Origin of the sequence: Thermoflexus hugenholtzii JAD2 (assembly GCF_900187885.1) — a bacterium.
Lineage (GTDB): Bacteria > Chloroflexota > Anaerolineae > Thermoflexales > Thermoflexaceae > Thermoflexus > Thermoflexus hugenholtzii.
In genome coordinates this window covers 1-55,000 of the sequence record NZ_FYEK01000022.1, presented here as the reverse complement: position 1 = coordinate 55,000, position 55,000 = coordinate 1, and the positions used below count along the sequence as shown (strand labels likewise).

Genomic DNA, 55,000 nt, shown 5'->3' with positions numbered 1-55,000 from the left:
CCGCCGCCTTTGCTTGGCTGCGCGCCGCCGGCGGTGTTTAGGTGTCACCCCCAAAAGCCGGTAGCGCACCCGCACTCCCTTTCGCTCACCCCCCTCCTGCTAGGCTTTGGGCGCCGAAAGGAAGACCTCTCCCAGGCCGGTTTCGATCGCCCGCCGGCCGTCCTCCACAAGGGAAAGCGCCTTCGCGCCGGCAAGCCTCACCCGCACCCGGGAAAGATCCGCCCCGGGGGCGGCAGATCTTCTAGCTGGCCTTGAGGCGCACCTCCACCCCTGGTCACACCTCTCCCAGGGAAAGCTCCCGATACACCGCAAGCCCGCTCTTGTGCCTGTGCAGATCGTCGCCCAGGAAGTAGCTCACCTATCGGAGCACCAGCGGCAAATACAGCCGCCAGGCCATGGCGTCGCTGCAGAGGATGGCGCTCTGGGTAGCCAGCGTCCCCACGGAAGGGGACAACGCATCCACCACCAGAGCTACATCCGTCGCCTGGACGGTGGGCGTGCCGATGAACAAAGTGTTGAGATCGATGGGAGTGACCCTCGTGGGAAGGTCCTGCTCCAGACACCCGCTGCTCCCAGTCGCATCGGCCCGAACGAGGTATTGGTCTTCCCCACTGACGTTGGACGACAAGCCCACCAGCAAGAAGCCGCCGTCGGGGGCGGCTGCGGCTGCGGCAGCGCTATCATCGTATGTCCTTCCGTAGCGGCGTCCCCACTGGACTACCCCGTCGGGGGTCATCTTCGCAGCTGCCATGTCCCGGAAGTCTTCTTCCCAGGCGACGCCCACGAGCAGCACGTCACCGTCGCTCAGCGGAACCGTGTCCCGTATCCCCTGGAAAAAATGGGACACGAACTCGGCCCACCGCAGGTTGCCGCTGCTGTCGGCGCGCAGCACCCACGGGCCGCTCCCTCCCAGTCCTCGGAGGTCGTCACCGAACCCGGCGAGCACGAAGTCGCCGCCGGGCAGCCGTACGACTGTGTGGGGTTCCCATGTAATGAAGCCGTTAAACTGTTGACCATACATCCGCGCCCAATCCACGTTCCCATCGGCGTCGATCTTGAAGGCCAGGGCTACGCCGGCTTGAAACATTTCTCCCACCAGCAGCGCTCCGCCATCTGGCGTGGGAGTCACATCCCTGAGAAGGTCGAGGGCGTTGCCAAGGGCGTCGTATGTGCGGCTCCACCGGAGCGTGCCGTCCGGGCCGATCTTGGCGGCGAACATTCTGTAGGAAGTTGCGTCCAGGCCGCTGTGCCCGATCAGAAGAAAGTCGCCATCAGATGTGGTCACGGCGCGACGGATGCTGATGTGGATGCTTCCCGAGGACGAGCGATAGGTCTTGTTCCACAGGACCTCGCCAGACGCACCGATCTTGAGCACCTCAGCAACTGCTTTGCCCCCGTAGCAACACGCGCTGCCGGCCAGCAGAAAGCCGCCGTCCGGGGTCGGAACCAGATCAAGGGCGCGGCCTCCTTCGGGGGGAAGACCACCGCCGTCTTTTTGCAGGACGTTGTAGGTGCGGTTCCACAGCACATTCCCGGCGGCGTCTGTTTTCATCAGATAGAAGTCCGAGGTGTTGTAAGGGTTCCCGGCGATCCCCGCGAGGAGGAAGCCGCCGTCGGCGGTGGTTGCCGCCGCCAACGGCCCGGGGCTCCAGGGTGGGAGGGTATAGACCCGCTGGAAGCGGGTTCCGGCCGCGGCGGCGCTGGCCGCGGCCCGGCAGACGGCCGCCGGCCCGCTAGAGGCTCCCGTGAGAGGAAGCCCCCACCACCCGCCCATCATCAGCGCGAGCAGGGCCACGATGGCCCGCACGGCCCCTGATCGCCTCCCCCGCACGCCATTACCCGTATGGTTCGGTCGCCTTCGATGCCAGAACATCGCCCACCTCATATCGGCAGCGAGATCCAGGGATCGGAGGGGGGAAACCATACCCCGCATGGAGCTCGGGCACAGACGGAAGGGCCCCCTCTCGCCATCCCGGGCCCCAATCTACGGGAGGTGTGGGAACAAATTGGGAACAGACCGGGCTCGTGGAGGAGGCGCAAGGACATCGGAGGGTAAGGAAGAAAAGAGAACAGAGGAGGGCAGCTCAGGCCTCCCGGCCCAGCCGGAGGACGGCCAGGAAGGCCTCCTGGGGGACTTCCACGCGGCCGATCATCTTGAGGCGCTTCTTCCCTTCCTTCTGCTTCTCCAGCAGCTTCCGCTTGCGGGTGACGTCGCCCCCGTAGCACTTGGCCAGCACGTCTTTGCGCATGGCCTTAATGGTGGCCCGGGCGATAACCCGCCCGCCCACCGCCGCCTGGATGGCCACGTCGAACAGCTGGCGGGGGATCACCTCCCGCAGCTTCTCCACCAGGGCGCGTCCCTTGGCATACGCCTGATCCCGGTGCACGATCAGCGCCAGGGCGTCCACCGGCTGGCCGTGCACCAGGAGGTCCAGCCTCACCAGATCCCCCGCCCGATACCCGATGAAGGTGTAATCCATGGAGGCGTAGCCCCGGGTGCGGCTCTTGAGGGCATCGTAGAAATCGATGAGCAGCTCGGCCAGGGGGACCTCGGCCTCGATCATCACCCGCCGCGGATCCAGATAGGTCATGTTCTGATAGACGCCCCGACGCGAGGTGATGAGATCCATCACCGGCCCGATGTAATCGGCCGGGGTGATGAGGGTGACCTTCATCCACGGCTCCCGGATCTCCTCGATCCACGAGGCGTCCGGGAGATCCGAAGGGCGGGTGATGGTCCTCACCGAGCCGTCCCGCAACACCACCTCATACTCCACGCTGGGGGCGGTGGCCACGATGTCCAGCCCATACTCCCGCTCTAAGCGCTCCTGGACGATCTCCATATGGAACATCCCCAGGAAGCCGCAGCGAAAGCCGAAGCCCAGGGCCTGGGAGGTTTCCGGCTGGAAGACCAGGGCGGCGTCGTTGAGCTGCAGCTTCTCCAGGGCCTCCCGCAACAGCTCGTAATCCTCCCCCTCCGAGGGATAGAAGCTGGCGAAGACCATGGGCTTGGGGGGGCGGAACCCGGGAAGGGGCTCGGGGGCCGGGCGATCGGTCGTGGTCAGGGTATCCCCCACCCGACACTCCCGCACAGATTTCAGGCCCGTGGCCACGTAACCCACCTCGCCGGCCTCCAGGCGGCCCGTTGGAGTGAAGTCCGGGGTGAAGACCCCGATCTCCACCGGCTCGCTGGTCACCCCGGTGGACATCACCATGATCTTCCGCCCCATGGAGACGGTCCCGTTGACCACCCGCACGTAGGCGATGACGCCCTTGTAGGGATCGTAGTGGCTGTCGAAGATCAGGGCCTGAAGGGGGGCCTCCGGATCCCCCCGGGGGGGAGGGACGCGCTGCACCACCGCCTCCAGGACCTCCTCCACGCCGATCCCCAATTTGGCGGAGATCCGGAGGACCTCCGATTCGGGGACACCGATGAGCTCGGCGATCTCCCGGGCCACCTCGTCGGGCCGCGCCGCCGGCAGGTCGATCTTGTTCACGACCGGGATGATCACCAGGTCATGCTCCAGGGCCAGATAGAGGTTGGCCAGGGTCTGGGCCTCGATGCCCTGGGTGGCGTCCACCAGCAGCACCGCCCCCTCGCAGGCGGCCATGGCCCGGCCCACCTCATACGAAAAGTCCACGTGGCCCGGCGTGTCGATCAGGTTCAGGATGTAGGTCTGCCCGTCCCGCGCCGTGTAGCGCATCCGGACGGCCGAGGCCTTGATGGTGACCCCCCGCTCCCGCTCCAGATCCATGGAGTCCAGCACCAGCTCCACCCCATCCCGCGTCTGGATGGTGCCGGTGCGCTCCAGGAGCCGGTCCGCCAGGGTGGTCTTGCCGTGATCCACGTGGGCGATGATGCAAAAGTTGCGGATGCGCTCCAATCCCATCGCTCCCCCGTCCGGGTTCGGGAAGAGGTACACCCGAAGCCGGTCTCGCTGTGCATCATACCCATGGCGCGAAACGGGTGTCAAATGCCTCCGCCGATTGAAATCGGCCGCTCAAGGCGCTGGCGCGCCAGGCGTCGGCCTCCACCGACGCAAAAGATGCTTTCTCGGTCGGCGCAGGCCGACCGCTGGCCAAAGGCCTCTCAAGGCCGAATTCATTCGACGCCCAAGGCCACCCGGGTGTAGGATAGAAAAGTGCCGCCCCGGGGATGGACAGGCTACCGGGGCGGGCTCCGAACCTGAGGGAACCTCTCACAGGAGGCCGCCATGCGCCGCCGTATGCGGCTCTGGATCGGGATCGCCCTGGGGATCCTGATCCTGCTCTTCCTCGCCGGAGGCGCCCTCGCTTTCTACCGGGCCTCCCGCCAGCCCTTCCCCCAGACCCGCGGGACCCTCCGCCTCCCCGGCCTGCGGGCCCCGGTCACCGTCATCCGCGATCGCTGGGGAGTGCCCCACATCTACGCCTCCAACCTCCACGACCTGTTCATGGCCCAGGGCTTCGTCCACGCCCAGGACCGCTTCTGGCAGATGGAGTTCTGGCGCCACATCGGGACCGGGCGCCTCTCGGAGATGCTGGGGAAGACCACCCTGAACCAGGATCGCTTCATCCGCACCCTGGGCTGGAACCGGGCCGCCCAGCAGGACCTGGAGCGCCTCGGCCCGGAGGAACGGGCCATCCTCGAGGCCTACGCGGCCGGGGTGAACGCTTACCTGGAACACCACCGAGACCGTCTGCCCCTGGAGTTCACCCTCTTCCGCCTGTTCGGGCGCCGCTGGGAGATCGAGCCCTGGCAGCCCCTGCACACCGTGGCCTGGGCCAAGGTGATGGCCTGGGACCTGGGGGGCAACTGGGACGACGAGCTGCTCAACGCCCGTATCGTCGACCGGATCGGGGCGGAACGCCTGAAGGAGCTCGTCCTCCCCTACCCCGCCGACCGCCCGATCATTGTCCCGACGCCAGTGGCCGAAGTTCCAGAGGAAACCCTGCGGGCACTGCTGGACATCGGCCGCTCCCTCCAGCGGATGACCCTGGGGGATGCCCCGGACATTGGGTCCAACAACTGGGTGGTGGCCGGATCCCGCACCGTCACCGGAAAGCCTCTCCTGGCCAACGATCCGCACCTGAGCATCCAGATGCCCAGCATCTGGTATGAGGTGGCCCTGCACTGCGAGCCCGTCACCCCCGAATGCCCCCTCCGGGTCGCCGGCGCCTCCTTCCCCGGCGTCCCCGGCGTCGTGATCGGCCACAACGACCGCATCGCCTGGGGCGTGACCAACATAGGGCCCGATGTCCAGGACCTCTATCTGGAGCGGGCGAACCCCCAGAACCCCTTCGAGGTCGAATTTCAAGGGAAGTGGGAGCCCGTCCGGGTGATCACCGAGGAGATCCGCATCGCCGGACAGGCGGAGCCTCTTCTCCTCCCGGTGCGGATCACCCGGCACGGCCCGGTGATCAACGACGTGGTGGAAGCCCTGACCCGCACCCAGACCCTCTACGCCTTCCGCTGGACCGCCCTGGAGCCCTCTGGAATCGTGCGGGCACTCCTGCGGCTGAACCGCGCCCGGAACTGGGAGGAGTTCCACGCCGCCCTGGCCGACTGGGACGTCCCCGGCCAGAACTTCGTTTATGCGGATGTAGACGGCCACATCGGCTACCAGGCCACCGGCCGCATCCCCATCCGGGCGAAGGGGGACGGCCTGTTGCCCGTCCCGGGCTGGACCGGCGAATACGAGTGGACGGGATATGTCCCCTACGAGGAGATGCCCCGGCGGCTGGACCCGCCGGAGGGCTTCATCGTCACCGCCAACAACGCGGTGGTGGATCCGGCCTATCCCTACTTCCTGGCCGCCGTGTGGGATTACGGGGACCGGGCCCAGCGCATCACGGATCTGCTCCGGGCGAAGGACCGGCTCTCCATCGAAGACATGGCCGCCATCCAGAACGACACCTTCTCTCTGGCCGCCCAGGCCATCACGCCCTACGTTCTCCAGGTCTCGTTTACCGATCCTCTCGCCCGCCAGGCCCAGGATCTCCTGCGGGCCTGGGATTTCCGAGCCACCCCGGAGAGCCCGGCCCCCACGATCTTCGAGGCCTTCCTCCGGCATCTCCTTCACGAAGCGTGGGTGGACGAGCTGGGTGAGGAGATTGTGCGGGAGCTGCTGACCGGGGGCAGCCACAACCGATACTGGGCCCGCTGGGCGCTGGCCCAGCCGGACCTGGCGTGGTGGGACGATCTCCGCACGCCGCAGCGGGAGACCCGGGATGACATCGTGCGGCGGGCCTTCGAGCAGGCCGTGGCTGAGCTGCGCGGGCGCCTCGGCCCGGATCCCCGCGCCTGGGCCTGGGGGAAGGTCCACACGGCCACCTTCGTCCACGGGACCCTGGGACAATCCGGTATTGGGCTGGTCGAGGCCATCTTCAACCGCGGCCCCTACCCGGCCCCCGGGACCAGCGCGGCGGTAAACAACATCGGGTTCAATGTCCAGAAAGGGTTCGCCGTCCGCAGCCTGCCCTCCCTCCGCTTCATCGCCTCCATCGCCAACTGGTCCGACAGCCGCTTCATCCACACCACCGGCCAGTCCGGGCTGCCCTATCATCCCCACTACGACGACTTCATCCCGCTCTGGCTGAAGGGGGAGTATCACCCGATGCTCTGGTCCAGGGAGGAAGTAGAACGGAATGCGGAGGGCGTCCTTATCCTGCAGCCGTAGCTTCCGCCTGAGGAGGATCGCATGCGCGTGCTGATCACCGGAGGGACCGGATTGCTGGGCCGGGCCCTGGCGGAGGCGCTCCGCCAGGCGGGCGATGAGGTGATCGTCCTCTCCCGGCGACCAGAGCCGGCGCGCCTGCCTCCCGGCGTGCAGGGGGCGCGCTGGGACGGGCGCACCCCGGAGGGATGGGGGCATCTGGTGGAGGGGGCCTTCGCGATCATCAACCTGGCCGGGGAGAGCATCGGCCAGCGGTGGACCGAGGCCACCAAGCGTCGCATCCGCGAGAGCCGGCTGAACGCCGGCCGCGCCATCGTGGAGGCCATCGCCGCCGCCCGGGAGAAACCCCAGGTCGTCCTTCAGGCCTCCGCCGTGGGTTACTACGGGCCCCGGGGCGAGGAGCGGTTAACGGAAGAGGATCCCCCAGGGAGCGATTTCCTGGCCCGCCTGGCCGTGGACTGGGAGGCCAGCACGCAGCCCGTGGAGGCCATGGGAGTCCGCCGGGTGATCCTGCGCACCGGGATCGTTCTGGCGAAGGATGGGGGCGCCCTGCCCCGCCTGCTCCTTCCCTTCCGCCTCTTCCTGGGCGGCCCCCTGGGGAACGGCCGCCAAGGGTGGTCCTGGATCCACCGGGATGACTGGGTGGAGGCGGCGCGCTTCCTGATGGAGAACCCGGAGGCCCGGGGGCCCTACAACCTCACCGCCCCCCAGCCGGTCAGCAACGCCGAGCTCTGCCGGATCCTGGGGAAGGTGATAGGGCGCCCCTCCTGGCTGCCGGTGCCCGCCTTCGCCCTGCGCCTGCTGTTCGGGGAGGGGGCCGACTTCCTGCTTACCGGCCAGTTCGTGCTCCCCAAGCGTTTGCTCGAGGCCGGCTTCACCTTCCGTTACCCGGATCCCGAATCCGCTCTGCGGGCCATCCTGCGCCCCACCGCCTCATAAGTTCGAGTGCGTCCCATCCCGGCGAGGTCGGGGAGGTCCTGCGAGGGGCCTCCCCGATCCTTTATGTTTCCGCAGCCCCTCCCCGACGGCGCGGGCTCCCCTCGGTTAAAATGAAGCAAAGCGCTCCGGAATCGGGATCCTGCCCGCCGCCCAGCCGGGGCGCGCTTTGGAGTGGGGGAAGAGGACCGCCATGCTCAAGCCGGGGACGTTGCTCCACGGCCGCTACCGCATCCTGCGCCCCATCGGACGAGGTGGGATGGGCGCCGTCTACGAAGCCGAGGACACGCTGCTGGAGGGACGCCGTTGCGCCATCAAGGAGATCCTGCTCGGCTTCGAGGCGGATCCCGCTTATCGGGAGCAGGCCCGCGCCCAGTTCTATCGCGAGGCCAGTGTCCTGGCCCGGCTGGATCATCCCAACCTCCCCAAGGTCTCCGATTATTTCTCCGAAGGGGATCGCGACTATCTGGTGATGGATTTCGTCCCCGGCCGGGACCTGCGGGAGCTCATCGACGAGGCCCGGGAGAGCGGCCGCTTCCTCGACGAGCGGACGGTGCTGAGCTGGGCGGAGCAGCTGTGCGAGGCCCTGGATTACCTGCACCGGCAGAACCCGCCCATCGTCCACCGGGACATCAAACCCTCGAACATCAAGCTGACCCCCGACGGCCGGATCAAGCTGGTGGACTTCGGCCTGGTCAAACTCCTGGCGCCGGATGAGGACCGCACCATCACGGTCCTGCAGGGGCGCGGCACCGCGGCCTACACGCCGCTGGAGCAGTATGGGGGGGACGTCGGACACACGGATATCCGCTCGGACATCTATGCCCTGGGAGCTACGCTCTATCATCTGTTGACCAACACGCCCCCGCCGGACGCACGGCAACGTTTCCTGAAGCCGGACAGCCTGATCCCGCCCCGCGCCCTCAACCCGCGCATCTCCCCCCGGGTGGAGCGGGCGATCCTGAACGCCATGGCGTTGCATCCGGATGACCGTCCTCCCAGCATCGCTGCCTTCCGGGCCGAGCTGCTGGGGACGGCCCCGCCCTCCCCACCCGCAGCGGTCTGGGCGCCCCCCGAAAGCCCATGGGAGGTCCTCTGGCGGCGCCACCGACTTCTGGCCTTGGCCGCCCTGGGGATCTTCGTCCTCGCCCTGCTGATCACCCTGATGCACGGGTAGGCGCCGACGCCCATTGACAATCCCCTGCCGCTTCCCCTATAATGGGAAGCGTGAGGCAGATCGATCCGAACACGAAAGGGGGTGGGAAGGTTGGCGCGCGTGGTCATCGAGGAGGGGGAGTCCTTCGAGTCGGCCCTCAAGCGGTTCAACAAGCAGATCCAGGCCGACAAGTTGCTTTCGGAGCTCCGCCGCCGGCGCTACTACGAGCCGCCCAGCGTGATCCGCAAGCGCAAGAAGGCGGCCAAGCTGCGCAAGAGCCGGCGGACGACGCTCAAGGCCCTGCGGGCCGCCGGTTTGCTCTGAGCGGAAACGCCGAAGCCCTGAAGGAGATGAGGGGCGGGGATCTTTCCCCGCCCCTCATCCGTTTTCGGATCCCGGCTTGCGAACCGGCAACCCCTTCTCCTCCGGCTCGCGTCAGGAAGTCGGATTCAGCGGTCGAAAGCCCGGCGCTTCCCCTTAGCCCCACGCCTATGGGAGCATCTCCGTCTTCAGCACCGCATCCAGCACGATCATCGCTGCCAGGGCCAGCGGGAGCGCCGTGCCCAGATGATAAATCCAGCCGTATTTGGCAGGGGGGATCGCATAGAGGGCCAGGACACACAGATCCAGGGCGATCCCGATGATCAGCCCGCCCACGATCACGGCGATGCGTTTGGCCAGCATCCCACCTCCCTCCGCGAAGTTCATCGAGCGCCTTCTTCACTGAAACCCCTCACCAACACAGATAGAATTGTAGCCAGCCCCGATCGCTCCGTCAATGGGAAACCCATAAATTCAGAGCCGGGAAGCGTTTTTGAGAGACAATGACCGCCTTCCCAGCCCCCGTGGACAACCAGCAGCCCATGATTGGGTCAGCTCCATTGACATTTTTCCCGGGATCGGTTATGCTGGAGATAGAGGGGCCAGCGGGGATGGACGGCGATGGCGGAGATCTTAGGGGAGGCACAGGCTTCCCTGACTCCGGAGGTGGCCGATGCAGGCCACGAGGTCTCGTATCCTTCAGATCCTGCGGGAACGAGGAGAAGCCACCGCTGTCGAGCTGGCCACACGGCTGGGCCTCCGCGCCGTCACCGTCCGGCATCACCTCCGCGTCCTGCGCGCCGAGGGCCTGATCCGGGAGGTCCGCACCCACCGCAACGGCCGCGGGCGTCCTCGCCTGGTCTTCACCCTCACCGAGGCCGCCAACCGTCTCTTCCCACGGAACTACGAAGGGCTCGTCCGCCATCTCCTCCCGGTCGCCCTCTCGACGGCGGAGGTCCGTCAGATCGCCCGACGCATCAGCGAGGAGGCCGCCCTCCAGGGACTGGCCGGTCCGGCCCGGCTCGCCGCCGTCGTTTCCTTCCTTAACTCGAAGGGCTACCTGGCCCGGATCGAGCCCGCGACCAACGGCCCGGCCTGGCTGGAGATCCGCAACTGCCCCTACCTGGAGGTCGCCCGGGAACAGGAGGGGCTTTGCGCCCTGGACGCCGCCCTGATGGAGGAGCTGCTCGGGGCGCCGACGGAGCGGGTCTCCTGCATCATCCACGGGGATCCGGCCTGCCGTTACCGCATCCACTCCGAAGCGGCCTGATCCCCCGCCCTGGCCGAATGACCTTCCCAGGGGTAGGGGCGAAAAATTTTTTCGCCCCTACATCTACATCCTTACATCCCCCGACACCGGGACACGGCGCGGGGAGATAGGGGTGCAGCGGCGCTGCGCCCCTACTTGACAATCCCAACAACACCGAAGGGAATGACCCCGGGTTACACGCCCAGTATGCGCCACGCCGCATCCTCCAGCCCCAGACGGCGCAGGGTGAGGGGCACCAGGATCACCCCCAGGGTGTTCAGGCGACGGCTGCCGGTGAGGGAGGGAAGCAGGCCGATGCCAGAGGCGGCGAGCAGGACCGCGAGTCCCGGGATCCCCCCTAACCCTGCGATGCTGAGGACGATCAGGGCCAGTGCCGCCGCGTAAACCCCGCGCCAGGCTCGGGAGGCGGACCAGCGGCTCATCCCCCAGGTGAGGGGCTCCATCAGTAGGAAGGCCAGCGCCGCCGCCAGCGCGGTGGCCAGGACCGCTGCGCGATAACGGTCCGGCGTCGCCGGCCCGGCCCAGGGGGCCAGCATCGTCCCCAGACCACCCCGCGGCGCGGGGGCGTCCGGCAGGAGAAGCAGCCAGAAGACGCCGACGCTGTAGAAAGCTCGGGCCGCCCCTTGGGCAACCAGGAAGGCGCGATCATCCCGCTGGGCCGTGGCGTGACCCGCCAGTAGCCCCCCGATCCCCGCCGTCACCCCCGGGAAAAGCACCGCGAATACACCCCCCAGCAACCCGGCTCCCACCCCCCGCGCCCAGACCCCGAACGAAAGGGCCTCGCCCGAGGGGCGTGGGGGAGCCGGCCGCCCACCTGTCATCGCCTGCAGCAGGCCGGGGACCGCGAACAGCCCCAGGAAGGCGGGGATCAACGGCTGACGCGCCAGGGGACCGGTGAGAGGGTTCCGGGCGAGCAGGAGAAAGCCCAACGCTCCGGAAAGAGTGAAGGTGACCACCCCGGCGCCGAGCCGCGCCCAGACCGCCATCAGACGCCGGCCCGGCGTGGGCAGCCGCTCGGCGCCCCACGGCCATTCCGAAAGCAACAGGAAGGCGCTGAGGGCCAGCAGGATCCAGCCCACGTGCGGCACCAGCACCGCCCGCAGCGCCGCCCATCCCCGAGGCCAGAGGGGCGCCGAGAGCAGCAGGACCATCACGGCTCCCCACGCCCCCCATCTGGCCCATTGCACCGCCTCCTGCCCCCATCCCTCCCGGAGGGCCTTCTGAGCCGGCAACAGGATCCCCATGGTCCCTTCGTCCGGGGTTTGATAGAACACCGCCGGGGCCAAGTGGAAGAACGCGTAACCCACCGCCACCCCGATGCCCAGCCCCAGCCCGCCGTCGGCCGGAAGGATCCCTTTTCGCTCCTGAAGGGTGAACAGAAGGGCCGCCACCAGATTGTAAGGGTGCAGACCGGGGACCATGGCGCTCGCCCCGCTCAGCGCCAACCCCATCCCGACTCCGAGCAGCAACTCCGCGGACATCGGAGCGCCCCCCGTCCGTCAGTCCTCCGCCCGGAGCCAGCCGGCCTCCGTCAGGATCCACTGCACCCGGCTGTCCTGAGCGGTGTGGGGGAGCGCATCCACCACGAAGCGGGCGTAAGTGACCCCGACGGTGATCCCTCGAAGACGTGGGAGGAGGCGGTCGAAATACCCGCCGCCGTATCCCAGCCGGAAGCCCCGGCGATCGAACGCCACCCCCGGGATGAGGGCCAGCTCGATCGCCTCCGGGGCCACCGCGGGGCACTCCGGCGTCGGCTCCAGCATGCCGTAAGGATGCCGCTCCAGAGCGCCCGGCTGATACAGATGGAGCGATAGCTCCCGGGAAGGGGCGATCCGGGGGAGGACCCATTGCTTCGTGGGGTGGCGGTCGAGCAGCGGTGTCAGATCGATCTCGTTCCGGAAGGCCATATACGTCAGCACCGTATGGGCCTGTGCAAAGGGAGGCCATGCCTCCAGGTGCGCGCGGACCGCCGCGCTGGCGGCGGCGACGATCTCCGGAGGCAACGCCTCCCGCTCGGCGAGCCATCGGGCGCGCAGGGCCCGCTTCATCCCGCGGATCGATCCCGGAGATGGAGATTCATCCCGCTCATTCATCCCCTGGTGTCCCCTCATCATTCGCGTGAAGGTAGGGGCGACCGGCCGGTCGCCCCTACCTTCAGGAACCCGATGACCAAGGCATAGGTGGGATGCACCCGATTATCCAGACGCCCTCCGCTCCCCCTGTGGGTCCGGCGCGTCAACCGGAAGCCAGGCGGCCAGCTGCTGCGCCCAGCGCTCCGCAGCCCGGCGGGCGGCCTCCCGGAAATCCATGCGTCGGGAGGCGTAGAGGATCGGCTCCCCCACAAACACCACCGCCGGCGGCGGCCCTCCGGCCATCCTGGAAAGGTCCGCGGGATCCTGGACCTCCAGGGCGACCCATCGGAGGTCCTCGGGGACGGAGAGCGGGGTGCTGTATGCGAGGCCCGCCAGCAGGCCACGGGCGCGGGCGGCACGGGCGTGGCGGCCGGCGATCTCGGCCTCCGGCGCCTCCCGAGCCCACCAGAAGATCGCCCCGTTGGCAGCCCCTTGGGGGACTGCCTCCGCCGGGAGCTCGGGAGCCACCGTCACCGCGTCCGCTCCCCACACCTCAAAGGCGGCCCGGAGATACGCGCCCGCCGAAGCCGGATCCCGCCACCGGGCGTCCAGCAGGATGGGCAGATCGTCGGGGAGATAGCGGATCAGACGCTCCATCGCCACCATCCCGGCCGCGCCCTCGGCCAGGAAGGGGATCAGCGGGACGGCGCAGGCGCAGATCCACGGCTCGACTTCCTCCAGGATGGCTCGGGCGAAGGGGAAGACCGGGTCATCCACCGGCAACATCGGCGCCGGCATCCGATCCCGCCACACCGCCAGGGCAAGGCCCAGGCGGGTCCGCCGCTGCCGTTGTGCATTCCAGAGCTTCCCCCAGAAATCCGGGCGTCCGGGGATCGTCATGGCAACCGCTCCGCTCTGAAGCACTGCGATCCGGCGGGCTCACGCGCCGGCCATCGGCCAGCGGGGACGATACTGCAGGGCCTCGGCGATGTGATGGGCTTGCAGGATCTCCGAGCCCTCCAGGTCCGCGATGGTGCGGGCCACCTTCAGAACCCGATGATAAGCCCGGGCGGAAAGGTGCAATTGCTGCATCGCCGCCCGCAACAGGGCCTGGGCCTGGGGCTCCATCGGACAATACGCGCGGATGTGCCCGGGCCCCATCTCCGCGTTGCACGTCACTCCGGTTCCGTGGAAGCGCAGGCGTTGGAGGGCCCGGGCGCGTTCCACCCGCTCCCGGATCTGTGCCGAAGGCTCACCCCGCCGGTCGTCGGACAGCTTCTCATACTCCACCCGCGGGACCTCGATCTGGATATCGATGCGATCCAGCAGCGGCCCGCTGAGGCGTTTCTGGTAACGGGCGACCATGGCCGGGGAACAAGTGCAGGGCTTGATGGGATCGCCGTAGTAGCCGCATGGGCACGGGTTCATGGCCGCCACCAACATGAACGCCGCCGGGAACTCCAGGGTCCCGGCGGCCCGGCTGATCACCACTCGCTTGTCCTCCAGGGGCTGACGCAGCACCTCCAAAGCGCGCAGATCGAACTCCGGCAGCTCGTCCAGGAAGAGCACCCCTCGGTGAGCCAGGGAGATCTCCCCTGGGCGAGGAAAACGCCCCCCGCCTACCAGGCCAGCATGGCTGATGGTGTGATGGGGCGCCCGGAAGGGACGCTGGCGGATCAGAGGGAACTCCGAGGAAAGAAGGTCCGCGACGCTGTAGATGCGGGTCACCTCCAGCGCCTCCTCCAGGGAGAGGCGGGGGAGGATCCCGGGGAGGGCCCGGGCCAGCAACGTCTTCCCGGTCCCGGGCGGGCCGATCATCAGCACATTGTGGTTGCCGGCCGCCGCCACCTCCAGGGCCCGCTTCGCGTGCTCCTGCCCCTTGATGTCCGCGAAGTCCACCGCGGGAGGCGTGTCGATCCAGCGATCCAGCGGCGTGGGCGGCTGCGTCGGAATCGGACGCTGCCCGAGCAGGTGATCCACCAGCTCCCGCAAGGAGGCCACGGGGTAGATCTCGATCTCCGGCACCAGGGCGGCCTCCGGGGCGTCTGCGGCGGGGACGAAGAGGCGGCGGATGCCCATCTCCCGGGCCAGGGCGGCCATCACCAGGGCCCCCGGCACATGGCGCACCGACCCGTCCAGCCCCAGCTCTCCCACCACCATGGCCGCTTCCACGGCGTTCAGGGGGAGCTGCTCGGAGGCGATCAGCACCCCCAGGGCGATGGGGAGATCATAAGAAGGGCCCTCCTTGCGCAGGTCCGCCGGCGCCAGGTTGACCACGATGCGGGCCAGCGGGAAGGACAGGCCGGCATAGCGGATCGCTGAGCGCACCCGCTCCCGCGCCTCCTGAACCGCCGCGTCCGGCAGCCCGACGATGGTGAACCCCGGCTGCCCACGGCTGACGTCCACCTCCACCGCCACAGGCTCCCCTTTCAGCCCGATCAGGGCGCAGCTCCACAGACGGGCGAGCATCCCGGCTCCTTCGCGCGGAATCCCTGGAGCGGGAGGCCGTCCGATGGCCTCTCCCGAACATGCGCTCCCAATTAAATGATAGCCGGTGGTCCGGGCGGCTCTCCGTCCCTCTCAGGAAAAAGACGCCGAAAAGGGCGGATGGAAGCTTCTCTTCCCATCCGCCCCGGCGGCATGCGCTCGATCGCAAGATGCCGGTTGAGAGGAGGGGCTACGCGCCGGCTTCCTCGGGGGCCTCAGGCGCTTCGGGGGGGAGTTCCGCGGCCTCAGGGGCGGCGATCAGGCGCTCCTTCAAGCGGGCCGCCTTGCCGAACCGCTCCCGCAGATAATACAGCCGGGCGCGGCGGACCCGGGAGTGGCGCACGACCTCGATGTGGTCGATGCGCGGGGAATACAGGGGAAAGGTGCGCTCCACCCCAATGCCGTGGGCGGCGATGCGGCGCACGGTGAAAGTGCGGCCGGTGCCGCTGCCCCGGATGCGGATCACCGTCCCCTGAAAAACCTGCACCCGCTCCTTATCGCCCTCTCGCACCCGCAGGTGCACGCGCACCACATCGCCCGGCCGGAGCTCCGGGACCGGCCGCCCAGCGATCCATTCCCGCTCCAGCTGCTGAAGGATCAGATCACTCATCCCGATTCCCTCTCCACCGAGATTTGCCCCGAATGGCTTCATGATGGCGACGATCAGGATCCTGGAGGACCCCGTCCCGATCGCCCCGCTGGCCTCTTCCGGATCTCCGTCCCCAGGTGGCCACGGGGTTCGCAAGCGTGCCGATGGCCGATCTTCGCCGCGATCCGCATGCAGAGGGACATTATAGCCGCCCCGTATGATCCTGACAACATCACCCCCAACGCGGGTGTGTCCCGATTTTGTCGGGCCTGGCCGCCTTGTAGGACAACTGCAAGCAGTTGTCCTACGATTTTGGGACGCACCTCAACGCGCAATGAGGGTGACCCGACCGGTCCCCTCTGACTCCACCCCACATCCCCAAGATCCATCCGCCGGGAACGGATCCCCAGCGCCCGGATCCATCCAGAAGAACCGACAAGCCCCGCAACGAGGGGTGGACCACGCCGAGATCTCAGCCCCTCCCCGGCGTCCCCCGATCCTCCGATGTACATCCCCGGGAGGGGGATCCTCCTCCCATCCCTCGGGAGCGGATATCAAGGAAAGGGCCGGCCGGGAACGCGCCCCCGGCGCAGCCCATCCCCCTTGACAGGCCGACCCAGCTATGCTATGATGGAAGCCCGCTTGAGGCCGGAAGATGTGGCGGGGCTCCGGCCATCTTACCCAAGATCTGGGGGTTCCCGACGTGCGTTGTCCCTTCTGCGGGAGCGAGGAGACGCGGGTGATCGATACCACGCCGGAGGCGGAGCGGCGGGCGGTGCGGCGCCGTCGGGAGTGCCCCCGGTGTCTGCGCCGGTTCACCACCATCGAGCGTCCGATCCATCTGGCGCCCATGGTCATCAAGCGGGATGGACGGCGGGAGCCTTTCGATCGGGAGAAGCTGTTGCGGGGGATCCAGATCGCCTGCGCCAAGCGGCCCATCCCGGCGGAGGCCCTGGAGCGGCTGGTGGAGCGCATCGAGGCCCGCATCCAGGCCATGGGCAAGCCGGAGATCCCCAGCCGGCAGATCGGCGACATGGTGATCGCCGGGTTAAAGGAGCTGGACGAGATCGCCTACATCCGCTATGCCATCGTCTATCTTGGACTAAGCGACCTGGAAAGCATCCGCCGGGAGATCGATAGCCTCCTGGAGGCCCGAGCCCGGGAAGGCGCCCCCTCCCCGGCCGGCCCGGCCTGAACGCGCCCACCCCTCGGGCCCTGCCACATCCCAACCGAACGGAAGCCACACCCAGGATCCCGCTGTGCTCCGGGATCCACCATATATGGGATTCAAACACATAGTCACCGCCATATATGGCGTTCCCTGTGTTCCGGCAGGAGGCGGGACGGGAGGTGGGAGGTTAACCGTCATGCAGGCAGAAGCGTATTCCGATTTCCGTTGGGACGCGCGGGTTCGGCGCTCAGGGCGAACGAGGGACGGAATCTCATGGATGGCGCTACACGCGTGATCCGTGGAGCACTTCGAATCCATCCCACCGGAAGGAGGCGGCCATGACGACGCGCTGGGAGATCCGAGTGGATGAGGCCAACCCGGAGGAGGAGATCCCCTTAACAGAGAACGGCCGCATCGTTCTGGAGCGGCGGTATCTGCGCAAGGGGCCGGACGGCCGTCCCGTCGAGACGATCCCCCAGATGTTCCGCCGGGTGGCCCGGGCCATCGCCGAGGCCGAGAAGGAGCTGGGCGGCGATCCGGCCCTGTGGGAGGAGCGGTTCTACCAGCTGCTCACCTCCCTCCGCTTCCTCCCCAACTCCCCTACCTTCACCGGCGCCGGCACCCCGCTGGGGCAGCTGGCGGCGTGTTTCACGCCGGAAATACGGGTGATAACAGAGCATGGACTCAAACGGATCGCCGACCTACAGCCCGGTGATCGCGTTCTGACTCATCGAGGCCGCTACCAGCCGGTCCTGCAGACGTCTCGACGATTTTATCGGGGGCCGTTGCGGATCATCAAAGTGCGACGAATCGGCCGGAGGATCGAAGCAACCCCGGAGCATCCTTTTCTGACTCCTCGGGGATGGGTGATGGCCGCAGATCTCCGTCCCGGAGATCGCGTTGCCATCGGCTTTCCGAAAGGCATTCTTCCTACACCCTCCTTCGATTTAGCGGAGACCCTCTCTGGGGAAGATCTCGAAGTCCAGAGCACCCCTACCACGATTCGGGTTCGTCGACCGGCTGCTTATCAAAATTCCGGCCGCCAAGCTCGCTGGATCCCACGCCATATCCCACTTAGCTCCGAGGTTGCACGACTTTGTGGATACTACGTGGCTGAGGGAACACTTGGTCCAGATCTTGAATATGTGCGGTTCACTTTTTCCATCAAAGAAAAGGAATATCATGCCGATGTCTCGAATATATTGAGTAGCATTTTAGGATTTACACCTATTATGAATTCTTCAAGGGGAAACTGGGTTCACATTGATTTATATAATCGAGCTCTTGCCCAGTGGTTCTTTACTCAATTTGGTCGACATTCCTACAACAAACGCATCCCTATTTGGATGCAATATGCCAATTTTGATCTTCAAGAAGAGTTTCTAACAGGTCTATTTCGAGGAGACGGATTTTACAGCGAGAAAGCGTATCTGATTAATGGGAGGAAATCCGCCAAATTATTCAGGGCATTCCGACTCACGTTAAGCAACCCGACTCTTATCTTTCAGACGTGGCAAATTTTGCTTCGATTGGGATATGAAGCATCGATTCGTGGCGTAGATACCGCTTATGTGACTCCAAATGCCCGTGAGGCTGCTCAGATCATCATGCCTCCTCTCCGATCTCGACGATTAATTGAAAAGGCTTTCGGGATCCATCTCCCAGACGCCGGAGTGTCAAATAATAGGGTGTTACGGGACGAAGAACACGTTTACTTCGAAATAGAAAACATAGACGAAATTTATTACGAAGGATATGTTTATAACTGTGAAGTAGAAGAAGATCACACTTACGTTGTAGAAGGTGTTGTAGTTCATAATTGTTTTGTCCTCCCCCTTGAAGACGACATGGGAAAGATCCCGGGAGGGATCTTCCAGACGCTGCGGGATGCGGCGCTGATCCAGCAGACCGGCGGCGGCAACGGCTTCTCCTTCTCCCGCCTGCGCCCCAAGAACGCCGTAGTCTTCTCCTCCATGGGCCGCGCCACCGGCCCGGTGGGCTTCCTGCGGGTCTACGATCGCGCCTTCGGGGAGATCGCGCAGGGCGGAACGCGCCGGGGCGCCAACATGGCGGTGTTGCGGGTGGACCACCCGGACATCGAGGAGTTCATCACCTGTAAAACGGACGAGAACGCCATCACCAACTTCAACATCTCGGTGGGCATCACCGACGCCTTCATGCGGGCGGTGGAGAACGACGAGGAGTGGGAGCTGCGCTTCCCGGATGTGCTGCACCCCGCGTATCGCAACTTCCGGGGGACCCTGGAGGACGCCGAGCGGGCGGGCATCCCCATTCGGGTCTACAAGCGCGTGCGGGCCCGGGACCTCTTCCGCAAGATCGCGACCCAGGCCCACCACAACGGCGAGCCCGGCGTCCTCTTCCTGGACACCGCCAACCGCTCGAACCCGGTCCCGCATCTCTATACGCTGGAAGCTACAAACCCTTGTGTGACTGGGGACACGCTGGTGGCCACCCCGCAGGGCTGGCGGTATGCGGCGGAGATCCGAGTCGGTGATGAGATCTGCACCGTTCTGGGGACCGGTCGGGTGGAGCGTATTGAAGTCTATGAGCAGCGCCCTGTATATCGTGTTTTCCTGTCTGACGGAGGCGTGATCAAGGTCACCGCGGCCCATCAGTTCCACGTCCGGGATTCCCGGACGAAGTTTTATGAGCCTCGTCGGGTGGATCAGCTGAAGCCGGGCGATTGGGTCCGGGTGTTCCCAGCCCGAATGCCGAATAACCCCGTCCCGGACAAGCCGCCTCATCTCAGCGATCGGGAGTTCGGGTTCCTGATCGGTGTGCTGGTCGGAGATGGGTGCTATACCGAGCGCGCCCTCTTCCCCAATGTGGTCCGTGTCAGCACCCACGCCGATGAGGAAGAATGGAACGCGGTGGTGCAGGAGGCCTTTCAGAAGCTGGGAGCCACCCATTTCGCGACCTATGTCAATCCAGGTTCCCGCTCCATGATGATGGATCCCGAGCCGGGTCCTGTCATTGCGGACTGGGTGCGCACGCTCCTTCTGCCCCTCGCGCGGAGCCCGGAGAAGCGCTTGCCTCTGGTTTACATCAACAGCAACCGTGAGTTCCTGGAAGGGCTTTTGGATGGGTTGTTCAGCACGGATGGAAGCGTGGATCTCTCCTCTAACCATCCTCTTCTTCGTTTCCACACCTCCAGTGAGGAGCTGGCCCGTCAGGTTCGGCTGATCCTGCTCATGTTCGGAATCCATGCCCGCATCCATCGAACCGTTCGCAAGCGGCATGCCCTGAACGGCCGGGAGATCCGCCATGATCGACCCAAATATGAGGTGGTGATCTCCGGGGCCAGCTTGGGACGGTTTATTGAACAAATCCGACTCAGCCATCCGGAGAAGAGGCGGCGGCTGGAAGAGGCCGCCCTACGCTGCAACTTCACCGGCGGGAACTGGGCCGCCCAGGTGGTGAAGATTGAGTTCGCTGGATACGAAACGGTTTATGACCTCTACGAGCCCCGAAGCGACACCTGGATCACGGAAGGCTATGTCTCCCGGGGATGCGGTGAACAGTGGTTGGGGCCTTATGAAAACTGCTGTCTGGGCTCCGTGAACCTGGCCCGCCACGTGAAATACGTGAACGGCAAGGCGGAGGTGGACTGGGAGAAGCTGCGGGAGACGGTGGAGTGGGCCACCCGCTTCCTGGACAACGTGGTCCAGGTCAACCAGTATGTGCCCGCCGTCCCTCAGCTGAAGGAGGCTGCCTTCAAGACCCGCCGCATCGGCCTGGGCTTCATGGGGCTGGCGGATCTGATGTATCACCTGCGGATCCGCTACGGCTCCGAGGAGGGCCAAGAGTTCGCCGCCCAGATCGCGGAGTTCATCCGCTATCACGCGATGCGGACCAGCATCGAGCTGGCCCGGGAGCGGGGGCCCTTCCCGGCCATCCGGGGCAGCATCTATGATCCCGAGGACCTGAAGTGGGAGCCCCCGAAGCCCCTCAAGCCCTACACCCGCGACTGGGGTCGACCCCCACTCGACTGGAACGCCATCGTGGAGGGGATCCGCCGTCACGGCATCCGCAACGCCGCTCAAACAACCGTCGCGCCGACCGGTACCCTCTCCACCGTCGCCGGCTGCGAGGGCTATGGGTGCGAGCCGGTCTTCGCCCTGGCCTACATCCGTTACGTCCACGAGGCCGAAGGGCGCCTGGAGCTGCGCTACGTCAGCCCCCTCTTCATGCGCGCCCTCAAAGAGGCCGGCCTCGACGAGGAGACCCGCGCCCGGATCATCGAGGAGGTCCTGCGCAAGGGCACCTGCCAGCACATCCAGGAGCTCCCGGACTGGATCCGCCACACCTTCGTGGTCGCCCAGGACCTCACCCCCGAAGAACACGTGTGGATGCAGGCCAGCATCCAGGCGTTTATCGACAACAGCATCAGCAAATGCGTCACAGGCGACACCATGGTCCTGACCGCCCAGGGCCTCCTTCCGATCGCGGAGATCTCCCCCATGCGCCTGCCGGATCAGTTCGAGCCGTTGGACCTGGATGTGGTCACCCCCTATGGGATCAAACGGGCGGCGGCCTTCTACTACGGCGGACGCCGGGAGATCCGGCGGATCCATCTGGCGTATGGCTACCAGATCGCCGGAACGCCGAACCATCGCGTCCATGTCCTGGGCCCGGACGGCCGGATTTGCTTCCGTCGGCTGGATGAGCTGCAACCGGGGGACCTGGTCGTCCTCTATGTCGGACAGCAACAGTTCGGGCCCGCGGGACAGCCTCTGCCCCCGTATTCGGGAGCCTACCGGACGCGCTCCAAGCCGGTTCGCTGGCCGGAGCGGATGTCGCCGGACCTGGCTTATGTGCTGGGGTGGATCACCTCGGAGGGCAGCATCACCGCAAACGGCGTTACGATCGCTCACCACAGCCGGAAGCTCCTGGAGGGATTGGCTCGTCTTTTCGAGGACCTCTTTGGCTTGAAGGGGCATATCCTGAAGGACAAGCGCCGGGAGGTTTACACGCTGCAGGTGAACTCCAGGGCCCTCCGGCACTGGCTGCTGAACGACCTGGGCATGAAGGCCGGGGCTCGGAACAAGATCATCCCGCTCTGTGTTCTGAAAGGCAGCCGGGAGGAGATCAAAGCCTTCCTGAAGGGACTGTTGCAGGACGCCTTTATGAGCCAGGACGGGCGGATGTTCGGGATCACCCTGTCCAGCCTGACCCTGATCCGCCAGCTCCAAGCCTTGTTCCTGAACCTGGGCGTCCTTTCCCGCCTCCACCGCTCAGGCCCCCATGCCTGGGGTCTGACGGTCTCCGGAAAGGCCTTAGAGCGCCTGGCGGAGTTCCTGGAGTTTGAGGAGCCATGGAAAGCCCAGCGCCTGAGCAGGCGGCATGAGGGGCGCCGGCATCGCCTGTTTAACTACTCGGAGCTCATGCCATCCACGCTCACCACAGCCCTCCGGGCGATGCAGGAATCGTCCTCTCGTTCCCTGCGTAGTTTGTATCCAGAGGACAGGATTGCTTACCAGCGAGCTCGTGTCGCCCTGTTGAAGGGACATCGCCTCGATCGGGAAACCACCCAAGCGATTTACACCCACTTCCACGATGTCGCCCATCCTTACGCCCGCGCCTTCTTCGAAGAAGACCGGGAGGATCGCTTCTTCGTGGAGGTGGAGCGGGTGGAGAGCGATTTCGCCGAGGTCTTCGATCTCTACGTGCCCGACTCCCACACCTTCATCGCCAACGGCCTGTGCAATCACAATACCATCAACTTCCCCGCCACCGCCACCGTGGAGGACGTCGAGCGGGCCTATATGATGGCTTGGAAGCTGGGCTGCAAAGGGCTTACCGTATACGTCGCCGGCTCCCGCCAGAAAGAAGTCCTGGAGACCCTGGAGACCAAGGCCAAGAAGGAGCAGAAGGAGGCCGCGATGGTTCCCGCTCAGCCGACGCTGCCGCAACCGGTGGGCCCGACGGTGCGCCCCCGGCCCCAGAAGCTCGCGGGCGTGACCTATCGCATCGCCACGCCGGTGGGGACGGCCTTCATCACCCTGAACGAGAACGGGGAGGGCCAGCCCTTCGAGGTGTTCCTGAACGTGGGGAAGGCCGGCTCGGACATCGCGGCGGTGGCGGAGGCCATCGGGCGGCTGATCTCCCTGCTGCTGCGGCTGCCTTCGCCTGTGCCCCCGGCCGAGCGGCTGCGCCAGGTGGTGGACCAGCTCCAGGGCATCGGCGGGGGGCGCGCCCTGGGCTTCGGACCGGAGCGGGTTCGCAGCCTCCCCGACGGCATCGCCCGGGTGCTGGCGGAGTATCTGGCCGAGCGGGGCCTGGAGCTCCCCGCCGCCCCCGCCCCTGCGGTCCAGCCCGCCCTCCCGTTATCAGAACCCCATCCCGGCCAGGAGGAGCCGAGGGCCATGGGGCCGGTGGGGGACATCTGCCCCCAGTGCGGGGAGGCCACCCTGCTGGAACAGGAGGGATGCCGGACCTGCTACAACTGCGGCTACAGCGAGTGTTAGCGCGGCATCCGGAGACGCCGGAGCGCGAGGGGATTGGGCTCAGCAGCCTGTAGGAGAGCGCCCCTCGCGCTCCGCACCCGGCGAGGATCCGCTATCGGATCGCAGGGGGTGGCTGGCGGGAATCCCCCATCGCTGTGGAGCTGCCCCCCGTTTCATCCATCCACATCCCACCCTCAGGAGCGAGACTGTAAGCGGCGCCACAGGGACAGCACGCCGATCCTCAGCGGGAAGGCCGCCGCCTGCACCAGATACGCATCCACCCGAAGGCCTCGAAGCCATCCCCGTAAGGGCTCCGGCAGCCCAGCCAGGCTCTGGAATCCAGGCGGGGTGATCAGCCCCACCAGCACCAGTCCGAGGATCCAAGCGATCCAGGCGGCGCGGGCCTGGAGAGGAGCTGCGCGCAATGCCCCCCGAACAGAAGCAGGGTGAGTCCTGCAAAAGCCAGGTTCAGCCCCACCTGTGCCCAGCGCATCGGCTCGAAGGTGAACGAAATGCGGGGATTCCCTCACCCGGCTGGCGCCTCCGGTTCTCCGGAGCGCGGGAGGACCCGAAAGAGACCATAGCCGATGAGGACAGTGAGGTCGGGCTCCAGGCCCTGGAGGACCTCCGGGCGGTGAGTGGCGGCGATCAGGGTGATGCCGTGGGCACGGCACAGAGCCGCCACCTTACGGGCCACCCGCAGCGCCATCGCCGGATCCAGATGGGCGGCGAACTCGTCGATGAGCAGCAGGTTCGGCCGCGCCGCCAGCAGGTAGGCGATCCGCGCCCGCTCCTTCTGCCCGGTGGAGAGCTCGGAGAAGCGCGCCCGGTAGAGCACCGCGTCGGCGATCCCCGCCACGTTCAGGACCTCGATGGCCAGCACCTCATCCCCTGTCCGCCGATACAGGGCTTCCAGCAGGGTCTCCTCCCCGAACTCCGGCTCCACCTCGCCCGGCAGATACGCGGCCGCCCGGATGTTCTCCGGCACCTCGATGCTCCCCGCCTGCAGGGCATACAGGGCGCGGATCGCCCCACGGGGCAGCGGGGCCTCCCCCCGCCGGGCCGCCGCCCCCAGCAGCAAGCGCAGCAAGGTGGTTTTCCCCGCCCCGGACGCGCCAATCAATGCCACCACCTGTTGGGGGTGGATGGTCAGGGATACATCCTTCAGCACGATCTTCTGGATCGCCCGCTCCTGAACGCCAAAGGCCTCCAGCACCTCCTGCACCGGGCGCGCCACCCCGGCCAGGCGCAGAAGGCTTTCATAGCGATAGGTCACATGCCGCAGGCGAATAGGGCCGGCCAGCGGCTCCACCGGCCGGAAGGCCGGACGGTAGAGCCGCCCGCGATGGGCCCGGGCGACCGGGTCGGTTTCATAGAACCGCTCCAGGTAAGGCTGCGCCTCCTCCGTTAGCGGGTAGACCAGCACCGGCCGCCCGGAGGCGGTGTCGCCGAGATAGCGGAAGCCCGCCCGCTCCATAAACGGGTTGTAACGGGCCATCTGAGCGATGGTTTCCAGAAGCACCTTGGGACGACGCATCTCCGGGATCCGCCGCTCCCGGATCCAGGCGATGGCGGCTCGCAAGGCCAGCTGCCCCAACCCATCCGCCCGGTAATCCGGATGGACCACCACCCGCGCCAGGCGGGCCACCCGGGTATCGCAGACCCGCAGGGCGATCTCCTGGGATTCCCACCACAGGTCGAAGGGGGTGAGCTCCGGCCGCTCCCGCTGCAGCTCCTCTTCATAGCGCTCCGGCCAGAAGGGAGGCTCGAACCATTCGGGGGGGAAGATGGCCTGCCGAAAATGGGGCTGGACGGAGCCATCGGGCAGGCGGCGGTGCATCAGAGGGATCGGCGGATCGATCCGCACGTATCCGATGTAAAGGGGCTCATAAGGCATGCGCTCCTCCAGGGTCAACACCAGAAAGCGGGAGGCCCGGGTGGCGTCCTTGAGGTCGCCGAAGCGCATGGGGCGGCGACAGCGGGGGCACTGGGGCCGGGCGTTGGCCTCCGCCCAGATCCGATCCTCCGGGCACCACCAGCGGGCCAGGATCTCGGCCTCAGAGGCATAGTGATGCTGCTCCAGATCGACGATGGCCTCGAAGTCCGACTCCAGGCCGGCCTCCCGGGCCCGCACGGCATAGCGATACAGAGGCGCCGTCGAAAGCGGGGAGGAGCGTTCCAGGACGAAGGAAGCCTGATACATGGGCCAGACCGGGATCCACTCCCCGTCGACCGCACGCCACAGGGCGTAGGCATCGAAGGTCAGGGCCTGGGGATCCGCCCCTGCGCCCAGGGCCACCCACACCTCCTCCCCCGGGCGGAACCACTGGGCGATGGTCCCGGTCATCGGCAGGCGAAGCCGCCCGTCCTCCCCCTCCACCTCCAGCATGCCGAACCAGCGGTATCGGAAGCGATCGAGCCAGACGCCCCGAACCCGATAGGGCTTCCCCGCAGGATCCGGGACGCCGGATGGATGCGCGCGCTCCGTCGACACGGAATCAGACCTCCAGACGGATTCCCTGATCGACCCGACTTCCTCACAGGATCACCGGGATGGCCTCGGCCAGCCGGATCTCCTCAATGGAGACCGTGCACCGGTAGGCCAGGGCCTGCACCCCTCCGGCCACGACCGCCCGCAGCATCCGCCCGAAGGCGGGGTCCGCCGCGTCGTGGGGGCGGAAGGCCCGGGCGTCCGGCCGCTGCACGATGAAGACGATGAAGGCCTGGGCGCCCGCCGCGTAGGCTGCCTGGAGCGCGGAGAGATGGCGCCGCCCCCGCTCCGTGGGAGCATCCGGGAAGAGGCCGCAGCCATCCTCGACCAGAGTGACGCTTTTCACCTCCACATAAGCCAGGCCCTCCGGACCCTCCAGGCGGAAGTCCACCCGGCCCTCCCCCAGAGGGGGCTCCGGGAGCAGACGGATGTAGCGGCGGAAAGGCGCCAACCGCCCTTCGGCCCAGGCCTCCCGGAACAGGGCATTGGGAACCCGGGCGTCCGCGGAGACCAAGGTGCCGTCCGGGAGGGCCACGAGCTGGACATCGTAGCGGGTGCGCCGCGGGCCCTCCCGGCGGGCCAGCCACATCGGGTATCCCGGGATGAGCAGCTCGTGCAGGCGGCCGGAGTTGGGCAGATGGGCCTGTGTCCGGCGCCGGCCGAGGCGCACCTCCACCGCGAAGCGATTCAGACGTCGCAGGAACACCGCGGGGATCAAGGGCGGCCAGCGCATGGCGGCAAGGCTCACAGGATCAGCATAGCGTCGCCGAAGGAATAGAACCGATAGCCTTCGGCGATGGCCGTCTGATAGGCCCGGCGCATGAGATCATAGCCCATGAAGGCAGCCACCAGCAGGAGCAGCGTGGAGCGAGGGAGATGGAAGTTGGTGATGAGGGCGTCGACGGCGCGGAAGGTGAACCCGGGATAGATGTAAAGATCGGTCTCCCCCTCGAAAGGCCCCACCGTCCGCCAGGGGCAGACATCCTCCGGGGAGCAACCCAGGCCGTAACGGGCGGCGGTCTCCAGGACCCGCACCACGGTGGTGCCCACCGCCACGATGCGCCCGCCCTCCAGCCGGGTCCGGTTGATCTGCTCCGCCGTCTCCGGGGACAAGATGCACCACTCCCGGTGCAGCTTGTGCTCCCGGACATCCGGGGTCTCGATGGGACGGAAGGTGTCCAGACTGATGTGGAGGGTGACGAAGGCGAAGCGGACGCCGTGCTCCCGCAGGCGGGCCAGGAGCTCGGGGGTGAAGTGCAGCCCGGCCGTCGGGGCGGCCACGGAGCCGGGCGCCCGGGCATAGACGGTCTGGTAGCGCTCCGGGTCGTGGAGGGGCTTTCGGATGTAAGGGGGGAGGGGGATCACGCCCAGCCGTTCCAGCCAGCCCTCCGGAGGGACCGAGAAGCGGAGCAGGCGGAGCGGACCCTCGCCCTCGGCCTCCACCTCGGCGTGGAGATCGATGGGCTGGTTGCCGGAGAGCAGCTGCAAGCGCAGGCCCGGGCGGACGCCCCGACCCCGCACCATCGCCCACCAGCGATCCGCCGCCACCCGCCGCACCAGCAGGAGCTCCACCCGACCGCCGGTAGGCTTCATGGCGAACAGGCGGGCCGGGATCACCCGGGTGTCGTTGAACACCAGCAGATCCCCCGGCCGCAGATACGCTACGATCTCGCGGAAGATCCGGTGCTCGATCCTCCCGGTCGCCCGGTCCACCACCATCAGCCGCGAGGCGTCCCGAGGCTCGACGGGCTCCTGGGCGATGCGGTCGGGCGGCAGCTCATAATCATACGCTTCCAGACTCAGGAGATCCTTCGGCTCCATAACGGGCGCGATACAGATCCAGAAGGGTCTGAAAGCCCTCCTCCCCCAGCACCCACTTCACCTCCTGATCGAAGACCAGAAACAGCGGACGGGCCGTCTCGGCGGGCTGCTGGCAGGAGGCCTCCGCGTAGAGCTCGTTCTCGTCATCCAGGATCAGCTGACCTTCCCACAGGGTGAGGGGGTAGAGGGCGCAGTGGAAGGGCTTGAGGGCCCAAGGATGCATGCCGGCCTCTACGGCCGCCACCTGCAGGCCGCAGCGGCCGTCGTCCAGCAGGAAGATGCACGACTGACCGACCGGATGGTTGGGGTTTTCGATGACCGTGGTCCCCACCCAGTAACCCGCGGGCGGCGTGTCATCCCATTCGGGCTCCGGATCGAACCAGCGGCTCGGATCCCGGCGGTCCGGCGGCAGGACCCGCTGGACGAGCTCGGCGTGGCGGAGGATCTCATCCCGCTGCTCCACCCGCACCCACACCCCATAGGCGCAGCAGCGCCCCCGGCAGTAGGCGGGGCCGCACCGCTGCACCGGCCGGGGCTCCAGCAACCGGGGATCCACCCGAATCCCACGGATCTCGATGGTCATCCCGGCCATCCCCTTCCACCGGAAGCAGGAGGTTATCCGATCATGAACTTCCCATCCCGATAGAGGACCTCGCCATCCACCACGATCTCTCCTTCTTTCAGATCACAGATCAGGTCCCAGTGGATGGCGGACTGGTTGGTCCCTCCGGTCTCGGGATAGGCGGCGCCCAGGGCGAGGTGGAAGGTGCCGCCGAGCTTCTCGTCGAAGAGGATGTTGCGGGTGAAGCGGCGGATGGCGAAATTCGTGCCGATGCCCAGCTCCCCCAGCCGCCGGGCGCCCTCGTCGGTCTCCAGCATGCGGTGGAGGAAGGCCTCGTTCTTTTTGGCCGTGGCCTTCACCACCCGCCCGCCCTCGAAGACTAGCTCCACGCCGTCGACCTCCCGGCCGCCGTAGAGGGCGGGGTAGGTGAAGCGGACCCAGCCTTCGGTAACGGTCTCCTCGGGGCCGGTGAAGATCTCGCCGTCGGGGAAGTTGTGGCGGCCGTCGGCGCTGATGAAAGTTCGCCCCTCGATCCCCAGCACCAGGTCCGCGTTCGGGCCGCGGATGTAGACCCGACGGCGGCCCTTCAGCCATTCCACCAGGCGCGCCTGGAAGGCCGCCTGCTCCTGCCAGCGGGCGACGGGATCTTCGTCGTTGAGCCAGCCTGCCTCGTAGACGAAGTCCTCGAACTCCTGGAGGCTCATCTCCGCCTCCTGCGCGTAGGCCTCGGTAGGGTAGAGGGTGAGGACCCAGCGCAGCTCCCCCCGGGCGGCCCGCTCCATATAGGTGCGGGTGAGATCCCGGCGGGCCGCGGAGGCCTTCGCCTGACGGGCCGGATCCACCGTGCTCAGGGAGCGGGTGTTGGTCTCGCTGAGCACGCTGATCAGGACGTCGAAGGTCTCGACCACCAACCGGTCGATGGGAGAGACAAAGGTGAGCTGATGATCCTCCGCCACCCGGTAGAAGATCTCGGCCGCCCCCGGGAGGGAGACCAGCAGGTGGGGATAGGCCCCTCGCTCCAGGACCTGCCGGTAGAGGGTGAGGAGCAAGGGAGCGGCGGCCGGGGTGCCCCGGAGAGCCACCTTGTCCCCCGGCTTCACCGCCGTGGCGTAGTCCACCAGCACCCGGGCCCACTTCTCCAGACGCGGATCGCTCATCGGACACCTCACGGCGAAGGGAATGGATCCTTCTCCGTGATTATATCTTGCGCCCGTCTTCCGGAGACATCGGATCCGCCCTCCGGCGGATGGTCCAGGCTATCATGGTCCCCGAACGTATGCGGGAGAGGAGGAGGGGATGTTGCGGATCACCCGCGAGGGCGGCCTGGCCCTCTGGACAGTGGATCGGCCCCATCGGCGCAACGCGATGGATTGGGCCACGATGGAGACCTTCGCCCGGGCGGTGGAGGAGGCCTGCGCGGATCCGACGCTGCGGGTGGTGATCCTCACCGGCGCGGAGGGGGCGTTCCTCTCAGGGGCGGATCTATACGAGTTAAGCAGCTACCGCACCGAGGCGGACGGCCGGCGGCTCTCGACGCTGATGGGAGAGGCGTTGCGCCGGATGGAGACGGCGCCCTGGATCAGCATCGCGGCCATCAACGGCCCCGCCCGGGGGGGCGGGGCGGAGGTGGCCCTGGCCTGCGATCTGCGGGTGATGGCGGAGGACGCGGACCTGGCCTTCGTGCAGATCACATGGGCCCTCCCGCCCGGATGGGGCGGCGGGCAGCGGCTGCGGCGGCGGGTGGGGCTCGGCCGCGCCATGGAGCTGCTCCTGACCGCCCGACGCATCGGGGCTTCGGAGGCGCTGCAGCTGGGCCTGGTGGAACGCATCGCACCAGCCGGCCAGGCCCTCGCCGTCGCCCGGGCGCTGGCCGAGGAGATCCTCCAATGGGACGCGGAGGCCGTGCGGGCGGTCAAGGCCCTGCTGCGGGAGGGGGAGGAGATGCCCTACGAGGCCGCCCTGGCGGCAGAGCGGGAGCGCTTCGCCCGCCTCTGGGCCGCCCCCGCCCACTGGGCCGCCAAAGCGCGTTTCCTGAACCGGCGAAGTATGTAGCCCCCGAATTTTTATAGGGGGGCTTCAGCCCCCAGGCGGAGCAGACGCTCATTCACGGGGTTCATGGGGCGGCTCCTCGGCAAGACGGCCGGTTCGAAGACGCTCCTCAAAGGCCTGCTGAACCATGGCGCGCAGGAAGGCCGTATCCAGATAGCGCTGGATCGCCCGCGCCCGGAAAGCCACAAACCGTTCGTGATCTTTGCAGAAAAACAAGCGGCCCTCCGCGAGCACCCGATGCGTGAGGGCGGGACGGCGCTCCAGGGCCGTGTTCAGAACCAGAAGATCCACACTCCGGCCCAGGGCGATCTCCAGCTCCGCAGCGAGCCGTCCCAAATCGAGCGCCGACATATGAGCATGGACGTCCTCGGAAATATACACGGCCACATCCAGATCGCTCCACGGCCTCGCCGTGCCCCGGGCAAAGGATCCGAAGAGCAAAGCGAACTCCACCCCATGGGCGGCGAGGATCTCCTTCGCCCGCTCCAGGCGAGCCTCCAGCGTCCTATCGTTTGGGCTGCTCATTCCAGCGCCTCCTCGCAGATCGGCCGAAACCCGCAGGCCCGGCAACGGGCCGGGATGGCGTGGGAACGGTGCGCTTCTCCATAGACCAGATCCCGCCGCATGGCCTCCAAGACACCGAGCAGCTCCTCCCGCAACGCCTCCGTGTAATCCACGCGGAAGGTCCGATCCCGGTAGCGGATCAGCCCGTAGGGCGGGCGCTCCCCCAGGGCCTCCTCCACCAGCAGACAGTAGGCCGCCAGCTGCAGGCGATGGGAATCGTAAGGCCGCGCCGGCGCGGACCCCGATTTCACCTCCACCGGGATCAGTCCCTCCGGACGGCGGATCAACACGTCGGGCCGCCCGCTCAAACCGTAACGGGGCGCCCGCAGCACCGGGGCGGGACGTCCGCCGAGGTCCTCGGCGACCACGGCCCCGCCGGGCAGGCCCGCCATCCGCCGGAGGAGCCATCCGATCCCGCCGAGGAACACCGCCAGGACCAGCAACAGAAGACCCGTCAGCGTCATCGCCGGATCAAAACGCCCGCAACGCCCCGACCTCCTGAACATCCACCGGAACCCCGTCGATCTCCGGCGGGATGCGGTCCTCAGGGGCCAGCTCCTCCAGCGGGACCTTGCGGCGAACGGAGACGACCAGGCAGAGCTCGCCGGTCGGCCGGCCGCCCCGCTGCCGATAGCCGATACCGACGGCCACCACGTTGGCCTTGCGCAGCAGCTCCGCCTCCCGCCGTCGCTTGACCTCCCGGAGGCGCGTGAGGGCTTCCGGTTCGCTCATCGCAGGGCCTCCGGGGCCGCCCGGCGTCGAAGTGCGGCGTGCAGCAACAACCGCCAGGCGAGCAACAACGCGCCGTTGCCGATCAGGGTGATCAGGGCGAAGGCCAGCGGGGCCGGCCGCCCGAGAAGGAGGCTCCGCAGGGCCAGCCCCAAGGCCCATGCCCCCAGCCAGGCCAGCCCGGTGCGAACCCCCACCCGGGCGAATGTCGCCGAGGGATCCGGGCGATGTCCGCCGAACAGGGGGATCAGCACCAGCCAGGCGAGGGCGAAGGGGAGGGCCGCTCGGACCACTCCCCAGAGGGGCGGCCCTTCCAGCAGCAGGCCGTGGCTGGCCCGCCCCATCGCCGCGAAGATCAGGAAGAGGAGAAGATCCCCTCCCAACGCCACTCCACTCCAACGCGTCATCGGTTCCTCCCGGAGCTCCGGCCTGTCCATCGCTTCCTCACTTGCTTCCATTGTAACGTGGGGCAGGCCGAGCGGGGGAGGGTTGACGGAAGGGCCGTTCCTTCTACAATTGAAGGGGTGAGCATGGGGCACCCTCCGAAGACCCGCCCGGCGCGATGTGGCCTTTCCGCATGCGAAATCCGATGGAGGGGGCGATGGATATCTTCGCGAAGTGCTACGGGTTCACCACCGCGAAAGAAGCGATGGCCGCCGGCTTCTATCCCTATTTCATCCCCCTGGAGGAAAACGAGGGCACCGAGGTCATCTACCAGGGGCGCCGCATCCTGATGTTCGGCTCCAACAACTACCTGGGCCTGACCACCCATCCCAAGGTCAAAGAGGCGGCCATCGAGGCCCTCAAGCGCTATGGCACCTCATGCACCGGCTCCCGCTTCCTGAACGGCACCCTGCGCCTGCATCGGGAGCTGGAGGAGCGCCTGGCCGCCTTCGTCGGCAAGGAAGCGGCCCTGGTGTTCTCCACGGGCTATCAGACCAACCTGGGGACCATCTCCGCCCTCGTCGGGCGGGGGGATTACGTGATCCTGGATAAAGAGGATCACGCCAGCATCGTGGACGGCGCCCGGATGTCGATGGGGGTGACCAAGCGTTTCTCCCACAACGACATGGCCGCCCTGGAGCGCCTGCTGGCTGCTCTCCCTCCCGAGGCGGGCAAGCTGGTGGTGGTGGATGGGGTGTATTCCATGGGCGGGGACATCGCCCCGCTGCCCCAGCTGGTGGAGATCTGCCGCAAACACGGCGCGCGCCTGATGGTCGACGACGCCCACTCCCTGGGGGTCCTCGGCCCCAACGGGCGCGGGACCGCCGCCCACTTCGGGCTCACGGATCAGGTGGATCTCATCATGGGCACCTTCAGCAAGTCCTTCGCCTCCATCGGCGGGTTCATCGCCGGGGACGAGGCGGTGATCCACTACATCCAGCACCACGCTCGCTCCCTGATCTTCAGCGCCAGCCTGCCCGCCCCCAACGTGGCCGCGGTGCTGGCCGCCCTGGAGATCATGCTGGAGGAGCCGGAGCGAGTCCAACGGGTCAACGAGATCGGCGCCCGCATGCGCTACGAGCTCCGCCGCCTGGGCTTCGACATCGGGCCCAGCCAGACCCCCATCGTGCCCATCATCATCGGCGACGACATCAAAACTGCCCTGGCCTGGAAGGCGCTCTTCGAGAACGGAGTCTACGTCAACTGTGTGGTCGGCCCCGCCGTCCCTCCCGGCAAGCAGCTCCTGCGCACCTCGTATATGGCCACCCACACCGACGAGCAGCTGGAGCGCGGCCTGGAGATCTTCGAGCGGGTGGGGCGGATGCTGGGCCTCATCAACCCCTCGACCGCCCATGCCGAGGAACCTGCGCCTTCCGCCCATCCCTGAGGAGGAACGCGAGGATGCCGCTGTATGAATACCTCTGCCAGGATTGCGGGACGAAGTTCGAGCTGTTGCGGGGGATGGCCCACGCCGACGATCCTGCCCCCTGCGCCCAGTGTGGGAGCCTGCGCACCGGGCGCCTGATCTCCCTGTTCGCCGCGGTCAGCGACGGGAGGATCGTGACCGGCCCGGCCGGGTGCGCCGGGTGCTCCGCTCACTCCTGCGCCGCATGCGGATGCCATCGATGAGGTCCCGCCTCGATCCCCGACCTCGCGCCTTCCTCCGGCTTCTGCTCCTGCTCCTCGGAGTGGGAGCGGTAGGACGGATCTCGGCCATCGCCTGGGCCCAGGGCAACGCCCAGGTGATCTCGCCTCCCCGGGATCAGCCAGTGCGGGGCACCGTCGACATCGTGGGCATCGCCACCCATCCCAACTTCGCCAAATACGACGTGGCCATCCTGGACGCCTATGATTTCACCAAAGAGTGGCGCTGGCTGGTCGAGGGCCGGGCGGTCCGCGCGGAAGTGCCGATGGTCCTGGCCACTTGGAACACCACGCTCTTCCCCGATGGGGATTACGTGATCCTGATCCGCATCTGGGATCAAGGAGGCGGCCACCAGGATTTCCTGTTCCCCGGATACCGGGTGGCGAACGCGATGCCCACCCCTACCCCTACGGAGGAGATCGCCCCAACTTTTGAGCCCGAGCCCACTGGCACCCCTGTCCTCACCCCGACCGTTCAGATCGAGCTGCCCCCCACTCCCACGCCCGGCCCCACCCTCACCCCGATCCCGGGGATCGGTCGGACCACCGGGAGGGATTCCTTGGGCCCCGAGGCGTTGATCGGTGCGTTCCTCCGGGGAGTCCAATGGACCTTCCTGCTGTTCGGGGCCTGGGGCGGGATCCGGCTCCTGCGCTGGGCCTGGCGCCGGCTGGCCCGTCGGCCCCGCGCCCCCTGAGGGCCGCTCTCCCCTCCTCATTAGCGGGAGGCGAGGAGCGGTGACTTCGGTTAAAATTTCCGTGAACTTCCCGCTCTCTGGGACCACTTATGGCACCCGAGCCCATTCGCGTCCTTCATTTCGCCGATCTGCATATCGGCATGGAGGCCCACGGCCAGATCGACCCCCAGACCGGCCTGAACCGGCGGGTGGTGGACTTCCTATATGCCTTTGATCGCATCGTGGACTACGCCATCGAGCACGAGGCCGACCTGATCCTTTTCTGTGGGGACGCCTTCAAGAACCGGGATCCCTCCCCGACCTATCTGCGGGAGTTCGCCGCTCGCCTCCGGCGCCTGCTGGAGGCGGGCCTCCCGGTGTTCCTACTGGTCGGCAACCACGATCTGCCGGGGATGGAGAAGCGGGCCACCCCGCTGGACGTTTTCGGGGAGTTCCGGCCGCTGCTCCGGGGCGGCGAAGGCCTCATTGTGGGGCGCCGGGAGGACGTGCATCGCATTGACACGCGCCGCGGCCCTCTCCAGGTGATCGGCATGCCCTTCCCGGTGCGCAGCCGCCTCCTGAAAGATGAAACCTGGAGAAACCTCTCCCCGGAGGAGCTGGATCATCAGCTCCGGGAGACGCTTCACGCGGTGCTCCAACATCTCCTGGAGACGAAGATCGATCCCGCTCTGCCGACCATCGTGGCCGGGCATTTCTCCATCGAGGGGGCGGCCTACGGCTCCGAGCGCCAGGTGATGATCGGCTACGACGTGGTCCTGCCTCCCTCCATGTTCCGCCATCCGGCCATCGACTACGTGGCCCTGGGCCATATCCACAAGCATCAGGCCCTGGGCGATGGGGCTCCACCGATTGTCTACAGCGGGAGCGTGGAGCGGGTGGACTTCAGCGAGGAAGATGAGCCGAAGGGCTTTTGCTGGGTGGAGGTTCGCCGGGGGGATGCCCGGTGGCGCTTCGTCGAGCTCCCCGCCCGGCGTTTCTTCACCCTCTCCCTGGACCTCCGCCAGGCCGCCGACCCAGAGATGACCGCCATCGCCGAGATCCGCCGCCAGGCCGATCGGATCCGGGAGGCGGTGGTGCGGGCCCGGGTGCGCATCCGGCCGGAGCAGGCGGAGCGTCTGCGAGAGGCCCGGCTCCGGGAGGAGCTGGAGAAGGCCGGCGCGTTCTCCGTCTCAAGCCTTCACATCGAACGGGAGGAAAGCGTCCGCTCCCGCATCAGCCTGACGGAGATGGAACATCTGACCCCCCTGGATCTGCTGGCCCGCTACCTGGACTCCCGGGATCCCCCGCCGGACCCCGGGCGACGGGAGCGATTGCTCCGCCTGGCGGAGCAGCTGATGCGCGAGGAAGAGCCGTGAGCTTCACACGTCGAATGAATTCGACCGGAGGAGGCCTCCGGCCGACGGTCGGCCTCCGCCGATCGTAAGGAAAAAGGCGTCGGCCTTCGCCGACGCCCGGCGCGGAGCGCCTCAGAAGGCCGATTTCAATCGGCGCGAAAGCCTGCGCCGATCGGGAAAACATTCTGCGCCGGCGAAGGCGACGTCCGGCGCACAGCGCCTTAGAGGCCGATGGCAATCGGAAGAGGATGGACATGCGGATCCGTTAGAAGATCTCCGCCGCCCTGGTAGAGGTAAAGCGCGATGGAGCTGGTTCGGCTGGAGTTAAAGAACTTTCTGAGCTATCGAGAAGGGGTCCTGGATTTCAACGGCCTGCACATGGCCGCGCTGGTGGGGCCCAACGGGGCCGGCAAGAGCAGCCTCTTGGATGCCATCACATGGGCCCTGTGGGGGAAGACCTCCCGTCTGGACCGGGATCAGGATCTGCTGGTGCATCGGGGAGAAAAAGAGGCCCGGGTGAGCCTCACCTTCCGCTTAGGGGAGGCCCTCTATCAGGTGACCCGCACCCGCCGCCGGGGGAAAGGCAGCACCCTGGACTTCCAGATGCTGGCGCCCCGCCGTCGCTCCCTCACCGGTTCCGGCCTCCGGGAGACCGAGCGGCTGATCTCCCAGACCCTCGGGATCGACTTCGAAACCTTCGTGAACTCCGCCTTCATCCGTCAGGGGCGCGCCGATGAGTTCACCACCAAAACCCCCGCAGAGCGCAAGGACGTCCTGGCGGAGATCCTCCAGCTCAGACGATGGGCAGAGCTGGAGGAGCGGGCGAAGGAGAAGATCCGCCGCATCGATCAGGAGCTGGAGACCCTGCGCTGGCGGATCCAGGAATGCGAGAAGGAGCTGGCCCAGCGCCCTCAGCGGGAAGCCGAGCTCCGGAAGGCCTCGGCCGAGCATCTGGCCCGGCAGGAGGAGCGGGAGAAAGCGGAGAAGGTCTGGGAGGAGCTGCGCCGGGATGAGGAGCGGGCCCGCGAGGTCCAGGGGCGGCTCCGCGAGCTGCAGGCCCAGCGCCAAGAGGTAGAAAACAGCCTGGCTCGCCTGGAGGAACAGATCCGCCAGCAGGAGGAATCCCTGCGCCGGTGGCGCGCGCTGCTCGAGCGACGGACCGCCATCGAGGCCACCTGGGCCGCGCTCCAGCGCGCCCGGGAGGAGCTCGCCCGCATGGACGAGGCCTCCCATGCCGCGAATGCCCTTCGAGAGCGCCGCGCCGAGCTGGAGAAGCAAATCGCCGTCGCCCTGGCGCAGCTGGAGGGGGAACGCCAGCGACTGGAGCGAGAGATCGAAGCCGCCCGGGATCGCGCGAGCCGCCTGCCAGAGCTGGAGCGCGAGGCCGCCGACCTCCGGGAGCGCCTGAGCCGGCAGCCTGCGCTGGAGCAGGAGATCCAGGCCCTCGAGGAACGGCTTCAGACGCTGCAGGCCGAGCGGGTCGAACGTCAGAGCGAGAACCGCCGCCTCTATGAAGAAATGAAGGATCTCAAAGCGCGCATCCAGGCCATCGCACAGATCGGAGCGGAATGCCCCACATGCCGTCGCCCCCTTCCCGATGCGGAACGGGAACGCCTGCGCCGGGAGTGGGAGGAAGAAGGACGCCGCCGGGCCGACCGCTACCGGGAGAACCAGAACCGTCTCCAGGCGCTGGAGCAGGAACAGGCCGAGACCGCCGCCCGCCTGGAGGAATGCCGACAGGTCCTAAGCGCCCTTGCCCGACTCCAATCCCGCCTGGAGCAGATCGAGGGGGAGCGGGCGGACATCCTGCGGGAAAAGGAACGGCTCGCGGACCTGGAGGCAGCGCTTCAAGAAGTGGAACGACGGCTCCAGGAGGATCTCATCGCCCCCGAGGCGCAAGCCGAGCTGCGCCACATCGACGAAGCGCTCCGCACCCTAGGCTACGACGCCGAGGCCCACCGCGCCCTGGGCCGGCGGATCCGAGCGCTGGAGGAGGAGGCCCAGGACTGGCCGCGCCTTCAGGAGGCCGAGCAGCGCGTCCCCCAGGAGGAGGAAGCCCTCCGCCGGCTGGAGGGCCTGTATCACGACAGCCTCGAACGCCGGGAGCGCATCCTCCGATCCATCGGGGAGCTGGAACAGACCGGGCAGGCGCTGACGGAGCGCCTGAAGGCCTTGCCCGAAGCCCAGCGACGGCTGGAGGAAGCCCGGCGGGCGGAGCGGGAAGCGCGGGATCGCCTGATCGCTGCCGAACAGCGGCTCAAGATCCTCGATCAGCTGGAACAGGAACGGCAGAGCCTGCAGGAGGAGATCCTCCGCCTGGAGGAGGAAAAAGGGCTCTATCGGGATCTGCAGCTCGCCTTCAGCCGGAACGGGGTCCCGGCCATGATCATCGAAGCCATCCTCCCGGAGATCGAGGAGGAGGCCAACCGCATCCTCCACCGCCTGACCGACGGGCGCCTCACCGTGCGCTTCCGCTCCCAGCGGGAGACCAAAGAAGGCAACGTCCGGGAGACTCTGGACATCCTGATCTCCGACGAGGGGGAGGAGCGGCCCTACGAAAACTTCTCCGGCGGGGAGAAGTTCCGGGTGGACTTCGCCATCCGCCTGGCCCTCTCCCGGATCCTCGCCCGGCGCTCCGGAACCCCCCTGCGGCTGCTGGTGGTGGATGAGGGGTTCGGCTCCCAGGACCAGGCGGGCCGGGAGCGGCTGATCGAAGCCCTGAACGCCATCAAGGACGAGTTCGCCACGATCCTGGTGATCTCCCACCTGGAGGAGTTCCAGGACGCCTTCCCGGTCCGCATTGAGGTCCGCAAGACGGCGGCGGGCTCCCGGCTGCACATCGTGATGTGAGGCGCAGGGATGTCGGAGCGCGTTTCCGTTCCACCGCGCGTCACTGCCCTCTATGGAGGCCAGGCCGTCCTGGAAGGGGTGATGATCCGGGGGCCGGCGGGGCTGGCCGTGGCCGTCCGCGCCCCCGATGGGCAGATCGTCCGCTGGACGACCCGGCTGCCGCCCCGGCGGGGCTGGCGCCGCTGGCCCTTCCTCCGGGGCGTCTTCGTCCTCTGGGAGACCCTGCGCTGGGGGATGGAAGCCCTCTGGTTCTCCGCCACGGTGGCGGCCGGGGAGATCGAAACCCGGGAGGGCCTGCGAAGCCCGGCCGCCCTGCTCACGATGGCGCTCTCCCTGGCCCTCGCCCTGGGGATCTTCCTGCTGCTGCCGGCTTTCCTAGCGGAGGGGATCGAAGGGGCGCTGGGGACCTCCGCGTGGATCCGGACGGCGGTGGAAGCGGCCCTCCGCCTCGGGTTGGTGATCGGCTACCTGATCGCCGTCGGGCGCCATCCCGAGGTCCGCCGCGTCTTCGCCTACCACGGCGCCGAGCACAAAGTGGTGCACGCCCTGGAGGCTGGGGCGCCCCTCACGGTGGCTGGGGCCCGCCCCTTCCCCACCGCTCACCCTCGCTGCGGCACCGCGTTTCTCCTCACGGTGATCGTGGTCGCCGCGGTCCTTTTTGCTTTCCTACCTGCTTCGACGGTCATCGAGCGCCTGCTGCTCCGCCTGGCCCTGCTCCCGGCCCTGGCAGGTCTTTCCTATGAGCTGCTGTGGCTGAGCGCCCGTTACCATCATCTGCGACCGGTGTCCTGGCTCTTCGCGCCGAACCTGTGGCTTCAACGGTTGACCACGCGGGAGCCCGACGACGCCATGCTGGAAGTCGCCCTGGCCGCCCTCGAGGCTGCCCGGGCGCTGGAGTCCTCAACGGAGGCTGTCACTGGGGATGAGGCCTCCAGACTATGAGCATCAGGAGGGATCGCCGCAAACCGAGCGGGGTTCCTCCCCATCGCCTGGGGTTTCCGGCTCGGGATCGCCGCCTTATGAGCCTTCGGGCTGTGGGGCCTCCGCCGGCCGGTCCCCCCGGTGTTTGGTTTCAGGCTTCCAGCCCGATGGGCCTCCGCGATCCTCATCCTGCTCCTGTTCGCTGGCATCGCCCTGAACGGGGTCGCCCTCGCGGGCTGGGCGTGGATCCGCCATCAGCCCTTCTGCGAGGGCGCCGGCCGCCTCTGCCTGAACCAGCGGTTCGGCGGCCAGGTGGAGCTGGCCGCTTTTTCCATCGAGTCGCCGCAAGTCCGCCGGGACGAGGACATCGGCCTGACCCTCTGGTTCCGCGCCCTCCGGCCGGTCACCGAACCCCTGAGCGTCTACGCCCACGTCCTCCCTGCCGATCACCCCGAGGCCCATCAAGTGTTTCAGGAGGATCACGAGCATCCCGCCTCTCTGCCCCTCCCCCGCTGGCGGCCGGGGCAGCTCTACAGCGACTTCTATCGCCTCCGGGTCCCGAATACCGTCTCCCCCGGGCGCTATGTCCTCAAGGTGGGGCTGTATCGCCGGGCGCCCCCCGGCGGCCGGATCCCGGTGGACGGCTCCAGGACAGATGGCGTGATCCTTCCCCTTCCGATCGAGATCCGTCCATGAGCCGTTGACCCCACGCCCGGCCGTCCCGGAGGCCCGAACGCCCGGTTTCCGGTAGAATCTTCCTCGGGGACATTTCGAAAAGCCGAGGCGACGATGGAGATCGGTCTGGTGGGGATGCCCAACGCGGGCAAATCGACGCTTTTCAATGCCCTTACCCGCCACTCAGTGCCCACCGCGCCCTATCCCTTCACCACCATCGAGCCGCACCGCGGCGTCGTCCCTGTGCCCGATCCCCGGCTGGACGCCCTGGCCCGGATCATCCAACCGGAGCGGGTGGTCCCGGCCACCCTGACCGTTGTGGACATCGCCGGGCTGGTGCGGAACGCCCATCGGGGGGAAGGTCTTGGGAACCAGTTCCTGGCGCACATCCGTGAGGTAGATGCCATCCTGATGGTGCTCCGCGGGTTCGAGGCGCCGAACGTCCCGGCCGGCCTGGGCGAGGTGGATCCCCTGGCGGAGCTGGAGGTGCTGGATCTGGAGCTGGCGCTGGCCGATCTGGAGACGGTGCAGCGCCGCCTGGAGAAGACCCGGAGGGCGGCGAAGGCCGATCCCCAGGCCTTCGCCGAAACCCTCGCCGCCCTGGAGGATCTGGCCGCCCATCTCCAGTCCGGTCGTCCGGCCCGAACCTGGCCGGGCCGGGCAGCCTGGCAGGGGCTGTTGCGGGAGCTCTTCCTGCTCACCGACAAGCCCCGCCTGATCGTCCTGAATGTTTCGGAGAAGGACCTTCCGGAAGACGGCTCTGCAGCAGCGGAGCTGGCCCGTCGTGCGGTGGCCGAGGGAAGCCCCTTCCTCGTCGTCTGCGCGGAGCTGGAGGCCGCCCTGAACGAATGGCCTGAGGAGGAAGCCCGAGCCTATCGGGAAAGCCTGGGCCTCTCCGGCTCCGCCCTGGATCGCCTGATCCAGGCGGCCTATGCCCATCTGGGCCTCATCACGTTCTTCACCATCACCGGCGGCCATGAGGTGCGGGCCTGGGCCATCCGAAAGGGGACCCGCGCGCAGCAAGCGGCCGGGCGGGTGCACTCCGATATGGAACGCGGCTTCATCCGGGCCGAGGTGATTCCCTGGAACGTCCTGGTCGAGGCCGGCTCCCCCCAGGCCGCCCGGGAGCGAGGCCTCTGGCGCATCGAGGGGCGCGACTACGAGGTCCAGGACGGGGACGTTCTGCACTTCCGATTCCACGCATGAGCGCACGCCAGGAGGAAAGGATGAAGATCGCGCTGATCACCGGGGCCGGGCGCGGATGGGGGGAGCGCCTCGCCCAGGAGCTGGCCGCCCGCGGCTTCCACATCGTAGCCAACGACATCCACCCGGCCGCCGCGGAGCGGACCGCCGAACAAATCCGCACGGCGGGGGGATCCGCGGAGCCTTTCCACGCGGATGTGGCCAATCGGGTGGCCGTAGGAGCCATGGTCCAGGAGATCCTGGACCGCTGGGGCCGGCTGGACCTGGTCGTCCATCACGCGGAGGTCCATCCGCACCGCGGGCTGCTAGAGATGGGGGAATACGAATGGGACCGCACGGTGGCTGTGATCCTCAAAGGGGCTTTCAATCTGCTGCAGGCCGCCGCCCCGGCGATGATCTCGCGGGGACGCGGGGCCTTCGTCTTCATGATTCCCGCGCCGATTCTGGAGGGGAAGATCCCCCACGCCGCCTATGGGGCCGGGAAAGCCGGGCTGCTCGCGCTGGCCTATGCGGCCCGGGACGCCCTGAATCCCTTCGGCCTGGCCGTGCACATCCTCCTCACCGAGGAAGGGGATTCCCCTTCTGCGATCAGCGCGGCCGCCGTCCTGGATCGGATCGCCGCCCTGGATGGACGGAGCGAGACGCTGCGCCTCCCCCCTTGCCGGGATCTCAGGCCCCAAACGTGAAGAGCGGCCGGGACCGTGGTATGATGACGGATGAGACGTTGGGAAGGGCATCTCTTTCCTGGGGCGAGAGGGCGATGGAAGACCTCTACCGGGAGATCATCCTGGATCATTATGAGAACCCACGCAATTACGGCGTGCTGCCGGACGCGGACATCTCCTACGAAGATGACAATCCCCTGTGCGGGGATCGGATCCGGATTGACCTGAAGGTGCAGGATGGGCGCATCGTGGATGTGCGGTTTTCGGGGAAAGGATGCGCGATCAGCCAGGCCTCGGCGTCCATGCTGACCGAGCGGATCAAGGGGGCCACCGTCGAGGAGGCCCGCCGGCTGACCCGCGACGATATCCTGGAGATGCTGGGGATCCCCCTGGGGCCGGCCCGCATCAAGTGCGCCCTGCTCTCCCTGAAGGTCCTCAAAGCCGGCCTCTACGGGTTGCCGAAGATCGACTGGGACGAGCTGGGCTGAGGCACCCGGCCCTGAGGCTCAGACATCCGCGGGGGTGCGTGGGAAGAAGAGGTGGAAGGCAGCCGGCGCCCACGAGGGCCTGCCGGTCCCGCATCGAAACCGTCCCCCTGCTGAACTCCCCATCCCGCACCGGCGCGCGCTCGCCCGAAATCGCCTTCAACAGCTCCAAAGCCCGCCGGGGGTCTCCTCCTCAAACCAGGCTGGTCTCAATCCGCGCATCAGGACAGGCTGGGTCATGGGAGACCTCGGGGGTCGGGCTATCCCTCACCATTCTACCCGGCGAGGAGATCCCTCTCCCTCTGTCCCAACTCGCGTCCGAACCCCAGCCACTACCGGGCCGGAGCGCTCGAGGGTCCGGAGGCCTTCTGCTTGGAGGCCTTCCGCTTCATCGAAGGACGCACCCCCCGGTTCAGGTAAGCCTCGATCTCCTCCCGGGCCTCCTCGAAGCGCTCGATCAACTGCTCGTCCGTCCCCTTGAACCCGGCCACGGCCCGCTGGGAGCAGGTCGCGCACCCCAGGGACGCCCGGTAGCTGTCCATGTCGCAGGTCAAGCAGCCTGCGAGGCGGATCACGGTCAAGGAAAGGGCCAGCGTGTCCGGATGGTCCTCCGGCAGCCGGGCCACCCGACGCACCAGCGCCTTCCATGCCTTGCCCCGCACCTCCGCCAACAACGGGATGCACCGGGGCGGGAACAGGATCTCGCTGTCCGGATACATCGATTCCCTCCTCACCGAGCTCTTCCCCACACCCATTCCCCCCTATTCTACACCCACTTACTCCCACTCCATGCAACCCTCAATTAAAATATCGCGGTCATAATTTGGGATCAAATTACATATCATTCAACCCAAATAAAACTTTAATATACAGCATAACTTTGGTCGATTGGTCTAAAATGAGGTGTATAAATGTTTTATCGTGCCGGAAACATCAAAATTGCATCCTGCAAGGACCGTGTGGGGCCTCGGGTCGGGGGCTTAGGAAACCTTGGAGGTTTGTCCCCTGTGATCCCTTTGGGGCCCCAGGAAGGCGATCCAGACCCCCGCGGAGGTCTTGGAAGCCCCGGCTCGCGATCGCACTGGGGGCGGACGTGCGGGGGCCCTGTCGGGTGCTTGGGATCTCCCCGCGCCTCGGGACGCGCCCTCCCCTGCCCTCCGGGAAAGGATGGTCTTCGAGCGGATCGATCGCTCTTCCCCTCGAAGTTTCAACATCCACCGCCGAGCGATTCGAACGATGGGGCCTCGGGACCTCGCCCGGCTTTTCCGGTTCCGGTCGATTCGGGGAAAATGAACAGCGAGGTCCCAAAAGGGTGAGCTTCGAACTTGGGAAGGGGAGGAATCGATGCCGGCGTGGGCCCGGATCGATCCGGAGACACGATCGGTGATCGTGGAGTGGCCGGATGGTCTCCAACGTGCCTTCTCATGGTCCCGGCTGCGGGCAGCCTGCCCCTGCGCCCTGTGCCGAGTGGAGGCCCAGCGCGCACAGGAAGATCCTCTGTTCCTGCGCCCTGCCCCCGATGACACGCTGGTGGGCCTGGAGCCGGTGGGCAACTACGCGGTGCGTTTCTTCTGGGGGGACGGTCACTCGGCGGGCATCTACACGTGGCGCTATCTGCGGGAGCTGGAGGAGGGATGATGGCGCGCCTGGTGCTGATGGGCTCCCCCACCTTTGCCCTGCCCACCTTCGAGGCCCTGGCGGAGGAGCACGAGATCGTGGGGGTGTTCACCCAGCCGGACAAACCCGCCGGGCGCGGCCTGCGCCCCACCCCGCCGCCGGTGAAGGTCTGGGCCCAGGAACGGGGGCTTCCGGTGTTCCAGCCCCGCTCCCTCCGCCGGGACCCGGAGGCGGTGGCCCAGCTGCGGGCCCTACGGCCGGAGGTCATCGTGGTGGTGGCGTACGGGCTGATCCTGCCCCCGGAGGTGCTCGCCCTTCCCCCCTACGGATGCCTGAATCTTCACGCTTCGCTCCTCCCCCGCTACCGGGGCCCCGCGCCGATCCAGGCCGCCCTCCTCCACGGGGATTCGGAGACCGGTGTGACGGTGATGCTGATGACCGAGGAGGTGGACGCCGGGCCGATCCTGGCGATGGAACGGGAGCCGATTTACCCGGAGGACACCGCGGAAACCCTGGGGGAGCGTCTGGCCCGACGGGGGGCCCGCCTGATGCGGGAGACCCTGCGACGCTGGCTGGCGGGGGAGATCACGCCGCAACCCCAGGATCCGTCCCAGGCCACTTACTGCCCGCGGATCACCAAAGCGGATGGGGAGATCGACTGGCGCCGCCCGGCGGTGGAGATCGAACGGCGCATCCGGGCCTTCACGCCCTGGCCCGGCGCTTACACGTTCTGGAAAGGCCGCCTGTTGAAGATCGGCCCGGCCCGGGTCCGCCTCGACCTCCACGCGCCTCCCGGCCGGGTGGTGCGGGTGAACGGCGGGGCGGGCGTGGGGACGGGCGAGGGCGTCCTGGAGCTCCAGATGGTTCAGATGGAGGGCAAGCGGATGATGCCCATCGAGGCCTTTCTGAACGGCCATCCGGATTTCCTCGGGGCGACCCTGGGCCGGGAGGAGGCCCGGGATGGCTGAAAGGGCTCACCTGGAGACCGGCCTGGCCTTCCTCCTCACCGCCGGGCTGCTCTACCTCACGCAGCGAGCCCTGCATCGGAACCTCCAGCTCGCGCTGCACCGCCTGGCGCGGGATCCCGACGCGGCCATCGTGCTCTACTGGGCCCTGCTGTTCCCGGGCGTGCTCCTCCACGAGCTCAGCCACTGGATCGCGGCGCTGCTCCTGGGGATCCGCCGCTATCGTTTTGTGTTCTGGCCCCGGCGGATGGGCGGTCGGATCCGTCTGGGGGCGGTGCAGCTGGAGGAGGGGGATCCCTTCCGGATGAGCCTGATCGGGGCGGCCCCGCTGTTGACCGGGATCGGCGTGATCGCGCTGATGGGAGGAGCGGAGCCTTCAACCCCTTCGTCCGGGCTGGCCCTGTGGGCTTCTGCCGCGCAGGCGCTCCAGGGGCTGTTGCAACGGGAGGGCGGCGGGGCGCTTCTTTACCTGCTCTTTACCGTGGGGAACGCGATGTGGCCGAGCCCTTCCGATCGGGCGGCATGGCCGGCGGTGGGGATCGCAGGTGGGGCGCTGCTGGGGCTGCTGCTGCTGGCCGGACCCAGCTCCCTCCTCCCGGCCCTCGCCGAGGTGACCGTCCATCTCCTGTCGCGGCTCACGCCCCTGTTCGCCCTTCTCCTCGCCGTGGACCTCCCGATCCTGATCCTCCTCCTCGCCCTCAACTGGCTTCTGAGCCGATAAGCTGTCCCGCGCCGATTGGAAACCGGCCTCCCGGAGGACATGCGGCGCCGAGCGTCAGCCTTCGCCGATACCCCCTTTCTTGTCGCAGGAGGGGCTTCAGCCCCGAACCTTTCCTCTTCGAGAAGGCGCAGGTCGCGGCCTGCGGCCGATAAGGAATTTCGGCCTGCAGGGGGAGAGGCTTCCGCTCCTCTGTCGGCGCGGGCCCGAGGTCCCAACGAGGCCGCTGGAGAAAAACACCGGCGGGGCAGGCACGGATGCCCGCCCCGCCGCGCCGGCAGCATACAGGCTGCGGCTCATTCCACCACGATGTTGATCAGCCGCCCGGGCACATAGATGATGCGCTGGGGCTGGCGGTCCCCCAGATGACGGCGGACGTTGGCCCGGTCCAGGGCGATGCGCCGGGCCTCCTCCTCGGTGATCGAGGCCGGCACCTCCACCCGGTCCCGCACCCGCCCGTTGATCTGGATCACCAGGGTGATGGTATCGGCCCGGGCCAGAGCTTCATCCCATTGCGGCCACGGCTGCTGGTGAATGCTGTAGGGATAGCCCAGGCGCTCCCACAGCTCCTCCGCCAGGTGCGGGGTGAAAGGCGCCAGCAACAACAGCAGCGTCCGGATGGCCTCCCGCCAGGCCTCGTGGCCGGCCACCGGGGTTGCCTTCGCCTCCTGGAGGTAGTTGGTGAACTCCATCAGGGCAGCGATGGCGGTGTTGAACTCGAAGTCCTCCAGGTCCTGGCTCACCCGCTTGATGGTGCGATGGGTCCAGCGCCGCAGCTCGGCCACCTGTTCGGGCGTGGGCTCCCCTGCGGCCGCGGCCGGCTCCAGGACCAGGTTCCACACCCGGTTTAGCCAGCGGTGGACCCCTTCGATGCCGGTGGAGCTCCAGGGGCCGCCCAGGTCCCAGCGGAAGCCGAACATCAGGTAAGCCCGCACGGTGTCCGCCCCGTAGCGCTCCACCAGCTCGTCAGGGGCCACCACGTTGCCCCGGGACTTGGACATCTTCTCCCGGTCCTCTCCCAGGATGACGCCCTGGTTGCGCAGGCGGATCATCGGCTCATCGAACCAGACCATTCCCATATCGCGCAGGACCTTGGTCCAGAACCGGGTGTAGAGCAGGTGCATGGTAGCGTGCTCGACGCCGCCGGTGTAGAGGTCCACCGGCAGCCAGTAGCGGGCCTCCTCCTCATCCCACGGCGCGTCGTCCTTGTGCGGGCTCAGGTAGCGGTATTGATACCAGGAGGAATCGACGAAGGTGTCCATCGTGTCGGTCTCCCGCTCGGCCGGGCCGCCGCACTGCGGGCACGTCGTCCGGACGAACTCCTCCAGGTATTTCAGAGGCGACTCGCCGGTGGGCAGGACGTTGACGGTCTCCGGCAACAGCACCGGCAGCTGGTCTTCCGGCACGGGGACGGTGCCGCACTTCGGGCAGTAGATGATGGGGATAGGGGTGCCCCAGTAGCGCTGGCGGCTGATGCACCAGTCCCGCAAGCGGTAGGAGACGGCGGGGCGGCCCAGGCCGCGTCGCTCCAGCTCGGCCACCACGGCCTTCTTGCCCTCCTCGCTGGGCAGGCCGTCGAAGGGGCCGGAGTTCACCATCGTCCCGGGCCCCTCGTAAGCGGCCGACAGGGGCTCCCCCTGCCAGCCGGGCGGGGCGATCACCACCCGGATGGGCAAGTTGAACTTCGTGGCGAACTCGAAGTCCCGCTGATCGTGGGCGGGCACGCCCATCACCGCCCCCGTCCCGTATTCCATCAGCACGTAGTCGGAGATCCAGATGGGCAGCCGCTCCTCCGTCAGCGGATGGCGGGCGTAGGCCCCGATGAAGACGCCGGTCTTCTCCCGCTCCAGGGATAGCCGCTCGATCTCGGTGCGGCGCTGGGCCTCATGGATGTAGGCCTCCACTTCAGCGCGGCGCTCCGGGGCGGTCAGCTTCGGCACCAGGGGATGTTCCGGAGCCAGCACGACGAAGGTGGCCCCGAACAGGGTGTCCGGGCGGGTGGTGAAAACCACAATGGAATCCTCCCCCTCGGTGGGGAAGACGATCTCAGCGCCTTCGCTGCGGCCGATCCAGTTCTTCTGCATCGTGCACACCCGCTCCGGCCAGTCCAGCCGGCTGTGGTCCAGCAGTTCGTCGGCGTAGGCGGTGATGCGCAGGAACCACTGCTCCAGCTCCTTCTTGATCACCGGTGTCCCACACCGTTCGCAGACCCGCTCCCCGTCCTGGGAGACCACCTGCTCCCGGGCCAGGGTGGTGTTGCACGTCGGGCAGAAATCCACCGCTGAGCGTTTGCGGTAGGCCAGCCCGCGCTTGTAGAACTGGATGAAGAACCACTGGTTCCATTTGTAGTATTCCGGCTCGCAGGTGATGACCTCCCGTGTCCAGTCAAAGGAGGCCCCCATGCGGCGCAGCTGCCGGCGCATCCGCTCGATGTTGGCATAGGTCCAGGTCTTGGGGTGGGTGTTGTGCTTGATGGCGGCGTTCTCCGCGGGCAGGCCGAAGGCGTCGAAGCCGATGGGGAAGAGGACGTTGTAGCCTTTCATGCGCAGGTAGCGGGCGACGGCGTCGCTGGGGGCCATGGCGAACCAGTGACCCATGTGCAGGTCGCCCGAGGGATACGGGAACATGGTCAGGAAATAGAACTTGGGGCGGCTCGGGTCGCGGACCGCCCGGTAGATCCCGCTTTCCTCCCAGCGCTGCTGCCACTTCGGCTCGATGGCCTGAGGCTCATAGCGCTCCATCCCACACCTCCTTTTCATCCTTTCCGATCCACCACCGTCAGCCATCCATAAAGATCCGGCGCCTGGCCGGTCACGATGGCGAAGAAGCGCTCCTGCAGCCGCCGGGTGATCGGCCCCGGCTCCCCGCAGCCGATGCGAATGCGGTCCACCGATCGCACGGGGGTGATCTCCGCCGCCGTCCCGGTCATGAAGATCTCATCGGCGGCGTAGAGCCACTCCCGGGGGATGGGTTGCTCCCGGACCTCCAGGCCCTGCTCCCGGGCCAGGGTGAGCACGGCGTCGCGGGTGACCCCGAGCAGGATCGAGTTGTGGAGGGGCGGCGTGTAGATCACCCCGTCCTTCACCAGGAAGAGGTTCTCCCCGCTCCCCTCGGCCACGTAGCCGTAGGCATCCAGCATGATCGCCTCGGCATAGCCCAGGTCATGGGCCTCCATGGCGGCGAACTGCGAGTTCACATACTGGCCCCCGATCTTCCCCAGAGCAGGGAAGGTATCCGGTGCCATGCGCCGCCAGGAGGAGACGATGACGTCCACGCCCTTCTCCAGGGCCTCCTGGCCCAGATACTTTCCCCACTCGAAAGTGATGATCACCACCTCCACCGGGCAGGAGCGGCCGTCGACCCCCAGGACGCCCGCTCCCCGAAAGACCAGGGGGCGGATGTAGCAGGAGGCGTGGCCGTTGGCGCGCACCGTCTCCACCACCGCCTCGGCCAGCTGCTCCTCCGTGTAAGGGATCTCGATGCGCAGGAGCCGGGCGGAGAAGAACAGGCGGGCCAGATGGGGCCGCAGCCGGAAGATGGCCGGCCCCTGCGGCGTCTCATACGCCCGGATCCCCTCGAAGACGCTGGTCCCGTAGTGGAGGGCGTGCGCCGTCACGTGGACGGTGGCCTGATCCCATGGGACCAGCCGCCCGTTCCACCAGATCCAGTCGCTTCTCAGCGCCATCGGGATCCTCCTGCTCAGGGTATGGAGACCAGCTCATGGGCCACGATGGCCCCGGCCAGCACCAGCAAGGAGAGCTCCAGCGCAAGGAAAAGAGGCTGCCGGTAATAGCGGCGATAGAAGGCCAGCCCCCGCACCCCGGGGGCGTGGAGGTCCCGAGGCCAGAGGGCGTACTGCCGCCGCCGCCATGGCCACAACCACATGATCCCATCGTCGGTCCCCAGGCTGTCCAGCGCCAAGTGCACAAAAGCCAGCCCGAGCACCAGGGCGACCGGCAGGTGGAAAGCCCAGGCCAGGCAAAGACCCCAGATCCCCCAGAACAATGGCGTGTGGGTCCAGAGGGCGTGGTGGGGATTATGGCCTTCGCCCCCGGCCCGACGCCGGCGCCACCAGCCCCACAGGAGATCCAGGTCGGGCAGCCCGCTGAGCAGGGCCGCCAGACCCGCCACGCCCAGGTGGAAGGGCTGATGGGCGGCGCGCTGGATGACATACGCGGCCACCACGCCGGCCGCCGCATGGGCCATCACGGTCATCCCGCTCCCTCCGGAACGATTCGGGATCCTTCGAGCCCCGGTCTCTTAAGGAAAGAGCCCCCCTCCGTCAGGGACGAAGGGGGGCTCCTCCGCGGTCCCACCCTGATTCACCGGGAGCGCGGGGTCTGCGCCTCCGGTGCGCTCTGGCGCGGTAACGGGCGCGACCCGGCCGGGGCTACCCGCCGGGCAGACGTTCACCCCGGCAGCTCCGGGGCGAGTTCAGCCTTTGGGGGCTTCCACCAGAGTCGCCCGGGATCCGGGGATGACCCGAGGGACCCTCGCCCCGCTGGCCCTCCTCAGGGGCCGTGCGGCCTCGCACCAACCGGCCGCTCGCTGGAGGATGGCCTACTACTCCCCTTCCCCGCCTTTAGCAGGCTCCACAATCCGACGACGGATAAAAATTAGGGCGCTTTCGCGCCCTGGAACAGGTGGACCCGACGGGATTCGAACCCGTGACCTCCTCAATGCCATTGAGGCGCGCTCCCAGCTGCGCTACGGGCCCACGATTTCCAACCAGTGGAGCCGACCGGATTCGAACCGGCGACCTCTCCCGTGCGAGAGGAGCGCTCTCCCAGCTGAGCTACGGCCCCACGTGCACTCTTCATTTTACCCGGAGGACATGGACCATGTCAAGATCGAGCACAGGGCCTGGGCCGGTGGGTCCCAATTTTGCCAGGCCTGGTCGCTTTGTAGGACAACTGACTGCAGTTGTCCTACGATTTCGGGACACACTCGGCACGGGGACACGGGGCCACGACATCCGAGATCCTCATTAGGATCACAACAACGCGTCACCAGGTGGGCGAAGAAGAGCGGGCAGTGGCCTCCCCGTCCTTGAATCGACTCGGGGATTCCACCCCCGTCCGCCCGGGCCGGCCGGACGCAGGCACGCCGCCGCCTTGCTGCCCTCGCGCTGTGATCGGATCCGAAGCAAACCCTCCCCCCGGAAAGCCAAAAAGCTCCCGTCTTAGGCGGCCGCGGAAGGCCCACCCTGGGCTTCCATCCAGGCCAGGGCCTCCCGGACCGGGATGAACCGCCCCTCCGGCCACAGCCACTCGGCCCGCAACGCAAAGACCGGGATCGCCGCGCTCCGCAACACCCCGCCCTCCACCCGGGCCGGCACGAACTGCCCCCCTTCCAGCTGGTAAAACTCCGTCCCCGCCGGCCCATAGGGGTCAATCAACCATACCTCCCGCACCCCCGCCCGCTCATACCCCCGCAACTTCGGCCCCCGATCATATGCCACCGTCGCCCGGGACAGGATCTCCACCACCAGGTCCGGCGCCCCCATCACCCCCCCGCTCGGTGATCAAACCCACCCGCTCCCGGGCCACAAACAAGATGTCCGGCTCATACACCTGGTCCGACGCCAAAACGACCGGCGTCCGCGATCCCCGCACCTCCCCCAGATCATACATCTCCACATATTCGCTGATCAAGCGGAACAGGAAGCCGAACAGCCGCTCGTGGATGTCCAGGGCCGGTGAAGGCATGATCATCACCCCATCGATGAGCTCCGCCTTGCGATCCTCCGGGGCCAGCTCCAGGAACTCCTCCGCGGTCATCCGCTCCGCCACCTCCACCCGCGTGCCGAACTTCATCCTCTTCATGCCCCGCCCCCTTCCGCCTCTTCTCCGTAGCATGCCAGGCCCAGCCCGCCGGGCCCGGCATGAGTGGCCACCGCCGGGCCGGCCTCGGCGACGAAGATCTCCGCCGGCCGCAGCTCCTCCCGCAGCGCGCGGGCGACCGCCTCCGCCACCTCCGGAAGCCGGGTGTGCATCACCCCGATGCGCAGGTCCTTCCGCCCCCGCGCGTATTCCCGGATCAGCTCCTGGAGCCGGGCCCGGGCCCGCTGGGTGGTGCGCACCCGCTCGTGGGCCTCGATCCGTCCCTCGTGCAGCTTGAGGATGGGCTTGAGCTGCAGCACGTTCCCCATGAGCGCCTGGATGTGGCTCACCCGCCCGCCCTTGGCCAGATACTCCAGGGTATCGAGCACAAAGTAGAAGACCGTGTGGGCTCGCATGAACTCCATCCGCTCCACGATCTCCTTCGCCGTCGCCCCCGCCCGGGCCATGCGGGCAGCCTCCAGCACCAGGATCCCCTGGGGCACCGAGATCAACTGGGTGTCCACCACATGGATATCCGCCCCGGGCAGCATCTCCCGCGCTGCGACGGCCGCCGCATACGTCCCGCTCAGGGCCGAGGAGAGGTGCAGTGAGATGATCGTGGCGCCCTCCTCGCTCAGCCGCCGGTAGACCTCGTAGAACCGGCCCACCGGCGGCTGGGACGTGGTGGGTAACGTGGGGGAGGACCGCAGGTAGTCATAGAACGCCTCCAGATCCAGATCCTCCCCCTCGTAGTAGGTCTGTCCCCCCATGTTCACGACCAGAGGGACGACGGTGATCCCCAGCTCCTCGAAGAGGGCCGGGGGAAGATGCGCGCCGCTGTCCGTGACCACGCGGATCATCCGAGCTCCTTTCTTTTAGTGGTTTCCTTAGGAAAGACCATCCGCGAATCCCGCATGGTCCCCGAAGCCTCTGCGCCCGCCCATTCGCGGATGGTCCCCGTCCCTTCCCGACACAATCGACCGGAGATCGTTCAGCCTTCTACGCCCATCCCGGGAAAGCGGAGCGGCCGGCGTATCGGGCGGCCTCCCCCAGCTCCTCCTCGATGCGCAGCAGCCGGTTGTATTTGGCCACGCGATCGCTGCGGCACGGCGCCCCGGTCTTGATCTGCCCGGCATTCAGCGCCACGGCCAGGTCCGCGATGAAGGTGTCCTCGGTCTCCCCGCTGCGGTGGGAGATGATCAGCCCCCAGCCCGCCCGCTGGGCCAGCCGCGCCGCCTCGATGGCCTCGGTGAGGGTGCCGATCTGGTTCACCTTGCACAGCAGCGCGTTGCAGGCCCGCTCGGCGATGGCCCGCCGGATGCGGCTTACATTGGTCACCAGGAGATCGTCCCCCACCAGCTGGATCCGGCCCCCCAGGCGCTCCATCAGCAGCCGCCAGCCCTCCCAGTCGTCCTCCGCCATCCCATCCTCAATGGAAAGGATGGGATACTGCTCCACCCAGCGGGCGTAGAGCTCGACCAGCTCCGGGGCCCGCAGGGTCCGCCCCTCCTTCCGCAGCACATAGACGCCGTCCTGGAAGAGCTCACTGGCCGCGGCGTCCAGGCCCAGGGCGATCTGCTCCCCCGGCGTGTAGCCGGCGGCCTGGATGGCCTCCAGGATCAGCTCGATGGCCTCCTGGTTGGACTTCAGGGAGGGGGCGAAACCCCCCTCGTCGCCCACGTTGGTGCTGTAGCCCCGCTTCTTCAGGACCTTCTTGAGGTGATGGTAGACCTCGGCTCCCCAGCGGAGGGCCTCGGCGAAGGAGGGGGCGCCCAGCGGCAGGATGAGGAACTCCTGCAGATCGGCGGAGTCGTCGGCGTGCTTGCCGCCGTTGAGGATGTTCATCATGGGCACCGGGAGCACCCGCGCCGCCACGCCGCCCAGATAGCGGTAGAGGGGAAGGCCCAGGGAGCGGGCGGCGGCGGCCGCCACGGCCAGGCTGACACCGAGGATGGCGTTGGCCCCCAGCTCCCGCTTGTTCTCCGTCCCATCCAGGCTGATCAGCGCCTCATCGATGCCGGCCTGGTCCAGGGCGTCCCATCCCACCAGCTCCTCGGCGATGCGGGAGCGGACGTTCTCCACCGCGCGCAGCACCCCCTTCCCCAGATAGCGGGCGGGGTCCTCATCGCGCAGCTCCCAGGCCTCGTGGGCGCCGGTGCTGGCCCCAGAGGGCACGGCGGCCCACCCCACCGTGCCGTCGGCCAGCCGCACCTCCACCTCCACCGTCGGGTTGCCCCGGGAGTCCAGGATCTCCCGCGCCCGCACCATCTCGATCCGTGTGGGGAAATCCAGCGTGTGCGCCATGTCGCTGCTCCTCATCTGAAGGGGTTCCGAAGCCCATCCCTCCGCGTATTATCCCCCGTAAAACCATCCCGTGTCCCACATCACCAGCGGCCGGGCCTCCGGATCCCGCAGGCCGGCCTCGATGACCTCGGCGACGAACACGGTGTGGTCCCCCCGACGCACCGCATCGGTCACCTGGGCCTCGAACCAGGCCGGCAGGTCCACCAGAAGGGGTGCGCCGGTCCGCGGCCCCCATTCGAACGGATAACCGTTCAGCTTCCCCTCGGCGACCTGGGTGGGACGGAAGAAGGCCGAGGCGATCTCCTTCTGTCCAGCCCCCAGGATGTTGACCGCGAACTTCCCCGTCCGCTCGATCAGGGCGTGCAGATGGCTGTCCTTCTTGATCCCCACCATCACCAGGGGCGGCTGGAAGGAAGCCTGGGAGAGCCAGTTGATGGTCCCCGCCGCGATCTCCTCTCCGTCCGCGGCGGTGAGCACATACAGGCCGTAGGTGATCAACCGCAGGGTGCGCTTGCGGACCTCCGGGTCCATCGTGCCTCCCTCCTCAAGAACGCAGGGGATCGTCTTGCTATCTATGATAACTCAGGCAGCTCCCGGAGCGCCGCATTCCCCAGCGAGGCCCTCCGGCCTTCTGGAAGGGTGCTTACTTTCGACCACAGGACGCGTAAGGCAACAGCTCACAATTGGCCTATATGCGGAAAACTGGAAAGCCCTGATCCATCATGGCTGCATTGGAAGGCGTGGCGCATCCTGTGCTAAAATCTCTCTTCGAAGGAGGCGGCGATGGGGTTCACGGTGCGGGATTTCAACGACCTGATGCGCCTGCTGGACCGGCACCCGGAGTGGGTGGAGGCCCTGCGCCAGCGCCTGCTCACCCGAGAGCTGCTGGATTCCCCCAAGATCCTGCGCCGGCTCTCCTTGCGGGTCGGCCGGGTGGAGCGGGCCGTCGAGGACTTGAAGACCACGGTGCAGGACCTGGCCCAGTCCGTGAAGGCCCTGACCGAATCGGTGGCGACTCTCACACAGGCGCAGCAGCAACGCGACGAGGCCTTCGCCGCCTTCCGGGCGGAGGTGGATCGCCGCTTCGCCGAACTCGCCGAAGCCCAGCGCCGCACCGAGGAGGCCCTGGCCGCCCATCGCGCCGAAACCGATCGCCGCTTCGCGGAGATGGCCGACACGATCCGCAAGCTGAACGAAACTTTCGCCGCCCACCGCCAGGAGTTCCTGGAACACCGCCAAGAGTTTCTGGAACACCGGGCCGAGACCGACCGCCGCTTCGCCGAACTCGCCGAAGCCCAGCGCCGCACCGAGGAGGCC

At 67.4% G+C, this 55,000-nt stretch carries 48 protein-coding genes, 2 tRNA genes and 1 pseudogene; 22 read left to right on the top strand and 29 right to left on the bottom strand.

What is annotated here, in order from left to right; all coding sequences use genetic code 11:
* Window positions 1-358 precede the first annotated feature (358 nt).
* Both CFB18_RS05360 and lepA read right to left on the bottom strand, forming a co-directional pair.
* Window positions 359-1,831, bottom strand: a complete 1,473-nt coding sequence (locus CFB18_RS05360; RefSeq protein WP_143597527.1) for a hypothetical protein — start codon at window positions 1,829-1,831, stop codon at window positions 359-361.
* A 253-nt stretch (window positions 1,832-2,084) separates the two neighbouring features.
* Window positions 2,085-3,890, bottom strand: a complete 1,806-nt coding sequence (gene lepA, locus CFB18_RS05355) for a translation elongation factor 4 (RefSeq protein WP_088570774.1) — start codon at window positions 3,888-3,890, stop codon at window positions 2,085-2,087.
* 324 nt (window positions 3,891-4,214) lie between these two features.
* On the opposite strand from lepA, the gene CFB18_RS05350 reads away from it, so the two are divergent.
* The 4 genes from CFB18_RS05350 (at window position 4,215) to rpsU (ending at window position 9,072) form a co-directional block, all read left to right on the top strand.
* On the top strand, window positions 4,215-6,659 hold the full coding sequence (locus tag CFB18_RS05350; protein ID WP_088570773.1) for a penicillin acylase family protein: 2,445 nt from the start codon (window positions 4,215-4,217) through the stop codon (window positions 6,657-6,659).
* A 21-nt stretch (window positions 6,660-6,680) separates the two neighbouring features.
* Window positions 6,681-7,595, top strand: a complete 915-nt coding sequence (locus CFB18_RS05345; protein ID WP_088570772.1) for a TIGR01777 family oxidoreductase — start codon at window positions 6,681-6,683, stop codon at window positions 7,593-7,595.
* Window positions 7,596-7,785: 190 nt separating this feature from the next.
* A complete protein-coding gene (locus CFB18_RS05340; protein ID WP_088570771.1) occupies window positions 7,786-8,769 on the top strand; it encodes a serine/threonine-protein kinase in 984 nt (327 codons plus the stop codon).
* Window positions 8,770-8,868: 99 nt separating this feature from the next.
* Window positions 8,869-9,072, top strand: coding sequence for a 30S ribosomal protein S21 (gene rpsU, locus CFB18_RS05335; RefSeq protein ID WP_234977017.1), 204 nt, complete (start codon window positions 8,869-8,871; stop codon window positions 9,070-9,072).
* A 165-nt stretch (window positions 9,073-9,237) separates the two neighbouring features.
* On the opposite strand, the gene CFB18_RS05330 is transcribed toward rpsU, so the two are convergent.
* Window positions 9,238-9,456 carry a hypothetical protein gene (locus CFB18_RS05330; RefSeq protein ID WP_143597526.1) on the bottom strand — a complete coding sequence of 73 codons (219 nt, stop codon included), beginning with the start codon at window positions 9,454-9,456 and terminating at the stop codon, window positions 9,238-9,240.
* 286 nt (window positions 9,457-9,742) lie between these two features.
* On the opposite strand from CFB18_RS05330, the gene CFB18_RS05325 reads away from it, so the two are divergent.
* Window positions 9,743-10,339, top strand: a complete 597-nt coding sequence (locus tag CFB18_RS05325) for a helix-turn-helix transcriptional regulator (protein WP_088570768.1) — start codon at window positions 9,743-9,745, stop codon at window positions 10,337-10,339.
* Window positions 10,340-10,512: 173 nt separating this feature from the next.
* Here the strand turns inward: CFB18_RS05325 and CFB18_RS05320 are convergent, their stop codons facing one another.
* From CFB18_RS05320 to rplS, 5 genes are all read right to left on the bottom strand, one after another.
* Window positions 10,513-11,820 (bottom strand): tripartite tricarboxylate transporter permease, encoded by a 1,308-nt coding sequence (locus tag CFB18_RS05320; protein WP_088570767.1) that lies wholly within the window; start codon window positions 11,818-11,820, stop codon window positions 10,513-10,515.
* 18 nt (window positions 11,821-11,838) lie between these two features.
* Complete coding sequence (locus tag CFB18_RS05315; protein WP_159461591.1) at window positions 11,839-12,387, bottom strand: 5-formyltetrahydrofolate cyclo-ligase; 549 nt, start codon at window positions 12,385-12,387, stop codon at window positions 11,839-11,841.
* Window positions 12,388-12,534: 147 nt separating this feature from the next.
* Entirely contained in the window at window positions 12,535-13,311 is a 777-nt protein-coding gene (locus tag CFB18_RS05310; RefSeq protein WP_088570765.1) for a hypothetical protein, read from the bottom strand.
* 39 nt (window positions 13,312-13,350) lie between these two features.
* Window positions 13,351-14,880 (bottom strand): YifB family Mg chelatase-like AAA ATPase, encoded by a 1,530-nt coding sequence (locus CFB18_RS05305; RefSeq protein ID WP_088570764.1) that lies wholly within the window; start codon window positions 14,878-14,880, stop codon window positions 13,351-13,353.
* A 208-nt stretch (window positions 14,881-15,088) separates the two neighbouring features.
* A complete protein-coding gene (rplS, locus tag CFB18_RS05300; RefSeq protein WP_088570763.1) occupies window positions 15,089-15,508 on the bottom strand; it encodes a 50S ribosomal protein L19 in 420 nt (139 codons plus the stop codon).
* A gap of 634 nt (window positions 15,509-16,142) precedes the next feature.
* Between rplS and nrdR the strand changes: the two genes are divergently transcribed.
* On the top strand, window positions 16,143-16,682 hold the full coding sequence (nrdR, locus tag CFB18_RS05295) for a transcriptional regulator NrdR (protein WP_200808094.1): 540 nt from the start codon (window positions 16,143-16,145) through the stop codon (window positions 16,680-16,682).
* Between the two features lie 314 nt (window positions 16,683-16,996).
* On the top strand, window positions 16,997-23,146 hold the full coding sequence (locus tag CFB18_RS05290; RefSeq protein WP_088570762.1) for a ribonucleotide reductase barrel domain-containing protein: 6,150 nt from the start codon (window positions 16,997-16,999) through the stop codon (window positions 23,144-23,146).
* A 173-nt stretch (window positions 23,147-23,319) separates the two neighbouring features.
* Here CFB18_RS05290 and CFB18_RS05285 read toward each other — a convergent pair whose 3' ends face one another.
* The 6 genes from CFB18_RS05285 to CFB18_RS05260 form a co-directional block, all read right to left on the bottom strand.
* Window positions 23,320-23,550: a hypothetical protein gene (locus tag CFB18_RS05285; protein WP_088570761.1), complete on the bottom strand. Its 231-nt coding sequence runs from the start codon at window positions 23,548-23,550 to the stop codon at window positions 23,320-23,322.
* A gap of 101 nt (window positions 23,551-23,651) precedes the next feature.
* Window positions 23,652-25,619, bottom strand: coding sequence for a GNAT family N-acetyltransferase (locus CFB18_RS05280; RefSeq protein ID WP_200808093.1), 1,968 nt, complete (start codon window positions 25,617-25,619; stop codon window positions 23,652-23,654).
* Window positions 25,620-25,662: 43 nt separating this feature from the next.
* Window positions 25,663-26,349 carry a DNA/RNA nuclease SfsA gene (sfsA, locus tag CFB18_RS05275; protein ID WP_088570760.1) on the bottom strand — a complete coding sequence of 229 codons (687 nt, stop codon included), beginning with the start codon at window positions 26,347-26,349 and terminating at the stop codon, window positions 25,663-25,665.
* 11 nt (window positions 26,350-26,360) lie between these two features.
* Window positions 26,361-27,437 carry a tRNA preQ1(34) S-adenosylmethionine ribosyltransferase-isomerase QueA gene (gene queA / locus CFB18_RS05270; RefSeq protein WP_088570759.1) on the bottom strand — a complete coding sequence of 359 codons (1,077 nt, stop codon included), beginning with the start codon at window positions 27,435-27,437 and terminating at the stop codon, window positions 26,361-26,363.
* Complete coding sequence (locus tag CFB18_RS05265) at window positions 27,400-28,020, bottom strand: DUF3109 family protein (protein ID WP_159461590.1); 621 nt, start codon at window positions 28,018-28,020, stop codon at window positions 27,400-27,402. The genes queA and CFB18_RS05265 overlap by 38 nt, the downstream gene beginning before the upstream one ends.
* Before the next feature lie 32 nt (window positions 28,021-28,052).
* Window positions 28,053-29,156, bottom strand: coding sequence for an aminopeptidase (locus CFB18_RS05260; RefSeq protein ID WP_088570757.1), 1,104 nt, complete (start codon window positions 29,154-29,156; stop codon window positions 28,053-28,055).
* 139 nt (window positions 29,157-29,295) lie between these two features.
* Between CFB18_RS05260 and CFB18_RS05255 the strand changes: the two genes are divergently transcribed.
* Window positions 29,296-30,051, top strand: a complete 756-nt coding sequence (locus CFB18_RS05255) for an enoyl-CoA hydratase/isomerase family protein (protein ID WP_088570756.1) — start codon at window positions 29,296-29,298, stop codon at window positions 30,049-30,051.
* A 48-nt stretch (window positions 30,052-30,099) separates the two neighbouring features.
* On the opposite strand, the gene mntA is transcribed toward CFB18_RS05255, so the two are convergent.
* From mntA to CFB18_RS05235, 4 genes are read right to left on the bottom strand one after another with little or no spacing between them, the layout of a single operon-like run.
* Complete coding sequence (mntA, locus tag CFB18_RS05250) at window positions 30,100-30,573, bottom strand: type VII toxin-antitoxin system MntA family adenylyltransferase antitoxin (protein WP_088570755.1); 474 nt, start codon at window positions 30,571-30,573, stop codon at window positions 30,100-30,102.
* Window positions 30,570-31,076 (bottom strand): CRISPR-associated protein Cas4, encoded by a 507-nt coding sequence (cas4, locus tag CFB18_RS05245; protein ID WP_159461589.1) that lies wholly within the window; start codon window positions 31,074-31,076, stop codon window positions 30,570-30,572. Before cas4 ends, mntA begins: the two co-directional genes overlap by 4 nt.
* A 7-nt stretch (window positions 31,077-31,083) precedes the next feature.
* Window positions 31,084-31,344, bottom strand: a complete 261-nt coding sequence (locus CFB18_RS05240; RefSeq protein ID WP_088570753.1) for a hypothetical protein — start codon at window positions 31,342-31,344, stop codon at window positions 31,084-31,086.
* Entirely contained in the window at window positions 31,341-31,748 is a 408-nt protein-coding gene (locus tag CFB18_RS05235) for a DUF3054 domain-containing protein (RefSeq protein WP_159461588.1), read from the bottom strand. Before CFB18_RS05235 ends, CFB18_RS05240 begins: the two co-directional genes overlap by 4 nt.
* Before the next feature lie 194 nt (window positions 31,749-31,942).
* On the opposite strand from CFB18_RS05235, the gene CFB18_RS05230 reads away from it, so the two are divergent.
* The 10 genes from CFB18_RS05230 (at window position 31,943) to sufU (ending at window position 42,260) form a co-directional block, all read left to right on the top strand.
* Window positions 31,943-33,172, top strand: a complete 1,230-nt coding sequence (locus CFB18_RS05230) for an aminotransferase class I/II-fold pyridoxal phosphate-dependent enzyme (protein WP_088570751.1) — start codon at window positions 31,943-31,945, stop codon at window positions 33,170-33,172.
* A 14-nt stretch (window positions 33,173-33,186) separates the two neighbouring features.
* On the top strand, window positions 33,187-33,414 hold the full coding sequence (locus CFB18_RS05225) for an FmdB family zinc ribbon protein (RefSeq protein ID WP_088570750.1): 228 nt from the start codon (window positions 33,187-33,189) through the stop codon (window positions 33,412-33,414).
* Window positions 33,411-34,124, top strand: a complete 714-nt coding sequence (locus CFB18_RS05220) for a hypothetical protein (RefSeq protein ID WP_088570749.1) — start codon at window positions 33,411-33,413, stop codon at window positions 34,122-34,124. The genes CFB18_RS05225 and CFB18_RS05220 overlap by 4 nt, the downstream gene beginning before the upstream one ends.
* Before the next feature lie 89 nt (window positions 34,125-34,213).
* A complete protein-coding gene (locus CFB18_RS05215) occupies window positions 34,214-35,479 on the top strand; it encodes a metallophosphoesterase family protein (RefSeq protein WP_088570748.1) in 1,266 nt (421 codons plus the stop codon).
* A 282-nt stretch (window positions 35,480-35,761) separates the two neighbouring features.
* Window positions 35,762-38,308 (top strand): AAA family ATPase, encoded by a 2,547-nt coding sequence (locus tag CFB18_RS05210; protein WP_088570747.1) that lies wholly within the window; start codon window positions 35,762-35,764, stop codon window positions 38,306-38,308.
* A gap of 9 nt (window positions 38,309-38,317) precedes the next feature.
* A complete protein-coding gene (locus CFB18_RS05205; protein WP_088570746.1) occupies window positions 38,318-39,250 on the top strand; it encodes a DUF1385 domain-containing protein in 933 nt (310 codons plus the stop codon).
* Window positions 39,251-39,370: 120 nt separating this feature from the next.
* Window positions 39,371-39,925: a hypothetical protein gene (locus CFB18_RS05200; protein WP_088570745.1), complete on the top strand. Its 555-nt coding sequence runs from the start codon at window positions 39,371-39,373 to the stop codon at window positions 39,923-39,925.
* Window positions 39,926-40,018: 93 nt separating this feature from the next.
* A complete protein-coding gene (gene ychF, locus CFB18_RS05195; RefSeq protein ID WP_088570744.1) occupies window positions 40,019-41,110 on the top strand; it encodes a redox-regulated ATPase YchF in 1,092 nt (363 codons plus the stop codon).
* Between the two features lie 20 nt (window positions 41,111-41,130).
* A complete protein-coding gene (locus tag CFB18_RS05190; RefSeq protein ID WP_159461587.1) occupies window positions 41,131-41,793 on the top strand; it encodes an SDR family NAD(P)-dependent oxidoreductase in 663 nt (220 codons plus the stop codon).
* A 74-nt stretch (window positions 41,794-41,867) separates the two neighbouring features.
* Window positions 41,868-42,260, top strand: a complete 393-nt coding sequence (gene sufU, locus CFB18_RS05185) for a Fe-S cluster assembly sulfur transfer protein SufU (protein ID WP_088570742.1) — start codon at window positions 41,868-41,870, stop codon at window positions 42,258-42,260.
* Between the two features lie 329 nt (window positions 42,261-42,589).
* Here the strand turns inward: sufU and CFB18_RS05180 are convergent, their stop codons facing one another.
* Window positions 42,590-42,976: a hypothetical protein gene (locus tag CFB18_RS05180; protein ID WP_088570741.1), complete on the bottom strand. Its 387-nt coding sequence runs from the start codon at window positions 42,974-42,976 to the stop codon at window positions 42,590-42,592.
* Between the two features lie 625 nt (window positions 42,977-43,601).
* On the opposite strand from CFB18_RS05180, the gene CFB18_RS05175 reads away from it, so the two are divergent.
* From CFB18_RS05175 to CFB18_RS05165, 3 genes are read left to right on the top strand one after another with little or no spacing between them, the layout of a single operon-like run.
* Window positions 43,602-43,895, top strand: coding sequence for a DUF971 domain-containing protein (locus tag CFB18_RS05175; protein ID WP_088570740.1), 294 nt, complete (start codon window positions 43,602-43,604; stop codon window positions 43,893-43,895).
* Window positions 43,895-44,842 (top strand): methionyl-tRNA formyltransferase, encoded by a 948-nt coding sequence (gene fmt / locus CFB18_RS05170; RefSeq protein WP_200808092.1) that lies wholly within the window; start codon window positions 43,895-43,897, stop codon window positions 44,840-44,842. The genes CFB18_RS05175 and fmt overlap by 1 nt, the downstream gene beginning before the upstream one ends.
* On the top strand, window positions 44,835-45,560 hold the full coding sequence (locus CFB18_RS05165) for a hypothetical protein (protein WP_088570738.1): 726 nt from the start codon (window positions 44,835-44,837) through the stop codon (window positions 45,558-45,560). The genes fmt and CFB18_RS05165 overlap by 8 nt, the downstream gene beginning before the upstream one ends.
* A 293-nt stretch (window positions 45,561-45,853) precedes the next feature.
* On the opposite strand, the gene leuS is transcribed toward CFB18_RS05165, so the two are convergent.
* From leuS to CFB18_RS05115, 10 genes are all read right to left on the bottom strand, one after another.
* Entirely contained in the window at window positions 45,854-48,298 is a 2,445-nt protein-coding gene (gene leuS / locus CFB18_RS05160) for a leucine--tRNA ligase (protein WP_088570737.1), read from the bottom strand.
* Between the two features lie 14 nt (window positions 48,299-48,312).
* The gene (locus CFB18_RS05155) at window positions 48,313-49,242 is read right to left on the bottom strand and encodes a branched-chain amino acid transaminase (RefSeq protein WP_200808091.1); all 930 of its coding nucleotides are present in this window, start codon (window positions 49,240-49,242) and stop codon (window positions 48,313-48,315) included.
* Between the two features lie 14 nt (window positions 49,243-49,256).
* Window positions 49,257-49,772: a metal-dependent hydrolase gene (locus tag CFB18_RS05150; RefSeq protein WP_088570735.1), complete on the bottom strand. Its 516-nt coding sequence runs from the start codon at window positions 49,770-49,772 to the stop codon at window positions 49,257-49,259.
* A gap of 429 nt (window positions 49,773-50,201) precedes the next feature.
* Window positions 50,202-50,274 (bottom strand) — tRNA-Ala (locus CFB18_RS05145).
* Between the two features lie 15 nt (window positions 50,275-50,289).
* Window positions 50,290-50,362, bottom strand: a tRNA-Ala gene (locus tag CFB18_RS05140).
* A gap of 377 nt (window positions 50,363-50,739) precedes the next feature.
* The gene (locus CFB18_RS16215) at window positions 50,740-51,063 is read right to left on the bottom strand and encodes a Uma2 family endonuclease (protein WP_088570734.1); all 324 of its coding nucleotides are present in this window, start codon (window positions 51,061-51,063) and stop codon (window positions 50,740-50,742) included.
* The gene (locus CFB18_RS16210) at window positions 51,008-51,382 is read right to left on the bottom strand and encodes a Uma2 family endonuclease (RefSeq protein WP_159461586.1); all 375 of its coding nucleotides are present in this window, start codon (window positions 51,380-51,382) and stop codon (window positions 51,008-51,010) included. The genes CFB18_RS16215 and CFB18_RS16210 overlap by 56 nt, the downstream gene beginning before the upstream one ends.
* The gene (locus tag CFB18_RS05125) at window positions 51,379-52,239 is read right to left on the bottom strand and encodes a DegV family protein (protein WP_088570732.1); all 861 of its coding nucleotides are present in this window, start codon (window positions 52,237-52,239) and stop codon (window positions 51,379-51,381) included. Before CFB18_RS05125 ends, CFB18_RS16210 begins: the two co-directional genes overlap by 4 nt.
* Before the next feature lie 139 nt (window positions 52,240-52,378).
* The gene (eno, locus tag CFB18_RS05120; protein ID WP_088570731.1) at window positions 52,379-53,683 is read right to left on the bottom strand and encodes a phosphopyruvate hydratase; all 1,305 of its coding nucleotides are present in this window, start codon (window positions 53,681-53,683) and stop codon (window positions 52,379-52,381) included.
* Between the two features lie 48 nt (window positions 53,684-53,731).
* A complete protein-coding gene (locus CFB18_RS05115) occupies window positions 53,732-54,214 on the bottom strand; it encodes a flavin reductase family protein (RefSeq protein WP_088570730.1) in 483 nt (160 codons plus the stop codon).
* Between the two features lie 252 nt (window positions 54,215-54,466).
* Between CFB18_RS05115 and CFB18_RS05110 the strand changes: the two are divergent.
* Window positions 54,467-55,000: pseudogene (locus CFB18_RS05110) on the top strand (hypothetical protein); the annotation flags it as partial.

Bases quoted from the DNA above. Each gene is read 5' to 3' on its own strand.
- CFB18_RS05255 (WP_088570756.1), top strand. From the start codon at position 29,296: ATGTTGCGGATCACCCGCGAGGGCGGCCTGGCCCTCTGGACAGTGGAT.
- CFB18_RS05165 (WP_088570738.1), top strand. From the start codon at position 44,835: ATGGCTGAAAGGGCTCACCTGGAGACCGGCCTGGCCTTCCTCCTCACC.
- sfsA (WP_088570760.1), bottom strand. From the start codon at position 26,349: ATGCGCTGGCCGCCCTTGATCCCCGCGGTGTTCCTGCGACGTCTGAAT.
- CFB18_RS05345 (WP_088570772.1), top strand. From the start codon at position 6,681: ATGCGCGTGCTGATCACCGGAGGGACCGGATTGCTGGGCCGGGCCCTG.
- CFB18_RS05320 (WP_088570767.1), bottom strand. From the start codon at position 11,820: ATGTCCGCGGAGTTGCTGCTCGGAGTCGGGATGGGGTTGGCGCTGAGC.
- ychF (WP_088570744.1), top strand. From the start codon at position 40,019: ATGGAGATCGGTCTGGTGGGGATGCCCAACGCGGGCAAATCGACGCTT.
- nrdR (WP_200808094.1), top strand. From the start codon at position 16,143: ATGTGGCGGGGCTCCGGCCATCTTACCCAAGATCTGGGGGTTCCCGAC.
- CFB18_RS05175 (WP_088570740.1), top strand. From the start codon at position 43,602: ATGCCGGCGTGGGCCCGGATCGATCCGGAGACACGATCGGTGATCGTG.
- CFB18_RS05315 (WP_159461591.1), bottom strand. From the start codon at position 12,387: ATGAAGCGGGCCCTGCGCGCCCGATGGCTCGCCGAGCGGGAGGCGTTG.
- sufU (WP_088570742.1), top strand. From the start codon at position 41,868: ATGGAAGACCTCTACCGGGAGATCATCCTGGATCATTATGAGAACCCA.
- CFB18_RS05305 (WP_088570764.1), bottom strand. From the start codon at position 14,880: ATGCTCGCCCGTCTGTGGAGCTGCGCCCTGATCGGGCTGAAAGGGGAG.
- CFB18_RS05220 (WP_088570749.1), top strand. From the start codon at position 33,411: ATGAGGTCCCGCCTCGATCCCCGACCTCGCGCCTTCCTCCGGCTTCTG.
- CFB18_RS05330 (WP_143597526.1), bottom strand. From the start codon at position 9,456: ATGAACTTCGCGGAGGGAGGTGGGATGCTGGCCAAACGCATCGCCGTG.
- CFB18_RS05205 (WP_088570746.1), top strand. From the start codon at position 38,318: ATGTCGGAGCGCGTTTCCGTTCCACCGCGCGTCACTGCCCTCTATGGA.
- CFB18_RS05350 (WP_088570773.1), top strand. From the start codon at position 4,215: ATGCGCCGCCGTATGCGGCTCTGGATCGGGATCGCCCTGGGGATCCTG.
- eno (WP_088570731.1), bottom strand. From the start codon at position 53,683: ATGGCGCACACGCTGGATTTCCCCACACGGATCGAGATGGTGCGGGCG.
- lepA (WP_088570774.1), bottom strand. From the start codon at position 3,890: ATGGGATTGGAGCGCATCCGCAACTTTTGCATCATCGCCCACGTGGAT.
- rplS (WP_088570763.1), bottom strand. From the start codon at position 15,508: ATGAGTGATCTGATCCTTCAGCAGCTGGAGCGGGAATGGATCGCTGGG.
- CFB18_RS16215 (WP_088570734.1), bottom strand. From the start codon at position 51,063: ATGGGGGCGCCGGACCTGGTGGTGGAGATCCTGTCCCGGGCGACGGTG.
- mntA (WP_088570755.1), bottom strand. From the start codon at position 30,573: ATGAGCAGCCCAAACGATAGGACGCTGGAGGCTCGCCTGGAGCGGGCG.
- CFB18_RS05125 (WP_088570732.1), bottom strand. From the start codon at position 52,239: ATGATCCGCGTGGTCACGGACAGCGGCGCGCATCTTCCCCCGGCCCTC.
- CFB18_RS05260 (WP_088570757.1), bottom strand. From the start codon at position 29,156: ATGAGCGATCCGCGTCTGGAGAAGTGGGCCCGGGTGCTGGTGGACTAC.
- CFB18_RS16210 (WP_159461586.1), bottom strand. From the start codon at position 51,382: ATGAAGAGGATGAAGTTCGGCACGCGGGTGGAGGTGGCGGAGCGGATG.
- CFB18_RS05240 (WP_088570753.1), bottom strand. From the start codon at position 31,344: ATGAGCGAACCGGAAGCCCTCACGCGCCTCCGGGAGGTCAAGCGACGG.
- CFB18_RS05155 (WP_200808091.1), bottom strand. From the start codon at position 49,242: ATGGCGCTGAGAAGCGACTGGATCTGGTGGAACGGGCGGCTGGTCCCA.
- CFB18_RS05230 (WP_088570751.1), top strand. From the start codon at position 31,943: ATGGATATCTTCGCGAAGTGCTACGGGTTCACCACCGCGAAAGAAGCG.
- CFB18_RS05340 (WP_088570771.1), top strand. From the start codon at position 7,786: ATGCTCAAGCCGGGGACGTTGCTCCACGGCCGCTACCGCATCCTGCGC.
- CFB18_RS05225 (WP_088570750.1), top strand. From the start codon at position 33,187: ATGCCGCTGTATGAATACCTCTGCCAGGATTGCGGGACGAAGTTCGAG.
- cas4 (WP_159461589.1), bottom strand. From the start codon at position 31,076: ATGACGCTGACGGGTCTTCTGTTGCTGGTCCTGGCGGTGTTCCTCGGC.
- leuS (WP_088570737.1), bottom strand. From the start codon at position 48,298: ATGGAGCGCTATGAGCCTCAGGCCATCGAGCCGAAGTGGCAGCAGCGC.
- CFB18_RS05265 (WP_159461590.1), bottom strand. From the start codon at position 28,020: ATGACCATCGAGATCCGTGGGATTCGGGTGGATCCCCGGTTGCTGGAG.
- CFB18_RS05190 (WP_159461587.1), top strand. From the start codon at position 41,131: ATGAAGATCGCGCTGATCACCGGGGCCGGGCGCGGATGGGGGGAGCGC.
- CFB18_RS05290 (WP_088570762.1), top strand. From the start codon at position 16,997: ATGACGACGCGCTGGGAGATCCGAGTGGATGAGGCCAACCCGGAGGAG.
- fmt (WP_200808092.1), top strand. From the start codon at position 43,895: ATGGCGCGCCTGGTGCTGATGGGCTCCCCCACCTTTGCCCTGCCCACC.
- queA (WP_088570759.1), bottom strand. From the start codon at position 27,437: ATGGAGCCGAAGGATCTCCTGAGTCTGGAAGCGTATGATTATGAGCTG.
- CFB18_RS05215 (WP_088570748.1), top strand. From the start codon at position 34,214: ATGGCACCCGAGCCCATTCGCGTCCTTCATTTCGCCGATCTGCATATC.
- CFB18_RS05115 (WP_088570730.1), bottom strand. From the start codon at position 54,214: ATGGACCCGGAGGTCCGCAAGCGCACCCTGCGGTTGATCACCTACGGC.
- CFB18_RS05210 (WP_088570747.1), top strand. From the start codon at position 35,762: ATGGAGCTGGTTCGGCTGGAGTTAAAGAACTTTCTGAGCTATCGAGAA.
- CFB18_RS05150 (WP_088570735.1), bottom strand. From the start codon at position 49,772: ATGACCGTGATGGCCCATGCGGCGGCCGGCGTGGTGGCCGCGTATGTC.
- CFB18_RS05310 (WP_088570765.1), bottom strand. From the start codon at position 13,311: ATGACGATCCCCGGACGCCCGGATTTCTGGGGGAAGCTCTGGAATGCA.
- CFB18_RS05235 (WP_159461588.1), bottom strand. From the start codon at position 31,748: ATGACGCGTTGGAGTGGAGTGGCGTTGGGAGGGGATCTTCTCCTCTTC.
- CFB18_RS05180 (WP_088570741.1), bottom strand. From the start codon at position 42,976: ATGTATCCGGACAGCGAGATCCTGTTCCCGCCCCGGTGCATCCCGTTG.
- CFB18_RS05325 (WP_088570768.1), top strand. From the start codon at position 9,743: ATGCAGGCCACGAGGTCTCGTATCCTTCAGATCCTGCGGGAACGAGGA.